At 41.8% G+C, this 57,671-nt stretch carries 36 protein-coding genes and 1 riboswitch (2 of these 37 cut by a window edge); of the genes, 11 read left to right on the forward strand and 25 right to left on the reverse strand.

Translation table 11 applies throughout. From position 1 onward, the window contains the following. A protein-coding gene (locus GGQ60_RS05805) for a hybrid sensor histidine kinase/response regulator transcription factor (RefSeq protein ID WP_183760764.1) crosses the window boundary here: on the forward strand, positions 1-3,863 show its 3' portion. Its footprint begins 118 nt before the window's first position; the window shows 3,863 of its 3,981 coding nt (coding positions 119-3,981); its start codon lies beyond the left edge, outside the window; it ends in the stop codon at positions 3,861-3,863. A 290-nt stretch (positions 3,864-4,153) separates the two neighbouring features. Here GGQ60_RS05805 and GGQ60_RS05810 read toward each other — a convergent pair whose 3' ends face one another. From GGQ60_RS05810 to GGQ60_RS05850, 9 genes are all read right to left on the reverse strand, one after another. Further along, positions 4,154-6,364, reverse strand: a complete 2,211-nt coding sequence (locus GGQ60_RS05810) for an alpha-galactosidase (protein WP_183760766.1) — start codon at positions 6,362-6,364, stop codon at positions 4,154-4,156. 55 nt (positions 6,365-6,419) lie between these two features. Further along, a complete protein-coding gene (locus tag GGQ60_RS05815; protein WP_183760768.1) occupies positions 6,420-8,462 on the reverse strand; it encodes an alpha-galactosidase in 2,043 nt (680 codons plus the stop codon). 6 nt (positions 8,463-8,468) lie between these two features. Further along, positions 8,469-10,802: a glycoside hydrolase family 95 protein gene (locus GGQ60_RS05820; protein ID WP_183760770.1), complete on the reverse strand. Its 2,334-nt coding sequence runs from the start codon at positions 10,800-10,802 to the stop codon at positions 8,469-8,471. A 130-nt stretch (positions 10,803-10,932) separates the two neighbouring features. Continuing rightward, positions 10,933-12,153, reverse strand: a complete 1,221-nt coding sequence (locus GGQ60_RS05825; protein ID WP_183760772.1) for a DUF4998 domain-containing protein — start codon at positions 12,151-12,153, stop codon at positions 10,933-10,935. 33 nt (positions 12,154-12,186) lie between these two features. After that, positions 12,187-13,422, reverse strand: coding sequence for a DUF5000 domain-containing lipoprotein (locus tag GGQ60_RS05830; protein WP_221235884.1), 1,236 nt, complete (start codon positions 13,420-13,422; stop codon positions 12,187-12,189). 17 nt (positions 13,423-13,439) lie between these two features. Then, positions 13,440-15,371, reverse strand: a complete 1,932-nt coding sequence (locus tag GGQ60_RS05835) for a RagB/SusD family nutrient uptake outer membrane protein (RefSeq protein WP_183760774.1) — start codon at positions 15,369-15,371, stop codon at positions 13,440-13,442. Further along, positions 15,371-18,670 carry a SusC/RagA family TonB-linked outer membrane protein gene (locus GGQ60_RS05840; RefSeq protein ID WP_229685097.1) on the reverse strand — a complete coding sequence of 1,100 codons (3,300 nt, stop codon included), beginning with the start codon at positions 18,668-18,670 and terminating at the stop codon, positions 15,371-15,373. Before GGQ60_RS05840 ends, GGQ60_RS05835 begins: the two co-directional genes overlap by 1 nt. Before the next feature lie 382 nt (positions 18,671-19,052). Then, positions 19,053-20,645, reverse strand: coding sequence for a solute:sodium symporter family transporter (locus tag GGQ60_RS05845; protein ID WP_183760776.1), 1,593 nt, complete (start codon positions 20,643-20,645; stop codon positions 19,053-19,055). Between the two features lie 9 nt (positions 20,646-20,654). Further along, on the reverse strand, positions 20,655-21,677 hold the full coding sequence (locus GGQ60_RS05850; protein ID WP_183760778.1) for a GntR family transcriptional regulator: 1,023 nt from the start codon (positions 21,675-21,677) through the stop codon (positions 20,655-20,657). 442 nt (positions 21,678-22,119) lie between these two features. On the opposite strand from GGQ60_RS05850, the gene GGQ60_RS05855 reads away from it, so the two are divergent. Continuing rightward, the gene (locus GGQ60_RS05855; protein WP_183760780.1) at positions 22,120-22,320 is read left to right on the forward strand and encodes a YtxH domain-containing protein; all 201 of its coding nucleotides are present in this window, start codon (positions 22,120-22,122) and stop codon (positions 22,318-22,320) included. Positions 22,321-22,451: 131 nt separating this feature from the next. Here GGQ60_RS05855 and GGQ60_RS05860 read toward each other — a convergent pair whose 3' ends face one another. Then, complete coding sequence (locus GGQ60_RS05860; RefSeq protein WP_183760782.1) at positions 22,452-23,885, reverse strand: SusD/RagB family nutrient-binding outer membrane lipoprotein; 1,434 nt, start codon at positions 23,883-23,885, stop codon at positions 22,452-22,454. A gap of 11 nt (positions 23,886-23,896) precedes the next feature. Then, entirely contained in the window at positions 23,897-27,061 is a 3,165-nt protein-coding gene (locus GGQ60_RS05865) for a SusC/RagA family TonB-linked outer membrane protein (RefSeq protein WP_183760784.1), read from the reverse strand. A 314-nt stretch (positions 27,062-27,375) separates the two neighbouring features. Then, positions 27,376-27,481, reverse strand: a riboswitch (SAM riboswitch). Between the two features lie 137 nt (positions 27,482-27,618). On the opposite strand from GGQ60_RS05865, the gene GGQ60_RS05870 reads away from it, so the two are divergent. Beyond that, on the forward strand, positions 27,619-28,890 hold the full coding sequence (locus GGQ60_RS05870; protein WP_183760786.1) for a TlpA disulfide reductase family protein: 1,272 nt from the start codon (positions 27,619-27,621) through the stop codon (positions 28,888-28,890). 856 nt (positions 28,891-29,746) lie between these two features. Here GGQ60_RS05870 and GGQ60_RS05875 read toward each other — a convergent pair. The 12 genes from GGQ60_RS05875 to GGQ60_RS05930 all read right to left on the reverse strand — a co-directional run bounded on the left by GGQ60_RS05875 (position 29,747) and on the right by GGQ60_RS05930 (position 45,594). Continuing rightward, a complete protein-coding gene (locus GGQ60_RS05875) occupies positions 29,747-31,423 on the reverse strand; it encodes a trypsin-like peptidase domain-containing protein (RefSeq protein WP_183760788.1) in 1,677 nt (558 codons plus the stop codon). 3 nt (positions 31,424-31,426) lie between these two features. Further along, positions 31,427-32,014 (reverse strand): TlpA family protein disulfide reductase, encoded by a 588-nt coding sequence (locus tag GGQ60_RS05880; RefSeq protein ID WP_183760790.1) that lies wholly within the window; start codon positions 32,012-32,014, stop codon positions 31,427-31,429. Positions 32,015-32,073: 59 nt separating this feature from the next. After that, positions 32,074-33,942: a protein-disulfide reductase DsbD domain-containing protein gene (locus GGQ60_RS05885; protein ID WP_183760792.1), complete on the reverse strand. Its 1,869-nt coding sequence runs from the start codon at positions 33,940-33,942 to the stop codon at positions 32,074-32,076. A 24-nt stretch (positions 33,943-33,966) separates the two neighbouring features. After that, complete coding sequence (locus GGQ60_RS05890) at positions 33,967-35,100, reverse strand: TlpA disulfide reductase family protein (RefSeq protein ID WP_183760794.1); 1,134 nt, start codon at positions 35,098-35,100, stop codon at positions 33,967-33,969. 55 nt (positions 35,101-35,155) lie between these two features. Next, positions 35,156-36,574, reverse strand: a complete 1,419-nt coding sequence (locus GGQ60_RS05895) for a PKD-like family lipoprotein (RefSeq protein ID WP_183760796.1) — start codon at positions 36,572-36,574, stop codon at positions 35,156-35,158. Between the two features lie 10 nt (positions 36,575-36,584). Further along, positions 36,585-37,394, reverse strand: a complete 810-nt coding sequence (locus GGQ60_RS05900; protein ID WP_183760798.1) for a DUF4843 domain-containing protein — start codon at positions 37,392-37,394, stop codon at positions 36,585-36,587. A 30-nt stretch (positions 37,395-37,424) separates the two neighbouring features. Further along, on the reverse strand, positions 37,425-38,915 hold the full coding sequence (locus tag GGQ60_RS05905; RefSeq protein ID WP_183760800.1) for a RagB/SusD family nutrient uptake outer membrane protein: 1,491 nt from the start codon (positions 38,913-38,915) through the stop codon (positions 37,425-37,427). Between the two features lie 34 nt (positions 38,916-38,949). Next, the gene (locus GGQ60_RS05910; protein ID WP_183760802.1) at positions 38,950-42,282 is read right to left on the reverse strand and encodes a SusC/RagA family TonB-linked outer membrane protein; all 3,333 of its coding nucleotides are present in this window, start codon (positions 42,280-42,282) and stop codon (positions 38,950-38,952) included. Between the two features lie 281 nt (positions 42,283-42,563). Next, positions 42,564-43,682 (reverse strand): FecR family protein, encoded by a 1,119-nt coding sequence (locus GGQ60_RS05915; protein ID WP_183760804.1) that lies wholly within the window; start codon positions 43,680-43,682, stop codon positions 42,564-42,566. Positions 43,683-43,828: 146 nt separating this feature from the next. Continuing rightward, the gene (locus GGQ60_RS05920; RefSeq protein WP_183761314.1) at positions 43,829-44,413 is read right to left on the reverse strand and encodes an RNA polymerase sigma factor; all 585 of its coding nucleotides are present in this window, start codon (positions 44,411-44,413) and stop codon (positions 43,829-43,831) included. A 318-nt stretch (positions 44,414-44,731) separates the two neighbouring features. Beyond that, positions 44,732-45,223, reverse strand: coding sequence for an anthrone oxygenase family protein (locus tag GGQ60_RS05925; RefSeq protein WP_183760806.1), 492 nt, complete (start codon positions 45,221-45,223; stop codon positions 44,732-44,734). Positions 45,224-45,414: 191 nt separating this feature from the next. Next, positions 45,415-45,594: a BF3379 family histone-like protein gene (locus tag GGQ60_RS05930; RefSeq protein ID WP_183760808.1), complete on the reverse strand. Its 180-nt coding sequence runs from the start codon at positions 45,592-45,594 to the stop codon at positions 45,415-45,417. 353 nt (positions 45,595-45,947) lie between these two features. Between GGQ60_RS05930 and GGQ60_RS05935 the strand changes: the two genes are divergently transcribed. The 4 genes from GGQ60_RS05935 (at position 45,948) to GGQ60_RS05950 (ending at position 49,052) form a co-directional block, all read left to right on the forward strand. Further along, the gene (locus GGQ60_RS05935) at positions 45,948-47,105 is read left to right on the forward strand and encodes a helix-turn-helix domain-containing protein (RefSeq protein WP_183760810.1); all 1,158 of its coding nucleotides are present in this window, start codon (positions 45,948-45,950) and stop codon (positions 47,103-47,105) included. Positions 47,106-47,292: 187 nt separating this feature from the next. Then, positions 47,293-47,904, forward strand: coding sequence for a Crp/Fnr family transcriptional regulator (locus GGQ60_RS05940; RefSeq protein ID WP_183760812.1), 612 nt, complete (start codon positions 47,293-47,295; stop codon positions 47,902-47,904). 82 nt (positions 47,905-47,986) lie between these two features. Then, positions 47,987-48,787, forward strand: coding sequence for a type I methionyl aminopeptidase (gene map / locus GGQ60_RS05945; RefSeq protein WP_183760814.1), 801 nt, complete (start codon positions 47,987-47,989; stop codon positions 48,785-48,787). Positions 48,788-48,860: 73 nt separating this feature from the next. Beyond that, positions 48,861-49,052, forward strand: coding sequence for a KOW motif-containing protein (locus GGQ60_RS05950; protein ID WP_183760816.1), 192 nt, complete (start codon positions 48,861-48,863; stop codon positions 49,050-49,052). A gap of 159 nt (positions 49,053-49,211) precedes the next feature. Here the strand turns inward: GGQ60_RS05950 and GGQ60_RS05955 are convergent, their stop codons facing one another. Next, entirely contained in the window at positions 49,212-50,336 is a 1,125-nt protein-coding gene (locus GGQ60_RS05955) for an AI-2E family transporter (RefSeq protein ID WP_183760818.1), read from the reverse strand. A gap of 617 nt (positions 50,337-50,953) precedes the next feature. On the opposite strand from GGQ60_RS05955, the gene mnmE reads away from it, so the two are divergent. From mnmE to GGQ60_RS05975, 4 genes are all read left to right on the forward strand, one after another. Continuing rightward, positions 50,954-52,312: a tRNA uridine-5-carboxymethylaminomethyl(34) synthesis GTPase MnmE gene (gene mnmE, locus GGQ60_RS05960; protein ID WP_183760821.1), complete on the forward strand. Its 1,359-nt coding sequence runs from the start codon at positions 50,954-50,956 to the stop codon at positions 52,310-52,312. A gap of 1,003 nt (positions 52,313-53,315) precedes the next feature. After that, positions 53,316-54,620, forward strand: a complete 1,305-nt coding sequence (locus GGQ60_RS05965; RefSeq protein ID WP_183760824.1) for a DUF3472 domain-containing protein — start codon at positions 53,316-53,318, stop codon at positions 54,618-54,620. A gap of 75 nt (positions 54,621-54,695) precedes the next feature. After that, positions 54,696-56,093, forward strand: a complete 1,398-nt coding sequence (locus tag GGQ60_RS05970; protein WP_183760827.1) for an endonuclease/exonuclease/phosphatase family protein — start codon at positions 54,696-54,698, stop codon at positions 56,091-56,093. Between the two features lie 132 nt (positions 56,094-56,225). Then, complete coding sequence (locus GGQ60_RS05975; protein WP_183760829.1) at positions 56,226-56,852, forward strand: hypothetical protein; 627 nt, start codon at positions 56,226-56,228, stop codon at positions 56,850-56,852. A 295-nt stretch (positions 56,853-57,147) separates the two neighbouring features. On the opposite strand, the gene GGQ60_RS05980 is transcribed toward GGQ60_RS05975, so the two are convergent. Next, positions 57,148-57,671 carry the 3' end of a DUF5107 domain-containing protein gene (locus tag GGQ60_RS05980; RefSeq protein ID WP_183760831.1) on the reverse strand. It continues 2,779 nt past the right edge of the window, so only the last 524 of its 3,303 coding nucleotides appear in the window; its start codon lies off the right edge, out of view; it ends in the stop codon at positions 57,148-57,150.

Raw genomic sequence — 57,671 nt, forward strand, 5'->3', positions numbered from 1 at the left:
ACAATAGCAGCTCCGATAGCCCGAGCAGCATTTCGGATAATGTAATTACCAGCCTGTTGAGCGACAGTAAAGGGCGTTTATGGATAGGGACGGAAAATGGCTTGAATATTTATAACGAAAAAACCGACCGTTTTCTCCGCATCAATAAAAAAAGTTCAGCAAAGTCTTTTAGTTGCGATTCAGTAGAATGCCTGTACGAAGATCAGCAGAAAAACATCTGGATTGGCACTTATAACGGCTTAAACCTGGTTTTAAATGCCGAAAAACAGCTATTCAAGAAGTTTCTTTTCGACAGGACTGAACATAGAACAGGTGTAAACATTATTTTTTCGATTTTTAAAGATGATCAGCAAAACCTCTGGGTGGGTACATTTAATGGGCTGGTGCGTATTTACCAGGAAAAGGGCAAATATCGTTTCGAAATTTTCAGGCACAAGGCTAACGATCCGAAAAGCATCAGCTCCAACGCGGTAAAGAGCATCGTGATCGATAACCAAAAGCGGCTTTGGCTGGGTACTTATAATGGCTTAAACCTGTTCGACTACAAACATAAAACCTTTACCCGCTACCAAACCAGTGTTACAGATCCGAACTCGATTGTAAATAACGACATCCGCAAACTCATGTGCGACAGGGCCGGCAACATCTGGATCGGTACCCAGGAAGGATTGAGTATCCTCGATCCCAATAAACTGAAATTCAGCAATTACCGTTACGATCCTGAGCAGAACAGCGGACTAAGTCAAAATTCCATTCACAGTATTTTCCAGGATCTTAACGGTTCAATGTATGTAGGTACTTTTTATAAAGGTGTAAATGTAGTTTATCCATCTGCCACACCATTTACTGTATATAGGAATTCGAAAAAACAACAAGGCCTAAGCAGTAATATTGTAAGCGCGATGGCTGAAGATAAGCTCCATAACCTTTGGATCGGTACCGAAGGCGGTGGCTTAAATTATATCAACCGCAGTACCCATACTTTTACCTATTACAAATCAGAACCGAGCAACCCTAACGGACTCAATTCTAACCTGATTAAAACGCTATGCCTCGATAAAAACGATCAGCTGCTGGTAGGCACGCACCGTGGTGGCCTGTATGTTTTTAACCCGGCAGCCCATACCTTCAGAAAAATTACCAACGTAAAAGATGTTAAAAATACCCCAGGTGGCGCGGAAGTGATTGCGATAACAGAAGATAGCAATGGAACGGTGTGGGTAGGCTCCAGGGATGGCTTATCTACCTTATCTAAAACAAATGGTGTGTATGCCAGCTCCACTGTGAAGAGCGTTTTAGAGAAAAACTTACGGAATAAATACATCCAGGTGATTTTTGAAGATCAAGCCAAAAACCTCTGGATCGGCACCAGGGCGGGATTATATGAATACAACCCAGCCGCAAAAAGAATTACAGCTTATTATCAGGATAAAACCAATACCAAAGGCTTAAAGTCAGAATATATCAATTGCATTATGCAATTGAAAAATGGAAATATCTGTATCGGAACAGCTTTGGGTGGTTTGAGCATCTTCGACAAGCAAAGCAAAAGATTCAAAAATTATAATGAAGAAGATGGTTTGCCAAACAGCAATGTATTTGGAATAATCGAAGATGAGGAAAAGAACTTATGGATCAGCACGGATAAGGGTTTATCCAAACTGGTTACGAGCACAGGAAAATTTATTAACTACACCAAAAGCGATGGACTCGCAGGCAACAATTTTAACATAGGTTCTTTTTTAAAAGATAGCCATGGCGAGTTGTTTTTTGGAGGATACGACGGATTGACTGCATTTTACCCGAAACAGATCGACATCAATAAAAATGTTAGCCCGATCACCTTCACCGGACTTAAACTATTTAATCAGCCTGTTGAGGTAAATGGTGGTAACGCAATATTAAAGGAAGACATTAAAGATATCCATCAAATTACGTTTAAGCATGATGAAAACGATTTTACCATCGATTTTGCCCTTTTAAATTATATTAAGCCTGAGAAAAACAGCTACAGTTATATTCTTAAAGGCCATAGTAAAGATTGGGTAAAAACCGATATACCAAGTGCAAGTTATGCCGACCTGCCTTCGGGCGATTACACATTTATTGTTAAGGGCAATAACAATGACGGGAATCCAAGCGATAAAGCTGCATCACTTAAAATCACTATACTTCCGCCCTTTTGGGCAACCTGGTGGGCCTATTTCATTTACCTGGCCTTCTTTTCGGGGTTATTGTTCCTGATTGTACGCTATCTGTTTGTACGTGCATTGTTAAAACGTACAGAAGATATGCAGAAAATGAAACTGAATTTCTTTACATATGTGGCCCACGAGATCAGAACCCCACTTACTCTTATCCTTGGTCCATTAGAAAATCTTTCCAGTCAATACCAAACCGATACCGAACTCAACCGGCAGATTATCCCCATTAAAAACAATGCGAACAGGTTAATGCGTTTGATTACGGAACTGATGGACTTTAGAAAAGCTGAAACCGGCCACCTTAACCTGCATGTTACCGAAGATAATATCATCGCATTTATCAATGAGATTTTCATTTCCTTCGCTCACCTGGCACAGGCTAATGACATTCAGTATGAATTTATACACGAGCAAGAAAACATTAACCTGTTTTTTGATAAACGGCAGCTTGAAAAAGTAATGTTCAACCTTTTATCCAATGCCTTTAAATTTTGTGGTAAAGGCGGCGAAATTTCGGTTTCTGTGCTCGAATCAAGTGATGAGGTAACCATCAGTATTTCTGACAATGGCACGGGTATTCCCGCCGAAAGCCTCAAAGGTTTGTTTAGGGATTATTTCCAGGTGGATGAGCAGCAGAGCCAAATCGGGACAGGCATTGGGCTTGCCTTATCGAAAGCAATTGTGGAGGAACACCAGGGAAGTATTGCGGTGGAAAGTACCCCTGCCGAAAATGGTTCAAGGGGTTTCACCAAATTCACTGTGAAGTTGAAAAAAGGTAAATCGCATTTTAAAACGGCAGTTTTCGATGGGATAAAAGATTATCCTGCCCAGCCCGGTCTTTATACGCAATATGCTGAGGAAGAAAATACCGCCATTAACCCTGAAAAAGAAATTGACCCTGCAGCTAAAACCGTTTTGGTAGTGGAAGATAATCCGGAGATCAGGTCGCTGATAAGCTCGGTGTTGGGTGGCCATTACCAGATCGTCCAAATGGAAAATGGCTTATTGGGCTGGGAAACCGCTATAGAAACCTTGCCTGATCTGATTATCTGCGATATTATGATGCCGGTTATGGATGGCATTGAACTCTGTAAAAGACTTAAAGAGGATGAACGTACCAGCCACATTCCGGTAATTATTCTTACTGCCCGATCTTCGCACATCCATCAGGTAAGCGGGTTAGAAACGGGGGCTGATGCCTATATCACCAAGCCATTTAGTCCACAATTACTTTTACTGAACGCGCGCAATCTACTGATGTCAAGAGAGATAATGCGGCAAAAGTTTTTAAAACACATTCATCTGCAACCAAAAGAACTCACCATTAATGCTGTTGATGAGGCTTTTATGCAAAAGCTATTGGGCTACATTGATCAGCACCTTGCCGATGAAGATTTTGGGGTATCCGAACTTGCATCAATGATTGGCATGAGCAAACCGGTGCTTTATAAAAAAATCAGGCAGCTCACCAACCTTTCGGTGAATGACTTTGTAAAATCAATCCGCTTAAAAAAAGCCATGGAGCTTTTTAAACAAAACAGGTTTACCATTTACGAAGTGGCCTACCAGGTAGGTTTTAACGATCCAAAGTATTTCAGCAGGGAGTTTAAGAAACAGTTTGGGAAAGGGCCAAAAGCGTTTATGAACGCAGAGGAATAGTTTGCAGTCTTTAGTTGGGCGTTTGGAGCAGTCCTACGCCCAAAGTTACCAGTGCACAGCAGGTGGTTCTTGTCTTCACAAATTTCGGAAGGCATTGGTTTCTAATTTCGTCACAAATGGGCCATTGCCCAATAGAACTTTAAGGAAATAAATCTTCTAAAGAAATCACCATTGCGAGAAGGCCTTTTCAGCCAACAACATTCGCCGATTTCCGGTGAAGTAATTGTTAAAGCAGGAATCGTCAGCATGAAAGATCTCTTGTCCTTTCCTCCCCGCAATGATGAATTTTATTATTTTACTTCCACAAACTTCAACACCACACTTGTCCGGTTATTGTTTACTATTGGGTTAAACCCAACTTTCATTAAAAAATCGCCGGTATAAACTTTAGTGCTGTCAATTGGCGATTTAGTGCCAGGAAATAAGTTAATCTCTTCGATCCGATATTTTTTAGTAGCATCCAAACCATTTAATTTAACCGGATATTTACTGCTCTCGTCATAACGGTAATTCACGAGGTAGTTGAAAATTACCCCCTCCGTTCTCTGCTCATTTATGTATAATATGGAGGCCAGGTTTCCGGTGCGGGGATTGGCCAAACGGTACTGTTCGCCCTGCCATATAATGGCTTTCACGTCATTATAGTTTTTAATGGCCATCTGGCAGAACTCAAGTTCTTTTTCGGGCAATTTACTCACCACAATATCAAAACCCAGTTTACCCATCATGGCTACATCAGTCCGGAATTTAATCGGTTGTTTGCCCCAATCGGTAACATGGTTAGCACTGCTGATTGCCGGATAGAAATAAGAATATTCCCACTGTATAAATATCCTTTCCAGGGGGTCGGTATTATCGCTGGGCCAAAATTCGGTAAAATACTGAAGGGCTGCATAATCTACCCTGCCGCCTCCTCCGGAGCACAACATCATGGGTACGGTCGGGTACTTAGCACGGATCCGTTGTAAAACACGGTATAATCCCCGAACGTAATCGATATAAAAATGCGATTGATTTTTTAAATGCGCAGAATAAGCGTTATAAATCACCGCGTTACAATCCCATTTGATATAAGCCAGTTCCGGATTTTTGGCAAACAGATCGTCAACAACGCTGAAAACGAAATCCTGTACTTTCGGATTCGAGAGATCAAGTTCCAACTGGTTTCTGAAATAATATTCTTCACGGTTGGGTTGTTTTACTACCCAATCAGGATGTTTTTCATATAGTTCGCTTTTAGGGTTCACCATTTCGGGTTCGATCCAGATCCCGAACCTGGTTCCAACCTTATCTGCTTCCTTTACCAGCGAAGCGATACCATTAGGTAGCTTCTTTTTGTTTTCCTGCCAATCGCCCAAGCCTGCACGGTCATTATCCCGCGGATATTTATTCCCGAACCATCCATCATCCAATAAAAAGAAATCGACGCCCAGCTTTTTGGTATCTTTCAATAATTCGGCCAGTTTTTGTTCGTTAAAATCGAAATAAGTAGCCTCCCAATTGTTTAAGAGGGTTAGCCGGCTGCCTTTACCGTCTAATATTTTATAGTTTCGTGCCCAGTTTTGCAGTTTCCTGCTTGCATCGCCTTTTCCATGGTCAGAAAAAGTATATAAAAAGGCCGGTGTGGCAAAAACCTCTCCCGGTTTTAAACTGTAAGGCGAAGCATAATTGTTCATCCCTGCAATAATGCGCAGGTTATCCTGATAATCGAGTTCCAGATCGATCTTGAAATTACCGCTCCACTCCAATGCACCATATAAAACATTACCCTCGTTCTCTCCGGCAGGTTTATCCATCGAAATCATAAAAACAGACGGCTGGAAAAGGTTGGCCCTGGTACCCAACTTGCTGTCTAACGTTTTAATCCCATGGGTAATTTCACTTTGTTCAGGCTGCATTTCCTTTGCCCAATCGCCATGATACTGGTTCAGCCAAAAATGTGGCGATTTTAAGTGTAGGTTTGCTGACGCATATTTATGCAGTACCACATTACCTTTTTCGCTGTGTTTAATTTCCGTCCACTGCTCTATTACATCCTGTTTGTAAAAAGATTTGTAAAACAAGGTTACTTCAAAGTTGTAAACCGGGTCTTTTAGCCTGATTTTTAGCAGGCTCACATTATCATCAATTGAGCTAACCGTATGATCTATATATTTCAGATCAAGCGAATTATTGCCATCGGCATGGGTAACACTAATGGCCGGCTCTACCAGGTTTCTTGTTCCGGATGGTGTATAAACTGAATTTAACTGGCCGGTATAATCTTCTGTTTGTTTGTACTGCCCACTAACCTGTGCGTATTCTTCTTTATTGGCGAGTTTTTTTCCAAAAAATATGGTGTTTACATCTTTTTTTGCATTGGCCTGTAAAACCAGGGCATTGTTCGCGGTTTCGATGGGGATGATGGTTTGCGCATTTAGCTTGGTCAGGGCCAAGAGCGAAAGGGCAATGGCCCATGCGCCCTGCCTGATGTAGCCTGTAGATTGATCTGATCTTTTCATCTTTGTCTTCAATAGTATCATGTGTATTTTTTTGTAGATAGTGGGTTCATAAAGATTATTTTTCGGGCATAATTTTAAGAATAAGGGCATCTTTTCCAGCCAGATTGATGGTTTGGTTGTTTTTAAAAGCTGCTGTTTTCTGGTTAATCAGGTTTTGGGCATGATATTGCTTATTTGCTTTCAAACCAATCCTCGAAAAATCGACAGTAAGATATTTTGCCTCCTCGCCATAATTAAATGCGGCCAGGTATTTCACACTACCAAGGTCTTTTACAAATAATTGCGAAGCCGATTTCCCCTTGTTCCCTTCAACCGGAACAAATGCTTTTCCATCCTCCAGGATCTTTAAAATTTCGGTTTGATTTAATAATCGCTGTGCCGTACTTGTCCATTTCCCCTCGCGCGAAAAATCATCACCTGTAATACAGGTGCCCGTTACAATGGCAGATAAAAACCTGGCGGTGTTTTCGCCATCTGATTGATCAGAAAAAACCACATGATCGGCATCGATATAATCGTACAAGTAACTTTGCCACCAGCCATTGCTCACGCTGTTTAAAGTATATTCGGTATCTTTTATCGATTTAAAGGCATCACAGGCAATGCGGCGAACGTGTACGTAACGGCCAGAAGCCAGGTTTGGTGAAATGGCTGCGTAAACCAGCATTTTACCATCAAGCTGTTTCAATAAAAATTCCATACCGGTTTTATAAGCCTGCATCCCGGTTGTAATTTTAGGATCAAAAAAATGATCCGATTCTATGGCCGCATGGCCCAAAAAATCAATCTTGATCATTTCGAAACCACATTCCTTAAACTTATTAATTACGGTTGCAATACGCTGCCGTGTACCCGGATGTGTAGGGTCTAATGCCCTTGCACCATCTATATCGTGGTAACCGGTACTCACTTTCGTCCACAACTCACCAAAAGTGTAATCTGTTCCTTCAGCTTTGCGGTTACCTCCCCCGGCAAAACCCCAATCAACAAAAGGTGCCCAGTAAATACCCGGCTTTAATCCTTTTGATTTGGTATGATCGGCAAAGGCTTTCAATTTGGAATAATCGCCCACCAAACCACCTTTTAGCAGGTTGTCCCAATACGAATCAAGATCGATATAAGCCACTCCCCCGCTCCTGAAACTTTTCAGGCTGTCGGCAAAAAAATCGCTTACCTGATTGGCTTTTTCGAGTGTGATTTTCTCCTGCATGGCACCCCAGCTGTTCCAGCCTACAGGCGTGGCATTATTCCAGTTAAAAATGATGGGTGGTTCCGAAATCCTGTTTAGTTTAGCGTAGGTTTCCATACCCCAACGCCAATCATCAAAAGCACCGAAAAATACTTTCGCCGAACTTACCGAATTGCCCTTTAAATAACCATGCGCAATTTTATCGCGGGTAATACTTTGTTCTGTGTAACCGCAAATGGTCTTTATACTGATCTTTTTATCGCTATCCATGGTGGTTATAACGCCCGTTTTCCAGTTGCTATGCTCAATAGAACCGATCACAAGACCTTTTCGCGATTGGTCGTGATATAAAGCCGTTACCTCTGCACTTGGGTTGCTTACGTTGGCTATCAAAGGCACGGTATTATAAGAAATGAAGGTATCATTATCAAAAGGGACAAATAAACTGACAGGCACATTAGCATGTTCCTGATCGATCAGGTTTCCGAATAGGGGAACGATATGGTTAATGGATAAATCAGCACCGTTCAGGATCAGATTCATCATGAAATAATCTTTACCGCTATAGGTATAAAATACCTGTAACATCTCCGGCAGGCCAGTTTGTTTCAACAGAAAAATGTGTTTAAATCCATTACCAAAACCATCCTTAACAGCCTGTTTACGGTAAGTAATTTCTTTGTAATCCTTAGAGCTGAACAGTTTTTTCTGGTATTCGGCCTGCGAAAAGGCTCTTAATAACAATGGCTTCGCCCCATTCACAACATTAAAAGTACCGGTTTTAAGATTATACTCTATTTTTCCTGCCTTACCAAAACCGATAATAATTGCCGAAGCTGGTTTGGGGCAAAGGAATAACAGGCTTAAAATGAAGAACGTTTGATGCCTGAATAAAAATCTAACAATCATGTATCACTAAAATTTAACCGAAGTTATGGTTCTTTCTTTTCCGTTTATTTTAACTTTTACCTTTTGCGGAACCGTTGAAGCTATTTTATAGGAGGTGATTTTACCATCTTTCCATTTCATATCAACAGTAAAATTGCCCCTTGCTTTTAAGCCCTTAATTTCGCCAAAAGCTTTCCAGGCATCCGGGATGGCAGGCAAGAGTTCGATATAACCGTCATGACTCTGGATCAGCATTTCGGCAATGGCCGCAGTGGCACCAAAGTTCCCATCAATCTGGAACGGTGGTCCTGCCGATAACATATTGGGATAAACACCGCCACCGGCACCGTAATTGATATCGGTGCGTAAAGTGGGCTTTAAAATTTCCCTAAAGAGCTTAAATGCCCGGTTTCCATCCTGTAACCTTGCCCAAAATAACTGTTTATAAGCAATCGACCAACTTGGACCATCGTCACCCCTAACTTCGAGTGTTTTTTTGGCTGCTTCGGCTAGTGCAGGGGTTGAATTTGGTGTAATTAAACCTGCCGGATAAACGCCGTACAAATGGGAAATGTGGCGGTGTTGAGGATCGGTTTCCTTATAATCTTCCAGCCATTCCTGTATACGCCCGTCTTTACTGATTACGCCTACCGGTGGGATCGATTTTAGTTTTTCCTGCAACGACGCACTAAAAGCAGCATCAACTTTGAGCAGCCTGGCCGCAGTGATGACATGATTAAAAAGTTCCCGAACGATCTGGTTATCAATGGTTGGACCCATCGAAATACTCGCCGTTTTTCCATTGGGCAGGTAAAATGTATTCTCGGGCGAAACCGATGGCGAGGTAACCAGCCAGCCAGTTTTTGGATCTTTGATCAAGGCACTTTGATAAAATGCAGCCGATCCTTTCAAAACCGGGTAAATACTTTTCAGGTATTTTAAATCCCGGCTGTAAGCAAAATGATCCCAAAGGTTGCTGCACAACCAGCCCGAACCTGCATTTGATGCACCCCATGAGGCACTTTCGCCGGGTTCGGTAAAACCCCAAACATTGGTAATCACATGGGCAATCCAACCATCGGCATTGTAATAAGCTTTAGCGGTTTTTGCACCATGTCCGGTTAAATTCCTCACCAGTTCAGCTAAAGGAAGATTCAGCTCGGATAAATTGGCCGGTTCGATGGCCCAATGGTTCATCTGTACGTTAACATCCAGGTGGTAATCGCCATTCCACGGGGTATTAATCTGATTGGCCCATAAGCCTTGTAGATTAGGGGGTAAAAGTCCAACCCTGGTACTACTGATGCTCAAATAACGCCCAAATTGAAAAAACAAGGCGCTCAACGAAACATCATTTTTGTAATCTTTATAGAAATGATCCAGCCTTACATCTGTAGGTAATTTGGCCGCCTCACCTTCGCCAAGATTGATCGTTAAACGGTTAAACAGTTTGCCAAAGTTTGCGCTGTGCCTGGCCAGTTCCCCGGCGTAAGTTTTCTCCTTTGCTTCCTTTAACACTTTCTTCACCCTAGCTTCAAAATCGGTATGCTTAAAATCAGTTTCGGCTGCAACATAAACAATAATTTCTGTGGCATCTTTTATTTTCAGGTTATTGCCTTCAGTGGTAAGCGAACCGTCTTTCAATTTAGTGGTTATACGGCTGGTGTACTTCATACCTTTTCCATCTGTACCGTTATCCAATTGGCCGAACATTAACAACTCGTTGCCCTGGGTGGCCAGGGTTGCTTTTTCCGGCCGGTTGATGGAAATGTTGCAGTTTAGTTTTTTAGGCTGATCGGCTGTGATGCGGATGACATCTACATCATCATCAAAACTGCAGAAATATTCTCTTTTATATTTTACGCCATTGAGTATAAATTCGGTTGTGGCTACGGCTTTATCCAGTGATAAAGTTCTTTTATAAGCTTCAGGTTTTACCTCTTTACTGCCCGGATATTCATAATCGAGCTGCAAGTTACCCAATGTTTGGTATTTACCCCAGGTTGCCCCTCCGGAGCCTTGCCCCCTGCAAACAAAATCGCGGTTAACCAATTCCTGCGCTTCGTCATTTTTGCCCTCCAAGATCAATTGCCTGATTTTCGGTAGGCTTTTATAGGCTTCATAATTGTTGGCATCCTGTTTACCACCGCTCCATAAGGTAATGTTGTTTAGCACAATATTTTCTTTCGTAATGCCACCATCCGGTGTCATGCCGAGCTTACCATTACCCAACGGCAGGGTTTCTTCCCAGATTCTGGCAGGTTTATCGTACCAGAGTACCAATGGCTTTTGCTGGGCCGAGGTGTATTCACCTATAAAAAACGAGAGTAGCGAAAAAATAATCAGTTGTTTCTTATACATTTTTCATTTGTGTGTTGTACTATATGTGTTGGATCCGATTCATTCAGCGCTGTCATCTCCGACTGGAATCAAGTGAAATACCTGCCTATAGCGAGATTTATGGCGCCCTATTAATCGAATCCAATTACATTTACTGCTTGTTCCAGAACCTGAGCTCGCTCATATTGCTATAATTGCCATCTCCAGTAGTTACATGTTTAATCCTGATGCGAATATAACGAATCGGTTTACCTCCGTTATCTAATTCGGAAGTAAAGGCATTTTTGCCATCATCCGATCTGATCACGTCTTTTAATAGCGTCCAGCCTTTACTGGTGGCCTCGGCTGGCCAACCGCTATTACTTGCCGGCAAGGTAGTGGCTGCATTGGTTAAATCGGCAATGCCCCAAACCTCAAAGCGATCAGGATTATTACAGCAATCGCGGCCGGTTTCTTCAATGCGCGATAAATTATTATAAACCTTACCTAAATCGAAAGTAATCACATGTGGCATACCGCTATTGCCTGAACTGTGGAAGATATTCGGATAACCCTGCGGACCAACGCTCCCATCCCATAACTTGCTGATACTTGTACCCGATTCGTAGGTTTGTGCATCACCAGGCAAACGTACTTCTGCAAAAAGCGACCTGTCGCAGAGTACATAAGTGAAAATTTGAGGAAAAGTAGAAAAATCAGTTACTGAAAATATGTCTAAAGAACCTTTACCGGGAATATAAGATGACTTATACAATATGCTGGTCCCAGCCTTATAATCCGGAAGTGTAATGGCGGTATCCTTAGGCAAAAGGATTTTATCCACGCTGGCACCCGCTGTATTGGTGTACCTCACTATAGTATTGATGTTGATGGTATCGGGTGTATTAAAATTTAACTGTACCGATCCATTACTATTTACTACATAAGGGTTTGTGGCATTGTAGGGCCTGTTTAACAAACCTGATTGGTATAACGGACCAAAAACCCTAACATTTCTGGCTTCGATCGGAATTGATTTATGCCCCTGTGCATCATAAGAATAAACCGTAAAAGTGTAAGTATACTCTTTTAAATTGGGGATGGTTACTTTCATGGTATCAAGCGGATTGTGCGTAGTGGCATTAACCACTACCGAATCGGCATTGTTGTTCCAATACACCACATATTTGGTTACACTCGGGTCGGGACTTGTATTCCACCACAGAGCTGTTCTTAAATTACCCGGTTTGGTTATAATATTGGCTACCCGGCCCGGATAAACGATCTCGCCGTCTTTTAAATATTCTTTAAAAGCAAGGTCATCTTTGGTACAGCTGATGATTACTGTTATCAGCAGTAATAGCAGGCCACTGATTTTATATATACTTTTCATATCTGAAAATTTATCTTTTTAAATTATCATTAACTATCGGGGATCGCCATAAAAAGCCATTTCCATGGCATGTGCAAAAGTACCGTTAGACCACGTGGTGCTTACCGAGAGCCGGATATAGCGCACTTTAGGGTTGGTTAACGGGAAGTTGAAACTTACGCCTGCTTTTACAAAATCGTTATCGGCCGTGGTATGCGCTACGGGTGTTGCGCCCGACGGCGGATTAGGATAGTTATAATTACCCATATTAATCCAGTCGCCAATTACGGTACCTTCCGGAGCTGACATAGGAAGCTGCGCATCACGCGGAGCTACAGCATCAGAGCCCCAAACCGAAAATACCTTCGGATTGCCATGGCCATAAGCAAATTTATCGCTGCCATCCGGCCTTTCCCATAAAATAAAGCGGCTTAGTTTTGCACTCACCCCCAGGCCAAAAGTGGCAATTGCAGGCATGGCTCCTCCCGGAGCAGTATGCCATCCGTTCGAGTTACCATCGGTTTTGCCATCCCACAGGTAAGGAAGATCCCAACCGTATGCAATTACACCATCGGAAGGAAGCCTGTATTGGAAAAATTTGGTCCTATCCAATAAAGTTTCATAGAATGGGGTAATGGTTTTGTAAGTGGTATCGGATATATTGCCGAAATTATCGGTAACATAATAGCCAATTTTTTTAGGCACAGGCGCAAAACCCCTTACCGAATAGCCAATTACCCCGGCCTTATCGTAATGCTGATCGATAACATCAGAGGCATTGTTATCGCCAATACCAAGCAAAATAATCCCGAGGTTGCTTTTTGCCGGGTTTGTCCCGCTAATTTTGAATCCTCCAAAATCGGGTTCGGCATTAATGGTGGGTTTTGCAAGCAGATATGGAGGCGTGTCAGGATTAACCCTTACCACCACCGGATCTGATTTAACTTCCGCCCTGCTTACGGCGTACAACGTTACATCATAACCCTGTTTTTTTGCAAAACCATCAACTATAATCGAATCAGAATAATAACTCGATTTCGTTTCGCGGGTGGTTACACCATTTATTTTATACTGTGCCAGCACATACAAAAGGTTTTTCGAATTTGGCAAAGTATAGGTAATATAGGCACCGCCATTAAAGTTATCAACTTTAATATTGCTTACCACGCCAGGCTTCGTCATATCAGATGAAGAAGGATCGTTATAGCTTTCCATCTTTTTGCAGGCAGCAATACTGGCCAAAAGGGAAACGATAAGGATGAGGTAAATACTATTTTTAATACGTTTCATATCTTTCATATTTTAAACTACCAATAAGGATTTTGCACCAGGTTTGGATTTACAACCAGGTCGTAACTTCTGATCGGCCATAAATAATCTTTTAAACCAAAAACAGGGATAAACTGGGTGTTTGGGCGGTAATAGTTAATAGCATCCGGATTGTTGATGCTCCAACCCTGTATGGGTGCAGTTAAAACGGCCTGAAGTTCTTTCCATCTCCTTAAATCCCAACCGCTTTGCCCTTCAAAACAGAGTTCTATCCTTCGCTCCTGGTGAATAATCTGCCTTAAACCATCTTTAGTATTAAACTTATTCGGGTTTCTGGAAAAGTTTGTCCACGAGGCTTGAACACCCTGTAAACCAGCCCTTTGCCTAACCTTATCAATATAAGTAAATACTTCTGTAGTTGGTCCGTTTACCTCGTTTAATGCCTCTGCATAAAGCAGGTACAAACCGGCCAGTCTGATTAATGGTAGGCGGAATGGCGATGCCTGGAAACCGTCATCATAAACCGAAGCATAACTAACCAGTTTTTTAGGCCAGTAACCGGTAATGTTTAACCTGATGTTATCGCTCGGTGCCGCAAATCCCGCTCCACGGGCCGAAACATAGTACAATGGATTTGACGGATCATCCTGGTTATTCCGGCCATTTCCGAACCAGATACCACCATCAAAAGCGATATCGGCATAAAAACGTGACTCGCGCGCAAAATGGCCTTTAATGGTTTCGTACCCCTGCTGGATGTAATAGCGACTGGCATAATCACCTGTTTTAATGGTATTCCTGCCGGCATAATCCCAGGTTTTATCTTCGCTGATCGGCACACCATTAACGGTATAAAAAAGTTCCTGTGTGCTTATCGGCGCAGAAAAAGTAGAAGGGTTAGAGAAATTGTTTACCGCCGATTTTGCAGTAAGCCTTGGCGTTGAAAAACCCTGGTAGTTAAACTCCGGATTGGAAGCCCAGATAATTTCCGAGTTCAGTTCCCATTTTTCCGTCACGGCATTCTGTACATCCAGCTCTCTTTTTAACGAATCGGATAGTTTACCCACGGTAGTTGGCGATTGGAAAGTGTACAGTTTAATCCCCTGAGTTTCTGCCGCGGTTATAGCTGCTTTTGCCGCATCAGCTGCTTTTTTCCATTTTTGCGCATCGAAAGCTGCGGGAAACAGGCTTACCCCATCTTTATCTTTAAAACTGATATAATCAGGATTGCCGTTAAAAAGCGGACTCGCTGCTGTTGCCAGCACATCGGCTTTAACTGATAAGGCAATTATACTGGTGATCCTGCCCAGTTCTGTAGCCTGACTGGTAATTGTAGCGGGTAGATTAGGAATGGCCTCATCCAGCAAAGAAACAATATAATCAACGGTTTCGTCAACTGGTGCCCTTTTAACACGTACCTCGTCGGTGCTGCTGTTAATGGCCAGGTTGGTTTTAACCAGGGGAATAGGTCCGTACATTTTAAAAAGTACGTAATGATAATAGGCTTTTAAAAATTTGGTTTCGGCAATCCAGCGTCGTTTTTCAGCAGCGCTCAAATCAATTGGTTTGTCAATATTTTCGAGCATAATGTTACAGATCCTGATCGAACGCCACAGGCTGTAACTTCCTTCACTACCGTCCCATGCATTCAATCCAGGGTTCGCGGCTGTTTGTGTTCCCCTTAACAGGTTGAATCCGGTACGGTTAAAACCCTGGTAATTATCGAGCGTGTTCGAATAAATCAGTTCTGATGAAGTGGTAAAACCCGGGTTCGACGCCACATCATTCATGCGCTGCAGGTAAGCATAACAAGAGTATAAATAGTTTTCGGCTTCATTTCTGTTCCTGAAGGCATAATCGAGGGTACCTAAGTTATCAGGCGTAATATCAAGGTACTTTTTACAGGATACAAATGTGCCTAACACCATGATGATGCAGCCGAATGTAAAATATGTTTTTATCGTTTTCATTATAAGGTTACATTAAGACCAACATTGAATACCTTTTGGATAGGATAAGCAAACCCGTTTCCACCTTGCTCAGGATCCCACATTTTAAATGGACTCCAGGTAAGCAGGTTCAAACCATTAAAATAAATACGGCAAGAGTTGAGCTTGATTTTACTGGAAATGCGCTGTGGAAGCGTATAACCGAGTTCAACTGATTTAAGCCTCAATAAACGGCCATTTCTCATCCACCAGGTGCTGGTTTGTGCATTGTTTTCGAGATCTGCAGCATTTACTGCCAACCGGGGATAAAGTGCATAAAGGTTCTGGTTTTCGGGCGACCAATGGTTATCAGCAAAATCTTTAAGCAATTGTGTATTGCCATAAATATACTGCTGATCACTCGGTACAAAAGGGCTTACCTTTCTGGGATCGATGAAGAAAGTCATCCTGTCCTGTCCGGTAAAAAAGGCCGACAGATCGAAACCTTTGTAGGAAGAGCTGAAACCGAAACCATACACCACTTCAGGCGATTGCGGAAAACCGATGTAAGCTTTATCGGCATCATCTATTTTACCATCGTTGTTTAAATCGCGGTATTTGATATCGCCTGCTCTTGGGGGTTTACCACCTGTAGAGAAAATTTGCGTTGGCGAATTTTGCACCTCTTTATCATCTACAAATAAACGTTCGGCAATGTAACCGAAATTTCTGCTGATCGGCTGCCCCGTGGTATATCGGTAAGCTTCTGCCCACTGTGGCTCTTCGTAATTGATGTATTTATTTTTGGCAAAAGTTAAGTTAGAGCGTACGGCAAAAGAAAATGCATTTACGTTAAACTTATAATCGAGCGATAAATCGATACCCCTTGACCTGGCCTTCCCGATATTCGCACCAATATCAGGTGCGCCGGTATTGGGATCAATAGCCTCTAAACCCAGGGTAGTCGGTACGTTTTTACGGATCATGTAAATATTATAACGGTCGTTATTATATACCTCCGCAATAATGTTCATGTTTTTGAAAAGCGTAGCTTCTAAAGCCAGATTGGTTTGGCGGGAAGTTTCCCAGGTAATATCGGTGTTTTCGTAGCTGTTAATGTATACCCCAGGGCGTGTAGCGCCGCCATTATACCCAAATTGGGCATAATTACCACCCCCATTTAAGTTTACATCCGACTGGTAGAAAAAGCGTTGCGATCCAATGGCATCATTACCCACCAGGCCAAAACTTCCCCTTAGTTTTAAACGGTTAACCACATTGGCAATTCCGCCTGTCCAGAATTTTTCGTTCGAAACAATCCATCCCGCACCAATGGTTGGGAAAAAACCAAAACGATGGTTCTCCGAAAACCTTTCCGATCCGTTGTAACCGAAGTTGGTTTCCAAAAAGTAACGGCTTTTGTATGAATAAGTTAACCTTCCTGCCAACCCCAGGTTACGGTAAGGAAGTGAGTATTGAAGCGTACGCGTATTGGTTTTCGGATCTTTAGCATTGTTATACAGGTTCTGCTGGGCAGTACCGATCAGGGCGCCGCTTACGGTATGATCTCGTCCAAAAGTATGATCATAGTTTACAGCAGCCTGTCCGTAAAGAAAGGTACTGATGTTCGGATCGCCCGGGTAATAACTTAAATATTCCTGGGCAATGTTAGGTGCCCCACTGGTTACCGATGAATTTAACCAGTTTAACACGTAAGTATTGCTTGCTTTATCATACGAGCCAACATTATAATAAAATGGTGAGTAAGCCATCGATGAATCGAAATAAGAATACCTGTTGGTACTAAAAATCGATTTGAACGAAAGACCTTCGGTAAGGAAGTCGAGTTTCTGGTTAAGCTCTAACTGCGCCGACATACGTGATTCGGTTGAATTTTTATGCCCACGGAGCAACGCCGCATAAGGGTTGTTATATAAAATGCTGTTTACTCCTGTGCCGCCTGTATTTCCAAATAAAATATGCTGTGCGTTTTGATTTGCGGCATCGGCAGGGAAATAAGCGGGGAATAAAACCGGACTGGTGTGTACGGCGATATTATAAAGATCGGTAGAAAAACCGCCATCGGTAGCCAGCGGACCATTGTATTCGCTAAAATTACCCGATAAACGCACCACCAGTTCGGTGGTTTTGCCTAAATCGATATTGATATTGGAACGCAACTGGTAATTCCTGAATTTCACGTTGTTATCGTTATTGTTCCGGTCGTCCTGATTCAGCACACCATTATCCAGGTTATACGAACCGGCAATATAATACCTGGCTACACCTCCTCCACCGCTTACGCTCATATTGGCGCGCTGGGTATTGGTCCGTTTTTTAAACAGCAGGCCCAGCCAATCAACCGCAGGGTAAACATATTCGTTATAACCCGGGCTTTTATTTATCGTAGCCTGGGTATTGATAATCTGGTTAGGCGTAAATTTAGGATCCATTCCCCTGCCGATAGAGGCTTCGTTAAAAAGCTTCATATACGTAATGGGATCGGCAAGCTCGAGGTTCTGGGTAGACTGAGATGAAGAATTTTCCAGTCTGAAACTGATTTTGGCTTTACCTTCCTTACCGGATCTGGTAGACACTAAAATTACCCCGTTTGCCCCGCGTGCGCCATACAGTGCTGTAGCACTGGCATCTTTCAGGATCGAGAAACTTTCGATATCATCTACCTGTAAACGCGCCAGATCAGAGCTCGTTAACTCTACGTTATCGATCAATATCAAAGGATCCTGCTTGTAACCAAAGGTAGTTACCCCACGGATAAAAAACTGCGAGTTATCCTGTCCGGGTTGCCCGCTGCGCTGATAACCGATCACACCCGCGATCTGACCGGAAAGTGCATTGGTTAAATTGCTCGAAGGTATTTTAAGGTTGCCCACTTTTACCGTGGTAACCGAACCCACCAAAGCTTCTTTACGCTGTTTTTGCCCCAAGGCGGTAATCACCACCTCTTCCGACAGCATATTTTCTTCGGTTAATTTAATGTTGATCACATTAGCCGCACCAACGGTTGCCCGCTGTTCGCGGTAACCCACATAAGAAAACCTTAATATTTCACCGGGCGCTACATCAAGCACAAACTTTCCGTTATTATCGGTCTGTGTACCTACGTTAACCTTGTTCACAACAGCTACGGTTACTCCGGGCAGCCCTACCCCTAAAGTATCCGTAACCTTACCTGTAATGGTTTTCTTTCCCGTTTGGGAATAACCCTTTACCGGGATAAAAATCAGGAAAAATACAAGCATCGAACCTGTCAATGCCAATGCATTTTTTACCTTGTCAGACATCGTAAGGTGTCTGCAAAACAAAAATAATTGCTTCATTTGCCAATAAGCTTTTTAAATGATGAATTAAAAAATTGTAGATAGATGTAGATCGACAGGAATCAGCGCTCTTTATGAACCGGTAAACCTGCTGGCCATCCTTTAGCAATCGAAAGAAGGGTTTGCACTGCTGCACAATAATTTGTAAAATTTCTCATATTTTGGAATTATTTGGTTAATGGAAATTAGTTCGGGTACAGGAATGGCTAATTATTATTTGCCGTTTTATGCCCTTTTCTAAAAGAAAATCAAATGCTAAAAGGAATACGATGTAAAATTTATCCTATCCTATCCTATCCTATTATTTCCAGATACAAGTATAGTCAAATAATTTAATATTCCAAACGCTAAACACAAATATGTAAAGAAATGAATTGCGCCTCTAAGCAAGTAGATAGGGAGAGAAAATAAAAAATACAAGTGCCATCAGTAAGATCAGTATGATATGGTAGTAGTACCTATTCTGCCAGGGAATAATATCAATTTTATTGGCGGGTATCAAATGGTAGGGTTCCTGATTGGGATACAGTTTTGAGATGCCCAGCATCAAGAATACCGTGCCGACGAATATAATGGCCAGCGTATGTAGATAATGCAGGTGGATGGAAAATACCCACTCGCTCATTACATAACAGCAAATGAAGAAAAACATCCCAATTTTAGCAGCAACGGGTGGCATTTTTTTGGTGATAAAACCAATGAAGATGATGGTAAAGATCGGGAGGCTAAAAATAGCACTGATCTTTTGCAGGTATTCATAAAAACCATGTTTCGAAAAAATAATAAAGGGCGCAAAGAACATCGCAAACAAGGATACTGAGATCTGGAATAACCGCCCCGTTCGTAGCAAGCTTTTATCAGATAATACCCTGCCCTTTTTCTCCATCAACGGGCTATATAAATTCAGCAGAAACAGGGTGCTCGAACTGTTCAGTCCTGCATTAAAAGTGGTAATGGCTGCACCAAAAAGCACGCAGGCTGAAAGGCCCATTAATAGTGGCGGCAATACATCTTTAATCAGTAAAGGGAATACCTGGTTGGTATTGGTTAATACAGGATACAGGTGCACCGCGATTAAACCCGGGATATTGATCAGCAGCGGACAAAGTAATTTGGCAAAACAGGTTAATGCAATACCTTTCTGCCCCTCTTCCAAACTTTTAGCCGCCAGCACCTGCTGAATAATGTACTGCTCCATGCCCCAATAATAAAGGTTTACAATGAGCATACCGGTAAATAAGGTAGAAAAAGGCACAGCGTCGTGATTACCGCCAATGGCATTGAGGTGTTCTTTCTTGGTAGAAAGTACAGTAGAAAGTCCACGGAAAAAATCGCCGTGCCCCAGATAACGCAATCCGTAATATGGCAATGCGATAATCAGCACCAGCATACCGGCGCTCAATACGGTATCAGAAATTGTAATAGCCTTGAAACCACCCAGAATAGTATAAATCGAGCCAATAAGCCCCATAATCCATACAAATACCCAGATGCTCTCCCAATAGGAAAGGTGAAAACCCGAAAGATCGATCAGGTTACTAAAAGCTACTGCTCCACCATAAAGTACCGCTGGCAGCAGGTTAATAATATAACTAAAGAGGAAAACCACCGAAACGAATGTTTTGGTCTGTTTATCGTAACGTTTCTCCAAAAAATCGGGAATGGTGCGGATACCCGTTTTAAAATATATAGGGATGAAAAATTCTGAAACAATAATCATGGCCAGGATAGATGAAATTCCCCAGCCAATTACCGACATGTTATTGATATAAACCGATTCGTTTTCACCAATAAACTGGTTGGCGCTGATGTTACTGAAAAACAAGGAAGCACCGATAATAATAAAACCATTGGTGCGGTTGGCAAAGAAAAAACCACTGATGGTAGAGCGCTGCGACCTACGGGTTTTAAAGTAAGATATCACCGCGGCCAATACCGTGAACAAAATAAAACTGATAATGGCTATGGTACCCACGTTATGGTATTAAAGTGAATTTCTCCTGATCAGTTGATTCTCCATTACATGTTTAATGGGTTTCAGGCTGAGTACAAATTCGGCAGCGAGACGACCCATAAGTGCAAAATCGATAGAAAAAGTGGTAATCCCGTCAAAAATGATCTCTTTTACATTGTCATCATTATGCGAAAGGATACCCAGGTCTTTGCCCACTTTTAACCCTTTTACTTTCGTATCTTTCAACATTTCCCAAAGTTCGAGGTTGTGTATGGTAAAATAAACTTTATCTGGTGCAATGCTACCGGCTTCGTAACTATTTTTGACTACGCCATTGATGTTAAATTCCTTTACAAAACGTTTAAAGGAAGTTAATACTTCCCTGGGTTCGGCAGATGAAGGTTTGAAAAAGAAAATAAATTCTGAGAATTCCTTAATCCTTGGCGCCAGTTCTAAAAAGGCATTATACGAAGCCTTTTCAAACTCCTGAACAATGTAAGAATAATCGCCCTTTAATTTTACATAACGGTCAACGATCAACAGTTTTTCTTTGGGCAACTGTTCCAGTACTTCTTTAGCTTCTTTGCTTTCTATCGGAGCAATTACATACAAACCATACTGGCCTTTATTGCTGTTGATGATGGATTCGAAAACACTGAAATTGTTGTGGTGGAAATATACATCAACCTGGATGTTATCGCCTAAATGGTCGCGGAAGTTCTGATAAAAAGTTTCCTGGAAGGTGTCGAAAGCATAAATTAATAAACAAACCTTTAAATGCTGTTCGGTATCATCTGTAGCGACAAAATAGCCCATTCGGTTTTTAGATTCCAGTATACCCCTGTTGATCAGCTCTTTATAGGCTTTGCCGATGGTTTCTTTGGCAAAACCGGTTTCCCTCATCATTTCATTAACGGATGGCAGCATATCACCTTTGCCAATGAATTTATGATTCAGGCCATTGATAATTCCCTGTACCAGCTGTTCATGTTTCGAGAAAGAATTTATGATGCTTAAATCTTTTATTTCACTGAACAGCTTTTCCTTATTCATGCAACAATATTTGGTTTAATGGATTTACCGGAGGTTAACTGGCCGAAATATATAAATTTAATAGTGATAATTGATAAAAATTTAAGAATGATTGTCTATTCGACATCAAGTGGTTGCCACGGAGACACAAATTATCACGGAAAACTTCCTGAATAATTCTTTTACCCGTTTTGTCAGCCTGAACAGACTTGAAGGATCTTTACCGGACGAAATTATGATTTGCAAATATGGATCTGCCGCAACAACACCTGATAGCTTACTCAACACATCAGCTGCCACGGAAACACAGATTGGTATAACAATATTTTCTGTGGCTTTCGTGCTTCCGTGAAAAAACAGAAAGGTTAATATAACGGCAATTAGCGTATTTGTAACAACTGTTATTTCGAATTGTCTAAAACTTTTAACGGTCTCAAAATGTTTAACTAAAAAAAGAAAAAACATGGGAATTTTAAAAACAGCAATCATTGGCGCTGCAGTATATGCCGGCGTAAAATATATCACTAAGAAAGATCCGGTTACCGGACAATCAATCGTTGATGAACTTTTAGATCGTGCACCACAATGGGCCGATAAAGCAAAAGGTTATGCAGAAAACCTGAAAACAAGGGCAAGCAATGCCGCAGAAGATTTAGCGAGATGAATACCGTGCAGGAATAGCGAACAGGAAGAGGCTAAATATTTATTTCTCTGAAAAAAAACGTCCCGGTTTAAACCGGGACGTTTTTTTATTTAAACATGGGAAGGAAATATCCCATATCATGATAAGCTAAATTAAAAAGCATCAAACCAAAGTTTGGTGGTTAATAAATCGGCACCCTGGCTGCTTACCGCGTTTTTATAATTTTGTCCGTTTAATGATTGTTCGGTACCAGGGTAAATAAAACGCACCGGAATTTTACCATTCAGAACGGTATTTACCGAGGCCGTTAACTGCGGATAATCTAACCTCCGCTGCTCGGCCCAGGCTTCTAAGCCCTGTCCGAATAAGGCGATCCATTTCTGCTGGCCGATCGATTTTTTATAGTTGGCTGGGTCGTATTGTACATCAGCTCTACCTAAATAACCCGTAATCTGGTCATTGCCATTTATTCCATATTGCTGTAAAGAAGCGGTAATGGCCTGTTTATATAAATCTTCTGCATTTTCTGTGGTAAAACCACGGGCGGCTGCTTCTGCCCTGTCAAAAAGTACTTCAGCGTAACTTAAAATTACCGCAGGTGCTTTCGGATCAAGAAAATAAGCGCCTGGTTTTGAAGAGTTTGCCAAGCCAATGGCACTTGCCTCAGAGTTGGTAGAACCGTTTGGTATCCCTACATAACCTTGCGGTGGATTTTCAGTTCTACTGGCATAAACGGGTAGCCTTGGATCATTTAAGGAAGCAAGTTTATCTACAATTGTTTTACTGATCCTGTAATCGTTTCGCGTTTCAAATGAAGCTGCCACTGGGTTTTGCTGAGGTGAAACATCATATTTCAGCGCAGCATTTTCTGAATTACTACCGATATAAGCGCCTCCTTCTGCCTGTATTTCGTCAATCACCTGTTTGGCTTTAGCCGGATCTTTATCAGCAATCCGCAGGGCAATACGAAGCCTCAGCGAATTGGTAAACTTTTTCCATAGTGCAATATTATTGCTATAAATTACGTCACCGGCAATCGGCTTTGCTGCAGGATCTAAAGCCGCCTGCGCTGATTTCAAATCGCTTAAAATGCCGTAATAAACATCCTTTTGTTTGTCGTAACCAGGGGTAACAAATTGTTTAATTTTTCCTGCCTGCGAATAGGGGACATCACCATAAGCATCGGTAAGCAGTAAAAATGTCCATGACCTTAGTACAAGCGCTACAGCTTTATAATTCGGATTGCCCTGCGCATCGCCCAGTTCGATGATTTTATTAAATCCGGCAATACTTTGTGCATAACCCGTTGACCATAAAGCTGTAAAACTACTGTTCGAGTAAATGAAGCGATCTTCTTCTGTGTATTGTACTTTGGCCCAATGTTGCACAAAAAGCAGGCTCGAGTTCATGTTATTGGTTACGCCCCAATAGCTGTCTACTGTGGCTTTGGTTGTTCCGGTAAGCAAATAATCCGGCTGTGCAACTTCGGGTGCATTGGGGTTGATGTTCACCTCATCGAGCTCTTTTTTGCATGATGAAAAGGCAATTGCCAGGATGGCCAGTATATAGAGTTTTTTATTTTTCATGATGAGAATATTTAAAATTTAACATTCAGGTTGATACCATAACTGCGTGTGCTCGGATTGGATAAACTTTCCAAACCCTGGCCATTACCGATATTGAAGGCTACTTCAGGATCGATATCAACCGTATTGCGGTGAATGATCCAAAGGTTACGCCCCACAAGTGATACCGAAACCCCTTGTAAACTTAACGGACGGATCCATTTTGCAGGTAAATTATAGCTTAATTTCACCTCACGGAGTTTAACATAAGAAGCACTGAAAATATTGGCTTCGTCTATATTTCTGAAAGATTTGTAATACTGTTGGGCAGGCAATATTTTCTCGTTGCGTTTGCCATCGGCAGTTACCCCATCAAAAATAATCCCGTCATCGTACACGGTAACACCTGCCGGAGCAGATCCGTTTACCCTTACGGTACCATTTTCTTTTTTGTTATCCGGGTAGTAGTAGGAAATACCGCCATATTCGGCTGCCCTGCCCGGAAGTGTTGATGCCAAAACCCCCGTATAAGTTCCGGTAGCGTAAGTACCATTGTAAATAGAACCTCCAATGCTGGCATCAATCAAGACACCTAAACTGATTCCTTTATAGGTAAACGTGTTGTAAACTCCACCAATCCAATCAGGCGTATATTTCCCTAATACCTGTTTGGTTGGGTTTGTAGCAGGTGCGCCTGTAGCATTAACAATAATGTTTCCGTTAGCATCCCTTAAAAAGGCTGAGCCGAACAACGATCCATAAGGCTGCCCTACCGTTGCAATCACCTGGGCTGAGTTTGAGGCTACCACATAATTGGTCAGCAATTTTTCAGCATCCAACTCAATTACCCTGCTCCTGTTCGCGGCGAAATTGAAATCAATGTCCCAGGTAAATGTTTTTTTGATTGGGGTGATGCCCAATTGTACCTCTACCCCTTTGTTGTTGATTTTACCGGCATTAAGTAATTTTGAGCTAAAACCCGTACTCTGGCTTACATCGGCAGCTAAAATCTGGTTATAACTATTGGTATTGTAAGCACTTAAATCGAAGCGTAATCGCTTATTAAAGAAAACTGCTTCAACGCCCAATTCTGTAGATGTGGTTGTTTCAGGCTTTAAGTTAGGATTTAAGTCGATAGTGCCGGTGGTCAGCTGAGGATTGCCATAAAACGGCGCGCTGAATACATAAGTATTAATTAAACGGTAAGGATCGGCATCTTTTCCTACTTTCGACCAACCCCCACGGATTTTTAAATAATTAAGGGCTTCACTTTTAATATCGAATGCTTCGGTAGCCACAAAACTTCCGTTAAATGATGGGTAAAAGTAAGATCTGTTTTGCGCCGGCAAGGTAGACGACCAATCGTTACGTGCCGTGATGTTGGCAAAAAGGTAATTCCTGAAACCGATCTGCCCTGATGCATAAATACTATACGATTTTAACCTCGATAGATTATTGGATGAAACCAGGGGATCGCGTGAGTTTTTAAGCGTATAAAGTCCGGCAATGGCCAATTTCGGTGCACTTTGGTCGTTCTGTTCTATGTATTGCCTGCGGATGTTACCCCCACCCAATAATTCTAAGCTAAAATCATCGTTCAACTGTTTGTTAAAGTTTAAGGTGGCATCGGTATTATTTTCGCTCACCGTAAAGGCACTTTCGGTATAAGAACCAAAAGGTGTTCCGTTGGTGCCGTAAGCAATGCGGATTTTACGCCTGTCGTTGTAATAATCGGTACCCGATCTGAAATTGAAATCAAGGCCATCAATAATTTTATAATTAAGGGCCAAACTACCTATAATGCGGCTGCGGTTTTGCGAAACCGTATTTTCGTAAGCTACCCAATACGGGTTGCTGTAATAGCTGTTGTTCCAGTTAAAGGTTTTTCCATTTTCATCCAGATAATTTTTCAACTGGTTAATATCAACCTGGCGACCAAACCAGGTAAACTGCAACATGGTACTGGTTGAACGGGAGCCGCCGGTACCCGGTAAATTGTCGGAATTAAGTTTATTGTAATTTGCATTGGCCGTTAGGCTTAATTTCGGGGTGATTCTTAAGGTGGTATTCAGTACAAATGAATTTTTCCCCTGCCCTGAATTAGGCACAATACCCACCTGTTTCAGGTTATTGTACGAAATCCGGTAATCGTATTTTTCTCCTGCATCGGCAACCGATATCCCATTGTTTAAGGAATAACCGGTTTGAAAGAAATCGCGCACATTATCCGGATGTGCAATAAACGGAACCGCCACCCCTTTCGAATAAAACTGGGGGATCAGCCTTCCATCCAGTTTGGGGCCCCAGCTCTCATCTACCCCGTCATTTAATCCTTTACCCGCACCATCTACGTAACTAAATTTACCTTCAGACCCCTGACCGAAAGCGTTTTGATAAACCGGGAGCGTAAGCAGGGTTTCTAATACCGCATTGGAGTTGATGGCAATACCCAATCCTTTTTTCGATTTACCTGTTTTGGTTTTAATGAGAATTACCCCCGCTGCAGCCCTCGAGCCATATAATGCAGCTGCATTCGGCCCCTTTAACACGCTCATCGATTCGATATCTTCCGGGTTGATATCCGAAATGGTATTGGCATAATCCCTTGCACCTGCCGAATTTAACTGTGAATTATCCACAGGGATACCATCCACAACAAATAAGGGCTGGTTGTTCCCTGCAATGGAAGTTTCTCCCCTGATCACTACACGTGATGAACCCATGCTTCCCTGGCTGTTGGTAACCCTTACACCGGCAATTTTCCCGGCCAGTGCATTTACCAGGTTAGATTCTTTTGCTTCAGCTATACTCTGCCCTTTCAATTCCTGTACGGCGTAACCTAACGACTTTTTTTCCCTCGAAATGCCCAAAGCAGTAACCACCACCTCATCGAGGGCATTATCGCTTGATTGGAGAACCACTGAAACCGGTCCGTTATTACTGATCGGCATCTCTTGGGTTTTAAAGCCTATATAAGAAAACACCAAAGTGCCCTTTTCTGGTGCACTGATTGAAAAAGCGCCCTTACCATCGGTAATGGTAGCTTGTTTGGTTTCTTTTATAATAATAGAAACGCCAGGTAATGTTTCACCATCTGCCGATTTCACCGTTCCGGTAACCGTGGCGTTTTGAGCGAACAACTGCTGCGTGATAAAGAGCAGCAGGATAATCACTGTTGATTTAAAATTTGTGAACATGTGTATATAATTAATAATTAGATTATGGATAAAATTTTGGCAAAACGATTTACTCACGGCTGGAAGCCATGTAATACGAATGAACTAAAAGAAATGGTTAGCTTAAAAGCCTGTTAACCGTATTGATCTAACAGGACATGCACATTCGGAAATAGGCTCGAAAATTTGCATTAATGGATTTTAGGTAGTCAGTGTTTTTCATTTCTATGATTTTCTATAAAATATATTTACTGATCAAGCATGCATCCGGAGCAAAAAAGCACCCCTTTAAATCAGAAGTGCATCCTGTATTTTGAAGGATAACGCAAACAACCGACTTAACTACCCCGGATTCATCCGGGATGGAATTAGCACCATTTCTGAAATCAGATGGTTGCTAAGGTTTCACAGGGCCATTCCCTCCACCTTTCTTGATAAGTATTTTAAAATAACTGGTGCAAAGGTATAATTAATTCCATTTATCCTATAGTTTTTATAGAATTTTATTCAACAATTTTTTCTTTGGCGATTTCGTCCGTATATTTGTCGACCAATTTAGTCGATTAACCCACATTACGATGAATTTAAAATCCATATTTACCACCATACTGGCTGTATCAGGCTCCATAACCTTTGCACAACAACAGGCTGTACTGGCTAATAATCAACAAACAGCCAAAGAAAAAAAGGCAAAAGCCTTTGTTGCAGCAGGTACCTGGCGCGGGATAGCTAAAGTTAAAGAAGGATTAAATATTCCATTCAACTTCGAAATCAATGAAAAAAGCGGACCACAAAAACTCTATTTCCGTAATGCCGAGGAAAGATTTGAAGGTGGCTTAGTAAAACAATCGGGCGATTCCTTATTCGTAAAGCTCGATCAGTTTGATAATGAACTGTCATTTGCTATTATAGATTCAGATCATTTAACCGGTGTATTAAGAAAACAGGATAAAACAGGCAAACCTTTAAATATTGCAGCCGAACGTAAGAATTATCGCTTCGAAACGCTTAATAAGCCTGCCACAGCAGATTATTCAGGCAGTTATGATGTAGTTTTTAAATCGCCTAATGGTCAGGACGAAAAAACAGTAGGCTTATTTAAACAAACAGGCAATAAACTTACCGGAACGTTTTTACGGATAACCGGCGATTCGCGCTACCTCGAAGGTGTGGTAGAAGGAAATGAATTTCAGCTGTCGAGTTTTATCGGTTCCTCTCCTGCCTATTACAAAGGTACTTTCCAGGCTGATGGCTCAATTAAAGGTGAAATTTTAAATGCAAGAGGCAGCCAGCCTTTTACCGGCATGAAAAATAAAGATGCTGCCCTACCTGATCCATATCAACTTACCTACTTAAAAAAGGGATACAAAACACTCGATTTTAGCTTTCCGGATGTTGAGGGCAAAAAGATCTCGCTAAAAGACGAAAAGTACAAGAACAAAGTCGTGATCTTAACCATTACCGGCAGCTGGTGCCCTAACTGCGTTGATGAAGCTGGTTTTATGGCTCCATGGTATAAAGCAAACAAAAAGCGCGGGGTAGAAATTATTGCCTTACATTACGAACGGTCAACCGAGCCGGCATATGCAAAAAAAATAATGAACCGTTTCCGCGAACGTTTTGGCATCGAATACGACCAGGTTCTGGCCGGTACAGCCGATAAACAGGTAGTAGCTGAATCGTTGCCTGCGCTCGACTCTTTTTTATCGTTTCCAACCACGATCATTATCGATAAACAGGGTAACGTAGCACAAATCCATACAGGCTTTAATGGTCCGGCCACCGGTAAATTTTATGATGAATTTGTAAAAGAATTTAATACAGAGATTGATACGCTGTTGAAGAAATAGAAATAGCAATTTGCACTTTGTTCTTTGCAGTACCTGTATTTTTAGCCCCGTGCGTAGCGGCATCCCTGAAGCGCAGCGAAAGGGTATAGCGGAGAACGGGAACAAACTTTAATAGTTGCCCCCGACACTGCGCTCCATAAACATATAACATCTCCTTTTTGGAAAGCTGGTACAGTGCTATTCGGTCCGGGTAGTCCTTCTTTCCGCTTCTATCTTTTTGTGGATGTTATTGCTGGTTGTTTGGCGCTGCACCAAAAAGGATAGCCGCTGCAATAAGGTTTAGTTAACCGAGGGCAGTGCAATAAAAATGGTATAAAAAAAAGAGTTGTCATTCTGAACGTAGTGAAGAATCTTTTACATGGAACACTAAGTATTGGTCGGTGAGACATTAAGCAATAAAAAAAAAAATAGCATTTTGCACTTTGTTCTTTGCAATAACTGTGTTTTTAGCCCCGGGCGTAGCGGCATCCCTGAAGCGCAGCGAAAGGATATAGCGGAGAACGGGAACAAACATTGATCGTTGTACAGGCACTGCGCTCCAAAAACAAATATAACGTCTCCTTTTTGGAAAGCAGGTACAGTACTATTCGGTCCGGGTAGCCCTTCTTTCCGCTTCTATCTTTTTGTGGATGTTATTGCTGGTTGTTTGGCGCTGCACCAAAAAGGATAGCCGCTACAATAAGGTTTAGTTAAGCGGGGTCAGTGCAACAAAAAATAGTTGTCATTCTGAACGCCGTGAAGAATCTTTTTACATAACGTTATTGAATGGTTAGGTCCTTAGTCCTTCACTATCTGACCTGAGATTCTTCACGGCGCTCAGCACAACATTTATTTTTCGGTAAGACCGGGATGATATTTATCGTGTTGCCTTCAAAACAAAATCAACGATTGTCTTTTTGGGCACCACCACTGTAGTTGTCCGGCTAAACCTGGCGATATTGATCCCGTAAAAACGACCTTCCCAGTCGAAAACGGGCGATCCGCAGGCTTTTGCTTTAATGGCGGCATCGTGCGTAAAAACAGCATTAAAGTCGTCTCTTCGTTCTGATTTTCCACCTTCAAATTTCTCTGCTGGGTGGTTAAAGACCGATTGTGCCCTTGCCTCGAGCCTGAAAGTTTTGCTCATTTTACCAGCTGCATTTGTCCACTCAAAAGTAACCTCATCATCTGCCCAGTACTTTAAGATTTCGGGAGCAAATTCACTTGCTTTACCGATGGTTTTTCCGTTAATGCTGATCAGTTCATCGCCCACCTTTATTCCTGCTTTTTCTGCCGGGCTGCCGGCTTTAACCAAGGAAAACTGAACCGGGCTCGAGTTGTACACTACCATGGCGCCAAGATAAGGCTGGTTATTAATTTTTGGTAAATTAAATAACGTACTGCCTAAAACACTGCGCACTATTTTACCGGTTGGATTTATACTATAGAGCAGTCTGCCCATCTCTGCTTTAACGCTGGCTGTATCGGAAAAAGTTAAGTCAATCCCTCCACTTACCTGCCGTTCAAGAGCAAATAAAACCAGGTCGTTTTCCTTGTCTTTTCCAATGAATTTGACCTTCACTGCAGTTCCATCAATATCGCATTGTGCTTCTTCTCCAACCATGGTGTTTTTGCTTAGTAAAAACTGTTTTATGGCTCCGCCTGAGGTTTTAACATTTAATAAGCAGGCAGCAATCTTTTGGTTTTGTCCTTTCATAACGCTTTTGATGGTTAAGCAACTGTTTTTAATCGTTGGCACCTCAAAATCAGGGTGCAAAGCCTTTTTTTTGCTTTCTTTCTGCATTAAGGAAAATAAGGGATCGGCTTTCACACTATCGGTCTTTTCAGGAAAAGCGGTATAAAGTGTTTCATGGTTTAAGGCTGTCCAATAACGACGGTAAAGGTCAACAGGGACTTCGAAATTCATGTCCTCAGCAATATCAATGGCACTGTGCAAGCCAATTACACGACCATAATAATCGAACAAGGGGCCACCAGAATCGCCCGGTTCCATTTTGCAGGTGGAGCGGATAAAACCATATTCGTTCTTCACTTCAGCTATAGTGCCCAACCTTAAGGTGGGCAGACTTTGGTTCAGGCTTTCGGGATAGGAAATACTGATGCAAGGTTCATTTTTAAGCAAACTGGCCGAATATCCCATTTCTGCAAAAGGGTAAGTGCCTTTATCGGTAATTTTCATCATGCCTACATCCGGAATACCGGGGCTTTCTTTAGTGTCTATTTTACCTAATGCCATTGCAATGCATTGCCGTCCGTCAGGGAAAAAAACCTTGTAGTTTTTACCCGGTAAAATGGTATGAGCAGCCGTTAAAATATAACCATCGGCACTCACTACCACTCCGCTAAACTGGCCACCGGTTCTTTGGTTCTGCTGTACATCAAAACTCCACATCCGCACACTTGCAGGATATGCTTTTTTAACCGCCTGGGCAATGGTATGCTGAAATTTGGCAACCTGCTTGTTCTGCGCAGCAGCACCCAGATTAACCAGTATTATTAAGGTTACGGCTAACGCTCTGATCGTGTTATTCATTATTTATTTACGATTTTTTGCCAATGCAATCCGCTCTGAAAGTTCTTCGAGTGCAGCGGCATCGGTTCCGGCGAAACCGGTAAGTTTAAATATAATTTTACCTGCTTTATCGATAACGAATTTCGCGGGGATGGCACTTACACCATAATTCTCAACTGTTGCATGACGCCCTTCACCGTCTTTCATGTCCATCAGTACCTGAAAATTAAAACCCGATTGCGCCATGTATTTTTTTACATCTTCAACTGGCGTTTTGCTCGTTTCCCAGGTGTGGATAAATAAAAACTTTACCGATGGATCATTTTTATAAGCATTAACAGCAAGTTGCATCGCCGGAAAAGATTTTTTGCAGGGTACACACCAGGTCGACCAGAAATCGAGTACAATTACTTTTCCTTTTAAATCTTTTAACGAGATCTCCTTCCCGTCGAGGTCCTTTAAGGTAAAATCGGGTGCGGGTAATGCAATCCTTTCAGCCAGCAGCTGCTGGTGAAGGGAACTGGCCTGACCTGCCGGAGATTGCGCCCACAGCGAAATAACGGCCATTACATTTAGCATTGCCAACAGGCAAAGCCTTAAAAAAAGTTTCATATGTGTTTGGGTAAAGGCGATGAGGCCTGCAAAATGGCCCCATCGCGTGTATAAGTAGCTTAAATGAGTATTTCTACTATTTTCTCTTTCGGTGGATAACATTTATTTTCATCGCACACCTGGTAATACAGGCCGCATTTAATCTTAGTTCCGGCTTTTGCCTTATTATAATCGATCATGATCCTGAAGTTTGCTTTTCCTTCAAAAATAAACATGCCATCGTTGCCCGGATAAGGAACTGCTGCTGTAGTTTTCCATTCCCGGTCGGCCACTGCCCCCTCCGGAAGTTCGAGGCGGGTTTCGGTTACCACAAATGGGTTATCTTTAGGTACATAAGCATAAATGTGCCAGCCCTTTAATATTTTGGCTTCGATAAGCAGGCTGTCTTTTTTAGCTCCGTTACCCGGAATAAACTTTGCCGAAACGGCAACCGGATCGGCCGTGGTAGGTTCACCACTTATAACTGCTTTTGGCAATTGATAACTTTGCCGAGCTGTAACAGCACTACTTTTACCGTAAGTATTAACCATGAATTTAAACCCACCTGATTCGGTATAAAACAGGTTATGGCGGTTTTGGTTGAGCCATTTTCTCCAATCGGCAGCAGTATTAAACTTTTCAGTGGTATAACGTTCAAGCAGGCGTTGCGCCATGGCTACATCTTTGTTTATTTCCAACAAATGTACACATTGATCTAAAAGGGCTATTTTACGGTTAGAAATACCCAACTTTTGCGCATCGCGATCGAGCTGAAGTGTGTAGGCACCTGAAGGATAGAAATATTCATAATTTTGGCGGTAGTATTGGTGGTACAGGTTCATATTCGTACCGTAAACTGCAAACAAACTGTCGCCGGCATAACCTTTTACATAATCTTCAAAAGACTGGGTATCGTTGGTTACTGGCATTTTCAGAAACATCTCGTTACCGTGACCAATGTCTTCTCCTTTTGCCTTTTTTTCTTTTAATTCCTGCTGCATTTTCAGCATGCGCAGATTACCTTCCTTTCGAGCAATAATGGCTTGATGGTAAAGATCCTTGTTTAACCGGTAAATCAGTTCATCTATGCCGCTACGGGTTTCGATCTGCACTTTTTTAACAATAGCCTGGAGGTGATCAAATTTTTTGATATAACAAATGGCATTTACAAAAACATCTTTGGCTTCGTCGGTCATGTAATCCGGCGATCCTGCAAAGCCCCACATAAAAAAATTACCCTGTCGGCCCAGCGCTACTGCCTCCGCATTTTTGAGGCAAACACCACCCGAAATAGATTCTGCGTCGGGCGAATCGTTAAATCCTTCACCATGCGAAACCATACCGATCAGATAAGGTTCTTTAGCCGATCCTTCCCTTTTTACCACTTGCCACATATCCATTTGCCTGGGTGTTTTCGTACCTTCATGGCCATTAAAAAAAGAACCTGGTGTTGGCTTCTTTACTAAGGTAAGTTTTACGGCATTGGGGGTATTAAAAATAGGATGACTGGTTTTAATGTTTAAAGCTTCATCATCTAAACATTGGCAGTACCAATCGAATTTTAAGCCCAAAGGCAAGCCTACATTAGGCGCCATGGCATGCATTAAAACCATCGGACGGTTAAAATCAGGCGGCAGCGCCACCGGCCCGGCGTCCATCAAAGTTACATCTACGCCATCCGACATTTCTGCTTTGTAATCGGCCACATCCACTACCCTAACTTCGGTAAAACGCTGTTCCAGGAAGGCTTTAAAATCTGCCATTCTGGTTTTGTATACTTTTTCGGGGATGTTGGGTGTAGTAGAATAATACACTATGTTTTTTGGCATTGGCCGGCTGGGAGTATAACCCACGTACAAAACCTTTAATGCAATTTTATCCCGATGTTTCGCAACTCCAAATGTGTACAGTGAAACCAGCAGGAGGCATAAGGTGAAAATCTTTTTCATTATCCAGATCAGTTTAGCCAATAATTAATTGAAAATTTCAGCGAGCTTTTTGTTTAACGGTTCGCCACGGAGGCCATTTCCGATAATTTTGCCCTCTGCATCTACCAGAAAACTGGCAGGTACGGCACGCACCCCATATAAACGGCCCACTTCGTTATTCCAGCCTTTCAGGTCAGATACATGAATCCAGTCTAAACCATCTTTTTCTATCGCCTCTAACCAGTTTTCTTTTACATGATCCAGTGAAACCGAAATAATTTCGAAGCCTTTATCCTTATACGTTTGATACTGTTTTACCAGGTTAGGGTTCTCTGCCCTGCATGGGCCGCACCAGCTTGCCCAAAACTCAACCAGCACCACTTTTCCCCTTAAACTGGCTAATGAAACCGGTTTGCCCACCACGTTGTTCTGGGTAAAAAGGGGTGCAGCTTTTCCTACTGCGGTAATACGGCTTGCTGCCATACGCTGTGCCAGTTCTTTGCCCATATCGGTTTCGCGGTATGCTTGGCTTAACGCGTTAAAAATAGGCTCTACCCTGCTTACATCTACTTTACTTCCGGCAGCTTCTGAAAGTGCCACCAAAGCGAAATAGGAAGTTGGGTGTTCTTTGGTAAATTGAAACTGCTTATCCGTTCTGTCCTGTAGTTTTTTTCTGAAGCGCAGATCTACTGCTTTCACATAGGCCGTATCTTTTTGCTGCTCGGGTGTTCCCTTGTTAAAATCGATATTTACGGCTTTGGTAAGGGCCATAATGGTACCGCCAATGGCTTTATTATAGGCTTCGTATTCCTGATACACCTTTGATCCCGTAAAAACAGCATTCTGTAAAGAATCTTTTGAGCTAATGGTAACCTGCTCTTTGCCGAAATAAAAGTAAATCACATCGCCGGTATAAACGGCCTTGCCTTTACCTCCACCGGTATGGTCGAGGGCCATGCGGGCATAGGTATAGCCGGAAATATGCCCGGTAAATTTAAAATTTCCGTTAACCAGGGCTATCGAATCTTCATGGCCTACACCGTTATCCATATAATCGATATAAGCCATAGCTGGTGCACCCAGCGAACCTATTTTACCAGTTAAACTAAAGTTTGGTGCCTGAGCCCGGATTAAGACCGGGATTAGAAGTATCAATATGGCCACTTTTATGATTTTCATTTGTATGTTTTTTAAGGTTAAATTATTAAGCTAATATGAATACAGTTTCGGGGGATCAGTTTCTGATGGCGATATCGACAGGGGCACCTGGTATACCTTCAATCTTTTTAATCAGTACGCCGTTCATTCCCGTAGCTATATTTAAAAAAGAAACGGTTTCTTCTGTTCCTACCATCAGGGTTTCTTCGTCTTCGCTAAGTTTTAGCATAGAAATTGTTTTTCCGCTAAAGCTGGTGGCCAGCTCCCTCAGCTCTTCATTTACAGGGTTGTAACGGTAAACTTTACTGCCATTGGCAATATAGATTACCCCATTTTTAGCACCGCTCCACTTGGTGTTTTCATTAATTAAGTCCTGGCGCACAAACAGCCGTTTATGCTGAGGTGTAAAGGTGAATGGCCCGTTAAACTGAACATTGAACTTGAGTTCATAAACCTTACCGTCGGTTCCTTTACAATAAGCAAAGCAATCTGCATTATTAAGCTGCTCTAAATGAATAAGATCCATGCCAACACTTAAAGGATCAAAAGCATTGTTGGTAACCGAATACTGCGTGCCAAAATAAACAGGGGTTCCATAAACATTAATCCTTACAAACTGCTTCCGGTTTCGGTCGAATCCGATAAAATAAGTAGCCGACTGTGTAAAACTCATTACAAAAGATGGGGCCAGTTCATAATCACCATCGGCCGGCAAACCAAACATGCCGTAAGTAGCAGCCTGATCCCAGGTACTTGTGGTGCCTCCGTAAAATTTGCCGTTAACAATACCCATCATTACTCCTTGCGGATGCGCAACAAAAGAACCCACTTCCAAACCATCGGGGGGTGTAAAAAAGTTATCTTTCAGTGTATTGGGATATTTAGGGTCTTCCTGCATGGTATTGGGTTCGAGCCTGATGCCGCCATTTTTGGTAATAATCCAGTAGCCCAATAAGGTACCCCCGGTAAATGTATTCCGTAACAAGAATAAATTGGTAGGGTTGGCTGGCAGGTCTTTCCCTTGCATGGCCCGGTATAAACGGGCCTGTACGCTACCATCCGGCTTTACAAACGAAAACTGTGTTACTCCATTTTCAACGCTTAATACGGTTGTGCCTTTCGCAAATTCGGTTCCGCCATCAATATAAAATTTATGGAAGTATTTCATCCCGTTCGCTTTGTTATAAACGGTAAGGCGTGCGGCATATCTTTTAGCCTGTAAGCCAAAAATGATCCTTAATGCAGGGCCGTTATATAAAACATCATTCCCTTCTATTACACTGATTCTCCACTGAAGTTCGATATTGGCTGCATCTGCTCCCTCAATTTTTGGTTTGATGATCAAACTATCGCCAACACTTGCGGTATAAACAGAATCGAGGTTAACCAATTTAGGTTCTACCGGCATATCGATATCGTAATTACCCAAGTCTTTATGGCATGCGGCTAAAGCAACCACACCCATTATTAATAAGATATATTTTTTAATATTCATATTCTTTTATTTAAATAACCTCATTGCCATTTTCGTCTATGAAATAATATTTACCGTTCTGCATGTTTTTTCTCAAAAGCGTTTTTTTAGACGGGTTGCTTTTGTTGTAGAAATAATAGCTATCGGTATTGCCTGCAGTAACTTCTTCTATAACATAACCTTTTGCAGCATTTTTCGTCACCCAATTAAACGGATTGTTTAACATCGTGGTTAATAAACCTATATAATAGAGGTTTTTTGGGGCATCAAGTCCGTCGGTACTAAGAGAGGTCTGAGCAGTTACCAGGATAAACAGCTCATGTTTGGTTCTGGAGTAAGGCGGCAGCGGCCAGGTATCCCACCAACCCGGTTTTTCCAGTTTGGCTGAGAATACCACCTTTGCCCTGATCAGGTAAGGGTTTTCGATGCCCAGATCGGGTGTCGCGGTTAATTTGATCAGTATCGAAACCGACCTGTTTTCCAGTTGCCGGTCTTTATTATAGATAACCACCGGGATGTAGCCTATTCCCCTGTTCGGAAGAATGGAATATTGGGGTTTTAATGCCTCATAATGCAGGCCGGGTGTGGCCGTTGAAGAATCGGCATCTACACGTGCACTGAATTTCCGCTCTGCATCAGTTCTGATCCCGGATAAACGTACCGGCAGCCATACCGTATCCTGAGCCAGTGTCGGATTATAGGCGAAGGTTCTTACTATGCTGTCTTTATCCCCGTTGTAAATGTCGAAATAAACATTTGCGCTGTGGTTAAAACGCATTTCTTCTGCTTTCTTACAAGAAACAAGGCAGATGATGGCGAACATTAATATATATATTTTCATAATTTGCTGTTACTAAAATTTCAGATTATTTTACCGCCCCCCATACACCACCTCATCATTAGGAAGAGGAAGTACGAAAATGTTATCAGAAGCCGGAATGATTACCCCGGTTTGCCCTACAATGCCCCTGTTTAGCCTTTTGTACATATAGAACAGCTGGCCTTCGGCCAACCACTCCTTGCGTGCATCTTTAAGTAGCTCTTTTAATAGGTCTTCTTCATTATTGATGGATAAAGGATCGCCTATTTGCCTCGCTTCGCGTACCTGTTTAAGGTAGTTTACCGCCTCTGTTGGATTACTTGCATAGGTACATTCTGCAGCGATATAATACAGCTCACTAAGCCTGATGGCCGGAGCCATTAAATAATGTAAGTTTGCATTGGCCTCAGCGCTTAAAGGGTTTCTGCGGTATTTCACAATGTCGTAAGACCTTGACGATTGATTGGAAGTAGCCGATAACCAGTACTTATAACGGGAATCGCTAGCCCCGGCGGTTGCCTTTTCATAAATATAATCGGCAGCATCCTCTATCAGGTAAAAGCCCCGGGTACCACTTTGAAACCAATTGTCTTTGATCTCTTTAGCTGCACCAGGTATGTACCATCCAAAAACAAGTTCTTTATACAGGATACGGTCTTTCTTGGCATCTTCAAACGCTTCAAAATCACTTTTGGCTGTCCACGGGAATTTTTTGGAGTCGATTACCTCTTTTGCATTTGCCAGGGCCTTAACTTTATCATTTTTATACAGATATACCCGTGCAAGTGTACCACACACCGCATAATAATTTAAACGGTGCCTCCTGTTTTGTAAAAAAAGGCTGGGGTTCTTCTCTTCTGTATTTTTAAGCGTATCGGTAACCACAGGGTAGTTTACAATATAACCGGCACTGCGGATCGGATCTGCCATTAATAATTGCTTCGATTGCTCCAGGTCTTTAATAATGAGGTCTATCGTTTCGGATACGCTCGAAACCGGCGTAACCTCTTTGGTATAGCGGTTTGCATAGGGAATTCCTTTTGCCGTGGCGTTTCTCAGGTAAGAAGGGGCAAAAAGCCGTAATAAATCGAAATGAAAGTAGGCCCTTAATGCAAGCGCTTCTCCTTTAACGATTGCATAATTACTGCCGCTAAAAATATTCTTTTTGGCATCTACATTCTCCAGAATCAGGTTACAGTTTACAATGGCATTGTATAAACCTGCCCATATTTTATCCTTCCTTTTGATAAACTCGCCATGTTTATAATTATACAATGAGGTTTGCCGGTAATCCTGTCCGTCATCACGCATCGAAAAATTTTGCGCCAGAACTTCCGTTGTACCGAATGTAAGCTCTTTGCCATACAGGTCTGATTCTGTACTGCGGTTGTACACGCCGTTTATAGCTTCCATAAAGCCGCTTTCAGTACTGAATAAAATCGGGGCCGCTATTTCCGATTCAGGCTCAACTTCCAGCCACTTCTTGCAGGAAGAACACAATCCCGTTAGTACAAAAAGGCAGATCAACACTCTAATCTTCATATTTTTATATTTTAAATCCGTTAATTAATCCAGCTTAGAAAGCTGCTCTGATTGAAAAGGTTAAACTCCTGGTAAATGGATAATTGATACCCCTTTCTTCTTTTACCGACGACCACCGCACCACATCATTCGCCGTTACCTGGAACATGAGGCTCGACATCGACAGTTTGGATGCGATTTTTTTATTCATATCGTAAGAAAGGTTCACTGATTGGAGGTTGATCAGGTTATCTGGCTGGATAAATCTCGAGCTTACATCCGTCTCTCCATTATCTGCTATATTTTTATAAAAAGACAGGTCGCCGGGTTGCTTCCATTTTTCCTCGAACACCCGTTTATCAACGTTATATCTTGGATCGGCATTTTCAACACGTTCTACCAGGGTGAGGTTGTATTTATCACCACCGAAAAAGGTTTGAAACTGTACATACAGGCTAAACCTTTTATAGTTAACGGTGCCGCCAAAGTAGCCGCTTACCTTAGGATTAGGATCGCCAATTACCACATAATCTCTCTTATCGTAATCATAGGTCAGTGTACCATCTTTTTTAACGTATAGCTCACGCCCGTTTTCCGGATCTATGCCTAAGGAGCGCACGCCATAAATGGCATTAAATGGTTGCCCTTCGCTAAACCTGAGCAGTGGGATCCCCCGGTAGCCGCCATCGCCCGGTTTTACCGATTGCAGTTCGTCTGCCCTGTCGTTGTACCGCTTTAATGCATTAGAGATCCTTACTACCTTGTTTTTGTTTGAAACCATATTGGCATTAAGATTTACCGACCAGTCTTTGCTCCTTACTGCCTCTACATTGATCCCCAGCTCGGCCCCTTTGTTTTCCATGTCTCCGAGGTTTTCTTTATAAGATAAAAACCCTGTCGATGGAGGTAAAGTAATATCCGCCAGAATATCTTTGGTAAACTTTTTATAGACCCTAGGCATAATCATTACACGGTCTTTAAAAAGCCCAATATCTACACCTATATCGGTCATCCTTGTTTTTTGCCATCCGAGGTTTTCATTTCCGTAACTGTTTACACCGGCGCCAATACCCGATGAATACCAGTTGCCCGTATTGTACCTGTAAATGGTTTTTGACAAGTAAGGATCAAATTCTACAGAACCGGTAAGACCTGTTGATGCTTTTATCCTGAGCTGGCTGATCACCGGGTTATCTTTCAGAAATGCTTCCTGGTGCACATTCCAACCCAAACCGAACGACCAGAAAGGGGCCAATTTATTGTTCACACCGAATTTCGAAGAACCATCAATACGGACCGTACCATCCATCAGATACCGGTTTTTGTACGAATAGTTTACCGTAAAGAAAGAACCAAATAAACGGGCTTTTTCGAGCTTGCTTTGTGGTTTTCCATCTTCGGCATAACCCTTGGCAAATCCTATGCTGGTAAAACGGTCGTTGGCAAAGCCAATGGCCGTAAATTCTTTCTGATCGCGCAGCTCTGTGCGGGCGTTTACCCCCACCAAGGCATTAAAGTAATTGCCTCCAATCTGCTTTAACCAGGTTAACCTCATGTTACCGTCCCAATAGGTCTCTTTCATTTCGCGGTTTGTATATTCCCCTTTCTCATCAATTTTATCGGTGGTATACAGGTAATATTTATTGGCCTGCGGAGAGGTGAACACATCGTCAGAATTTGCCCGTGTGGTTACACTCATCTGCGCCCTTAACCTCAGGTCTTTCGCCACTTCTAAATCGGCAGAAAGGTTATCGATAATTTCGGTATACTTCGATTTATTAAAACTGCTTAGATTGGCATCGAATAACGGATTAAAAACATATTCTTTTGACCGGTCCTGTTTTTCATATACGTCAGAAATCCTCATGGCCATGCCATTGGCATCTTTCAACGGGTAATAAGGGTTCATCCTTACGTAGTTGGAAAAATCGCCATAAGGAGATTCGGTAGCGCCTACCTGTGTAATGGATAATTCATTTCTGAACTGAAGTTTCTTCACATTGTACTGAAAACTCATTCCACCCGAGTACTGGTCTCTTTCTGAGCCCTTCATTGCTCCGGGCCGGGTTTGGTAGCGCAGGTTTACATTATAGCGGAAGGCCTGCGAGCCTCCATCCAGGTTAATCGCGTGTTTATGGCCTATGGTATTACGTAAGGGTTGTGATAACCAATAACTGTTCACCCCACCAATAACATTGGCTTTTTTGTGATAATAAATTTCATCGAGCTGATCTTGCGGTACCTGTTGTTTCGCCGAGTTGTATAATCCTGCCAAAACCTCGTAATCCAGTTTTTGCGCGGCATCTAAAACCTGGTAGTCACTCAGGTCGGCAGCAGTAAGATTCAGTTCGTAGTTATACTCTACCCGCAATTTCCCTTCTAAAGGTGTTTTAGTGGTAATCACAATTACACCATTGGCCGCGCGCGAACCATAAATTGCTGTGGCCGCTGCGTCTTTTAATGAAGTAACTGAAGCAATCCGGTTTACATCCAGGTCAAATACCTTTTCTACACTCACCTCGTAGCCATCGAGCATGAAAACAGGCATATTTGCTTTCCCCTGAATTTCATCCCTTCGCAATACCTGTCCGTCGCCGCTGGGCAATGCAGAAGCTCCCCTAACGTTGATAGAGGGGATCCGGTTAGGGTTTGAGCCAGCAAGGTTATTATCGATGAGTTTAAATGAAGGATCGAATGTGCCGATGCTTTGCAGCAAATTCTGTGGATTTACCCTTCTCAGCTGTTCTCCCGATATGGTAACTGCGTTACCGGTATAATTGTCTTTTTTAATGGTTTGGTAACCGGTAACCACCACATCGTTCATTTGTGTCATTTTAGAAATCAGCTCAATTCTCAATGCTTTCGGGCCGGTAACCTTACTTTCCTGCAACTCATAGCCCACATAACTGAAAACTAAGATGCTGCCTTCATCTACATTGACCTTAAACTCACCTTTCTCGTTGGTAATGCCTATACTGGCACCATTTTTAAGGGAAACATTAACGCCGGGAAGGGTTTCGCCTGTAGCTTTATCCATCACTACACCTTTTACCTCTATTTTTACCGCCGCACGTGTTACAACAAGCGGTACATTTTCCCTCCGGTTAATCACAATGGTTTTGTTAACAATAGTATAGCTCAGGTTTTGATCTTTTAAAGCAGCATTTAAAGCTTCTGTAAGCGATGCATTATTGAACTCGACGGTTACCTCAGGTTTATCCTGCAGCAACTGGCCTTTGTAAAAGAAAAAATAGCCGGTTTGCTTTTTTATCTCCTTAAAAACCTGTTTAAGCGAGGCTTTTCTGCGGGAGAGCGTTACGGTTTGAGAAAAGGTGGCTGCCGACAAATGTAAAGCACCGACCAATAATAAGATTGCAGTCAATTTCATGACCAATAAAAATTTAATCTTTACCCTCCGTGGGTCGCACACGGGGTTGTAAAGGGTAGTTAATTTCATACCTTTGTAATGAATGAGGTTAAAAAATAGCAGCTGGGTTTCGAAGCAAGCTGCTTGTCCAGATTTCTACCGGAAGCGTTGTCGCGCTTTCGGTTTTTTTTTAAAAAAAGGTACGTTGCTAAATTTCTGGTAATTTTTTCATCATAAAGTTTAGTTAGTTGGTTAATGGTTTGGTTGATTTTTGTGGCTGTTTACAGAAAAGCCGTTTTGTTTTAATTTCCTGTTACGGTTAATACTTTGCCCCTGGCATCGATATGAACATGGTTAAGTTCCAATATTTTAAAAACCTCTTCCAGGTTGCTGTTTCTTGGTATTTCCCCTATATACTTTTCGGATGTAATTTTGCCCTGGTAAACTACATCTACATCGTACCAGCGCGAAATCTGGCGCATAATGCTCTGCAGATCATCGTTGTCGAAAGAGAAAATATTGTTTTTCCAGGCCATTTCCTTATCTGTATCTACCTGTTCATTGAGCGATAACCTGGCATTGTTGGCATTGAACTGCGATTGCTCGCCCGGGTGCAGATTTACCGAACCCGATTGGGTACTTACCTTTACGGCACCTTCTAAAAGTGTAGTTTTAACCATCGCTTCGTCCCTGTAGGCATTAATATTAAAATGTGTTCCTAAAACCTCAACCGTTTGCGCTCCGGTTTTTACCCTAAAGGGACGGGTATGATCTTTAGCAACTTCGAAATAAGCTTCACCACTCAACTCCACCTGCCTTTCCTTTTTTGCAAATGCGTAAGGATAGGTTAAAGTGGTGGCTGCATTAAGCCAAACTTTTGTTCCATCGGGCAGGTTTACCTGGTATTGCCCCCCACGGGGTGTGGCAATTGTATTCGAGCCCCTTACTGCTGCATTCGCAAGTTCTGTAACGATATACTCGAGCTGGCCATTTTTTGCCTTCCGGATAACCACCCCGCTTTGATTGGCTATTTGCCCGTTTTTGGCATCGTCCAGATTAACAACCGTTCCATCGGCCAGGGTAAGGACCGCTTTATGCCCGCCGGGAAGGATATTTTTCAGTTCGGTTTTGGCCGTTAACGGCGTAGCATCACGCTGTGCAACAAAATACAGTCCAACGCCCAGGCATAACACAATACTTGCTGCCATGGTAAACCGTTTTACCGTAAGTCGTTTTAAAGTTGTTGTGCGGAGGCTTAACCGGTTCCAAACTTCCTGTTTACTGGATTCTATCCGTGAATGTGGGGGCGCCTGTTGATCAACAGGTAAGTGCAGGTACCACTCTTCAATAACAGCCATCTCCTCGGGCGTACAATTACCCGCGATGTATTTGTTTAAAAGCTTTTTCGCATTTTTCTCCATTAAAAGAAGTTTGTTTGGGTTAGTTAATGTATATACGGCCAAGGTATAGCCTTGGGGGTATCAGGAAAATCATTTTTTTTTTTTAAAAAATCCCAATACTGTTTATTGATAGCTAATAAGCTTTAGCTAAGCGCAGCAACAAGGGTTTAGCGGTAATTTTTAAATAGGAAAACCACATAAATAACCAAACCCAGCCGCGATTTAAGAATTCGCAGGGCTTTTTTAACCTGGGTTTTAACCGTTAACTCAGATAGGCCTAATGCTACCGCAATTTCTTTGTGCGATTTATTCTCCCTGCGGCTTAAAATAAAAATTTCGCGCATTTTGGGCGGCAAAGCATCAATTTCCTGTTCAATTAAACGCGCCATCTGCTTTTCGCGTACCCGATAATCCGTTAGTACGTGGTCCTGATCGATATAATCCTGCAAAGAATCCACGTAACGGCTCTCTACTTTTTGATGCGCAAACACATCAAGCACACGATTACGTACCGCCGTATACAAATAGGCAGATAAGTTACCATCAGGTGCTACCTGTAAACGTTTAACCCAAAGCGATTCGAACAATTGGTGTAATACGTCTTTCGCTTCCTCCTCATCGTTTAGGCGTTTGCTGGCATGAACAAAAAGCAATCCGTAAAAGCGGTTGTAAATTTCGGTAAAAGCCAACTCATCACCTTGAGTTAACAAGTATGCTAATTCGCTGTCAGAATATGAACCGTAAACACGCATAGAGATCACACAAAGATAATACAAATACAACCGGTTTCATGGCTCTACCCCGGCAGTTATCTTACTAATATTTTAGAATTTGTAACTTTTTTGCATCAAATTGCTATATTTTATACTATAAAACAGAAAGCACTCCACTTTTACGGTTTTTTTGATCAAAAAAAATCTGCAAATCAACCACCTGAGTTGGCTACCAAACCACCTGTTAAGCGAAAGTGCCTCTTTTTACGTAAAAACAAATAAATGATGCTGGATGGTATAGGTTGATTGGATACCCTACCGGGCATCAAAACGGCTTGCCGGGTATAAGAAATGAGTTTAGGTATTGCGGCTCAATATTGCAGCATAGGCTACCAGTATTATGCAAATAAAAGAAGCTATGGTTCTGATCCGATGGTATAAATTCCAGCCTGGCTCAAATTTTTCGCGTAATGAACGGAGCCCGCTTTCATCAAGTTTACCCAGATCTGCCCCATCCAGCAGGTTATTAAGGGGTACATTACCCATTAGGGTAACCAGAAACACTGCGCCGAAGTATACTAAGCATGCCGCCAAAAGCAGGTAAAACACCGCAGGTTGCTCTTTAAAAAACCAAACGCTTATGGGTAATATAATCAGTGTGCCCATAAAAGAAATAAAAAAAAGCGGATTTAAAATAGCCCGGTTGATTGATTGCATGGCTTGCAAAAAAGAAAGATCAGAAAGGCGCGCAAGGCCCGGCATCACAGAACAGGAATAAGCATAAAAGAGTCCGCTAATCAGTGCAGTAGAAACTGTACCCAACAAAAGCACCAACGTTTTGAGATTCATAACTAATTACTTTAACCGTATCTGTAGCCCTAAAGCCTGTTACGAATGTAAGCAAAAAGCTTAACCGAAAAAAATTAGCTTAGGGTACCGAAAGCAAGATCATTAAGCAGCCAAAGGTGAACAGATGTGTTGCCCCAAACAAAAGAAGGCCCACATCACCTGCGGGCCTTCTGGTTTAAAGCGAAAACAAATTATTTAGCGCTGTTTTTTTTATCGGTTATTTCCGCTCTGATTTCCTGAGCCAAAACTTTCAGGTCTTGCATGGCTTTACGTACACGTGTACCTGCAGCAGCATTACCGCCTTCATAAAATTTAGTTACGTCTGCTTCAACAGAAGCGATCACATCTTGCACTTTTTTAAATTTGTCCATAATTTTTCTTTTATAGGATGTTAAACATCCATTAATTAAATAATATTCCTTTCCGTTAGCAATAAACGGGCCGCAAAACTATTGCTTTTTATAAATTAAACAAACGTTTAAGGCAAATCATTAGTGCAGATAGTATAAAAAGCCAATAAAATATAAGGGCAGCCACCTGCAGTACTAATCTTATTTTTGATAAGCTACCTCACTTTTAACATTTTGCAAATGGCACATTTTATAATAAAATATTTTAAAGTGAAGGGAATTTAATTTAACAATTATATTTTATCTTGGTTGGAAATATGCAGTCTTTGAACCTTCTTGTTAGCACCAGTTGTTTATTCTTACTTTTATTTTCTATGCATCTTTTTTTTGCAAAAAGAGGGAATAAACTGCTTAACATTCTGCTTTCGGTTATATTTTTTGCCCGTTTTGGCCAGATTTTAACATCATTGCTATTTAAATCGGGTCAACCTTATGCTTTAGCCTTTTTTAATCAAACTTTTACTCCGTTTTATTATGCTACTCCAGCCTGCTTTTACCTCTACATAACAGGTTTTCTTCAAGATCGTAAAAATTTGCAAAAAATAGAATGGCTTCATTTTGTACCTGCCCTGTTAGCCATTATCCACGTTATACCATGGCATTTCTCTACAACACTCGATTGGAATTTAATAGGAAGCCAATTAGCCGAAAACGGTTACTTCTCGCTAAAAGCAAAAAGTGGCCTGTTTCCTCCGTATTTTCATTATTTATTTAGGCCAGTGCTTGTATTTGGATATTTATGCCTTACCTGGCTTGCCGTACTCCGTCTAAAAAAAAAGCCACAACAGATACTTGATAGTGAAGGCAGAAAATGGATCATCTTTTTTCTTCGCATTGCCACCTTTTTCCAGTTATTTAGTTTGATGCCTATTATTTTAAGAAGCTTACACATTCCATATATAAACGCTTCGTTTATTGTGCTTAACTGTTTAGCGTTATTAGTCATTTTATTGTATGCACTCCATAAGCCTTATATTTTTTATGGCTATTTGCTGGTCGCTGTAGACTGGACTAAAAGGCCTGTAACTAAGAAATTAGAAACCAAGCAACCGGAAACTGATGCCCACTTACTTTCCTTATCAGAAAAAGATCCAAAACCTGCAATTACAGCAGTCAAAAAAATTAATCTTTTAGATGCACAACTGTCTGACTATGCCTTTGCGATGAAAGAAATAATGGAACGGGAACAACTTTATCTGCTTCACAACTTTCAGATTATCGATCTGGCAGCAAAGCTCAACATCCCTATACACCATTGCTCCTTCGTCATTAACAAACATATCGGCAAAAATTTCCGCGATTGGATAAACAGTTACCGGATTGATCATTTTTTAAAACAATACCCCCTAAAATCAGATAAAATAACCATCGAAGCCATGGCCTCCGAAGCTGGCTTTAAAAACCTCGCTACATTTTATAATGCATTTAAAAAAGAAACAGGCCTAATGCCAACCGCCTATTTTGCAGAATAATTAAGCCGTTAACCTGTTTATAGCCATTTTTTAGTCTAACGATCGTATCGTTAGAGGTCACAACTGCTCTGTATTTCATCAAATACTGAAATACCAGGTACTTTTGGTTTCAGATCATCATATGATTATGGTGTTTCCAAATGAGTATGCTTTAATCCATTTTCAAAAATCTAAACAAGCTTTAATTATGTCTTATTCAACATCATTTTTGCGCCCGCTTTTTGATTATATTGCGCAATTCTATCCATTATCTGAAGCCTTCAAGGCCGAATTTGAAAAATCCTGTAAGCTCATCCACGTTAAAAAGAATAAACATATTCTTTCACCAATAGACAGTAATTCATCGCAGTATTTTTTAGTAAACGGTCTCGTACGTGGTTTTGTGCGCGATGGTAAAAAAGACATCAGTACCTGGTTTAGCTTTGGAAATGAATTAATAGGCGCCATACGTCATCCCGATCAGCAGCATAGTAGTTCTATAGAGTATCTTCAGGCCCTGGAAGAATGCCAACTCATCTGCATTCCATATACCTTTATCGATTTAATGTATACCAACTATCCGGAGGCTAACTTCATTGGCAGAAAGTTGTTGGCACTTCATTATTATGCAGCATCAGAAAGATCAATCCTGGCCAGGATACCCAAAGCAATGAGCAGGTACCGTAAATTACAGGAAAGCGGCTTGGATATTACCAGAATACCGCAACGATACCTGGCCAGCTACCTTGGTATGCGCCTGGAAACCCTGAGTAGAATCAGAAATAAAGTTTTAGCACTCGATTACCGGTTATGCTCTTAATTTAGCCACAAACATTCAGTTGTTCTATTATTCAATTCCGTCGTCTTTTTCCACTTTCGCTTCTTTTGCTACCTTTGCAGTAATGATTTTATACAAAACCAACGAAGAAGTAGAACTGATGCAGATCAGTGCCCTGCTGGTGAGCAATACCCTTGCCGAAGTAGCTAAAGTATTAAAGCCGGGCATTACCACCCTCGAGATTGATAAACTAGCCAACGAATTTATACTCGATAACGGCGCCGTACCTTCTTTTTACCAATACAATGGCTTTCCGTTTCATATTATTACCTCGGTAAACGATGTGGTGGTGCATGGCTTCCCTTCTAAAGACGAATTGAAAGATGGCGACATTATCTCGGTAGATGTGGGTACGATTAAAAATGGTTTCCATGGCGATCATGCCTATACCTTTGTTATAGGCGAGGTACCGCCAGCGGTATTAAACCTGGTAAAAACCACTAAAGAATCGCTTTTTCTTGGAATTAAAGAAGCTGTTGTGGGTAAACGCATAGGCGATATCGGTGCAGCTATCCAAAATCATAACGAGAAACAGGGTTATGGCGTAGTGAGAGACCTCGTAGGCCATGGTTTAGGTAAAGAGATGCACGAGGATCCGCAGGTGCCAAATTATGGAAGAAAAGGGAATGGTTTACTGTTAAGGGAAAACCTGGTGCTGGCCATAGAACCCATGATCAACATGGGTAAAAAAGATGTTTTTCTGGATGATGACGGGTGGGCGATCAGAACCGCCGATGGCAGCTTGTCCGTACATTTCGAACATGATGTATGCGTTAAAAAAGGAGAAGCGCTTATCCTGTCTGATTATGCTCCTATTGAGGCAGCAGAAAAGCAGAACAGCAACCTCAATACTTCTTACTATTAAACACCGTTTAAATCAGTTGATATTAAATCAGTTACGTTATTCCAAAATACATCCTTACTAACATGTAATTAAAATGGAAACAACAAATTTAAAAGATGGCGATTACTGTCTGGTGGTTAAAGGAACACATAAAGGCAAGCAGGGTAAGGTAAGTGATATACACATGAGTAAAACAGGCCATATCACCATCACGGTTGAACAAGATAATGGGGTTAAGTTTAAAACCCTTGGTCGAAACGTGGAACTGAAATTGCCTACCAGCTAAAATCCCTGAAAATAAGATCACCGTTCAAGCTTAAAGTACACCGGTTGCCTTAGCTCTCTCTTATTGTCTTAAAACTGCGGGGAGAACCTATACCTCAATGCTTTCCGGCAGCTATTTGCTAATTAGTGCGGAACAAGCCTCATTTTTCTTCCTCAATACCTATTTCTGTTGTATTCCCGACCGGGTAGCCACCGGTTTTTTTTTCCTAAAAGTGGGAAAAGTCATGGGGCTTTTAGCCGGGCGTTCGTCACCAAGTAATACCCCCCATTGCTTAAATGATTCGGTACGGTCGAAAATAATTTTTAATACCGCCACAATAGGCAGCGCCAGGAACATGCCCGAAACCCCAGCTATGCTACCGCCAATAAATACCCCAAGAATGGCAAATAAGGCATTAATTTTAACCTTAGAACCCACAATACGCGGCATCAGGATGTTATTATCCAAAAACTGAACAAATGCAATTACCCCTAAAACGGTAATAACTGGCCATAATTCCTGCGAAGAGGTAAGCGTAAGCAACACCCCTATCACGTTACCGATTAAGGCACCCACGTAAGGAATCAGGTTTAAGATGGCAAAAATTACCCCGATCAAAAGGGCATGTTTTATACCAACCAGCATCAATATTCCGCCGAGTAAAATGGTCATATAAGTGATCTGGATTAACAGCCCGATCAAATAGCTTTTAATAATCGATTCGGTTTCGTAAATCGCTTCTTTCACTTTCGGGTGATCGTCTGCTTTAAACCACATAAAAATAAAGCGCAGTAAAATGTCTTTATAAAAAAGCATCAGGTAAATGTAAATGGGCAACAAACCGATAAACACAAAAATGCCGCTCAGGGTAAGGGCAGCGCCTCCGGCAAGCGAGGTGCCCATGTTCATCAGATCGTCGCTTTTAGCCTGGATAAACGCTTTTTGCTGTTTATCGTTGTAATGCGTAATGCGGCTTATCCAATCGCTTAACGAATTAATGTGCTGGGTTACATTGGCTTTTATCTGTGGAAAATCTTTAACCAAAATGCCAATCTGGTTCGAAAAAAACCAAATAATCAACGCAACAAAAAGCGCCACCAGTAAAATGGGTAAGATAATAGCTAACGATTCGGGAACTCTTTTTCTTTTTAAAAAGCGGTACACCGGTAACAGCATAATGCTGATGAAAAAAGCCATCAATATCGGCATGATAATGTCGCGCCCGATTACCATAACAGCCACAATGGCCAGCAGTCCCAATAACTCTATCGATCGCTTAACGGTGAGCGGTAAATTGTTCGTCATAAATAGCTTATTCTGATTTTGAAATTTAAACAGCGTTCTTGTAAAAAAGTTTTGTTTTTTTTGGTCCGGGGTCCGAAGTCAGGAGTTCAATGTCCAGCGTCTATAGTCAGGTTTCCCAGCCGTGGGTTATATCGAAGAATAATTTATTGTACAATACGAAGACATACAGTAGCAACCCGAACAGAACAATTGATGATTAGCAACTGCAACTGGCAATCTACGCCTGACTATGGGCCACCAAACCACTCACTAATGAACTAATGAACAATGAACTAATGACCGATGAACCAATAAACTAATGACCAATGAACCAATGAACTAATGACCAATGAACCAATGAACTAATGACCAATGAACCAACAAACTAATAACCAATAAACTAATAAACCAATGACTAATGACCAATGAACTAATGACCAATGAACCAACAAACTAATGACCAATAAACTAATGACCAATGAACCAATAAACTAATGAACAATGAACTAATGACCAATAAACCAATGACTAATGACCAATGAACTAATGACCAATGAAGCAACAAACCAGAAAAAAATTACTTCCCTTACACCATAACCCCGCATATTAGCCTTATTTTTGCAGCTTTAATACCGCACATGAACAATCAGGATACCATTATTGCTTTATCTACCCCTTCGGGGTCTGGCGCCATTGGCGTCATCCGTTTATCTGGCCCGGAGGCTATTTCGCTTACCAATGCCGTATTTGCAGGGAAGGATTTAGAAAAGCAGGCCTCGCATACTTTACATTTTGGCCTCATTAAAGATGGCGATCATATTGTTGATGAAGTGGTAGCCGGTTTATTTGTTGCCCCAAAATCGTACACTAAAGAAAACGTGGTAGAAATTTCCTGCCATGGCTCCAATTACATTATCCAGCAGATTATTAACCTGTTAATCGGCAAAGGTGCCCGTGCAGCCAAACCCGGCGAGTTTACCCTGCGTGCCTTTTTAAACGGCGCTTTCGATCTCAGCCAGGCAGAAGCCGTTGCCGATCTAATTGCCTCCAACTCCAAAGCCTCGCATGATGTGGCCATGCAACAGATGCGCGGCGGTTTTGCCAACGAATTAAAAGGTTTACGCGAACAGTTGATCCATTTTGCCTCCATGATCGAGCTCGAACTCGATTTTGCAGAAGAAGATGTAGAGTTTGCCAACCGCGAGCAGCTCAAAAACCTGGTGAACAAGATCAATTACGTTTTACAGCGCTTAATCTCCTCTTTCGAAATGGGAAATGTAATTAAAAACGGAGTTCCCATTGTTATTGCCGGCAAACCCAATGTGGGCAAATCTACCCTGCTAAACGCCCTCCTGAACGAAGAGAGGGCCATCGTTTCTGATATTGCCGGAACCACACGCGATACCATTGAGGATGAACTCACCATAGGTGGCGTGGTTTTTCGCTTTATTGATACAGCGGGCATACGCGATACCGCCGATATTATCGAAGCCCTGGGCGTAGAACGTACCTTAGAGAAAATGAAACAGGCTAAACTGATCATCTACATGGCCGATGCCAACCAAAGCGTGGCCGAAATTGAAGAACAAATTAGTGGTTTAGCGCAACTGGGTATCCCTTATTTAATTTTGGTTAATAAGGCCGAACTTCTTAGCCCTGCCCAGCGCAAAGCTTTAGAAGCCTTAGCTGTGGTATTTATTTCAGCCAAAGAGAAACAGGGTATCGATGAGTTAAAAAACACTTTACTGGAGCAGGTAAACCTGCACCACATTAATACGAGCGAAACGTTGGTTACCAATATCCGCCATGTAGAGGCTTTAAAACAAACCGAGCATGCACTTCAAAGGGTTTTAGCCAATGTAGATAATCCGGTCACTTCCGATTTTTTAGCCATGGATATTAAACAGGCCCTGCATTACCTCGGCGAAATTACCGGTACCGTTACTACTGATGATTTGCTGGAGAATATATTTACGAAGTTTTGTATCGGCAAATAAAATCTTAAAAGCCTCTTCTGGCGCTACAATAAGTATTTTTGAATGATTTTATAGATGATTTCTATTAAATCAAACAGACTACTACAAAATTCAGCAGCCATTGTCAGCTCATTTAAATACTAATCGCAGTGAAGCCGACAAATAACTAAACATCATATCCTCCCTAAATCTGACCAGCAGAGAATAGATTATTACAGGTAGGCAATCAAAAACCATTTGAAGGGCTACCATATGTGCTTTCACTGTAGCTGCTTTGAGCTTGAAAGGTTCACGAATTGGCCACGAAGTGCCTTCTTACGTTTATAAAGCTATCTTTTACGATAGGAAGCTGTATCATTCACTTGGTACAGCTTCTCCATTTTACTTAATAATTAAATCATGAAATTACTTCGAACAAATTCTGACTTAGTTTTTTGATGTAATTGGTTCTTTATCATTTTTATTAATAACATGAATCACGCGGGGATTTGCGAAGACATAATTCTGCGATCCTGATGCGTTGTCAATAAACGAGAAGGCGCTGACAGTAGCAATAGATTTCTCCACACAAACGTTTGTGTGAGCTCAAATAACATGCTAAAAAACTCCTTAACCAACTACTAACTAGGTAGTTTGAAAAGATTATTTATACAATGGAACATTTCTACTAAAATACTTTCTATCTACAACTACAAGCCTTATAAATTTTGCACGGCAACTACAATATAGCGCAAAAAATGCAGATTAACAGACAAACGTTTGCGTTGACAAACTTGATCTTTTTCTAATTGTTAGTCAGTAACTTGAAACCAGTTATCGCTAATAGATCTGTTTTATATGCGTTAATATCGAAGTTTTGGATTGGGGCTAAGTATAGCAATAAGATCAGCCAAAGTAAGGCAAGTAGTTTACTGTTGAAGAATGAGGCCAGGTCAAAGAAAAACTATCTCTTGTTACAACAAGATGATCGGATCGTGTGCAAACAATCACTAACAACCCTAATATCAACCAAATTCCAAAAAAAATGAAAAAAACAACTTCTTTCGTGGTCAGTATTTTATTGTTACTTGCCTTTTCGTCTTGTAAAAAAACAGAGACATTACAAGAAATAGAAGCCGCAAAAATTAAAAGCAGCATTGCAACTACCGAAAGCTTGGGCGGCTCTTCGCTAAATGTAGGTTTAGGTGGCAACGGCTATACCGCTGGTACCGGTGGATTAATTAACGACAGTGGTTTGCACAATTGGACATCAACAAATACCATTACCAGTGTTTGGTTCCGTTTAGGGCTTACCGGAAGTTTAACCGTTGCTGTAAAAGGCACCGTACCTTCAGGAAGCAGTAATATTAAAGTAACCATTAACGGAACTGTATTTAATAAAACAATTACAGGCACAAGCGCCACCATCACTACAATTGGCACCGTAAACATCGCCGCAGCAGGTTATGTTAGGGTAGATATACAGGGTGTCAGCAAAACGGGAAGTTACTTTGGCGATATTTCTGATCTGGTAATCAGCGGACCAACTGTTGCTTCAGGTGTACAATATGCCAATACTGTAGCCGACTATTACTGGTCGAGAAGAGGCCCCTCGTGTCACTTAGGCTATACTGTACCATCAAGCACAGAATGGTTTTATAGTGAACTTACTGTGCCCAGTGGACAAGATAAAATTGGTTCTTACTTTATGGCCGATGGTTTTGACGGCGGTTATTTCGGCATGCAGGTTAATTCGGCAACCGAAAGAAGAGTGCTATTCTCGGTATGGGATCCATCAACAGGCTCCACCACCCTGGTTAGAAAAGGAACCGACATCACCAGCAATGGTTTCGGAGGCGAGGGTACCGGCGGACAATCATATCTGTTATTTAACTGGGTAGCAGGCACCACCTATAAATTCTTATTACAAGGCAAACCCGATGGTACCGGTGGCTCTGATTACACGGCATGGTTTTATGCACCAGAAAATGGCGCATGGAAAATTATAGCACAATGGAAACGCCCAAATACAACCGCTTATTTAACGGGCATGTATTCATTTATAGAAAACTTCAACCCAGACCAAGGCTATCTGCAAAGAAGCTGCAACTATGGCAACCAATGGTATAAAACAAGTACAGGAAGCTGGACAGAGGTTACTGGGGCTAGATTTACTTATGATGCTACCGCCTCGGCAGAACAGCGTATGGATTACCAGGGCGGCGTAACAGGCAATAATTTCTACTTAAAAAATGGCGGTTTCTTTGCTACTTACACCACTTACGGCACCACTTTTACCCGGACAGCTACCGGTACTGCACCAAGCGTTAATTTAACCACATTACCTTAATCTAGCCATCTTATCATAATGATATCCCAGGTGCCCGGCTACCGTGTTCCTGGGATATATTAATCCACAAAAATTATGAAAAATAATTATCTGGCCATTATCTTGTTCAGTTTTCTTTTTATGAGCTGCAAGAAAGATCATCCCCTAACATCATCAAACCATACCGCCTCATTTAAACCACAAACATTAGGAGTTACTAACACTTCAACCCCAATTAAGCTAAAAGTTCTACAATTAAACGTTTGGCAAGAGGGTACGAAAGTAACAGGAGGCTTTAACGGCATTGTGGATGCCATTGTGCAATCAGGGGCTGATGTGATTACCTTAAGTGAAGTACGTAATTATAGCAATACAAATTTTAGTGCCAGGATTGTTACGGCATTGCAAGCAAAAGGACTTACTTTTTACTCCTTTAAGGATGATAATGTGGGCATTGTATCTAAATATCCAATTGCTTCGTTCAAAGCATCTATATATGGAAATGCATTTGATAAAATCATTATAAAGCTTAATGTGAATACTCAGGTCGCGGTTTATTCGGCACATTTAGATTATCTGAATTATGCCTGTTACCTGCCGAGGGGTTATGATGGCAACAGCTTTCAAAAGATAAGTCAACCCATAACCGACGTAAATGCCGTTTTGGCTTCCAACTTACAATCGAGCAGAGATGAGCAAATTACTGCTTTTATTAACGATGCCAAGTTGGAAAGAGATAGCGGAAGAATTGTAATATTAGGTGGAGATTTTAATGAACCTTCTCATTTAGACTGGGTTGATGCGCAAAAAAACTTATTCGATCATCATGGTACGATTATACCTTGGCAAGGAAGTGTAGCCTTATATGCTAAAGGATTTAAAGATTCGTACCGGGTTAAAAATCCAAATCCGGTGTTGGCTCCCGGCTTTACCTGGGCAGCTTTCAATACCAGCGCAACTTTATCATCGCTTGTTTGGGCACCCGATGCCGATGAAAGAGATCGGATTGATTATCTATATTATGCCGATAACAGCAACAGGGTAAGCGTTGATGAATCTGTTGTATTTGGGCCATCAGGTTCTATAGTACGTGGACAGGGTTACGAAGATGCTACTTATACCAACCCTTTTATTATCCCTACAGGCACATGGCCTTCTGATCATAAAGGGCTGATTACCACCTTTTCAATTACAACAGTTGTACCCAGTTTAACCCTAAACAAAACTACCTATTCAACCGGGGAAACCATTACGGTAAATTTTGCCAACGGCTCTACCGATTCGCAAGCTTGGGTAGGCATTTATCAAAACGGCAAAGTACCCGGCACCAGTAATTATGCCAGCGCATGGAAATATACGAACGGACTTGCAACCGGAAGCACAACATTAACATTGCCTGCCAATAGTCCTGCGGGTTCCTACTTTGTGGCTTATTTTAAGGATAACGCTTATGTTGAAATTGCACCAAGAGTTGCTTTTACGTATGGTAACTAAGGGATAAAGCGGAATATTATTACTTCAAGAAAAGCTGCCGTTTTCCGGCCAGGAAAACGGCAGCTTTAGCAAAAACTACATGACTGAATTCCAATCCAAACAATCAAACCAATTTTTCCCTATTTTTAAACCATGAAATCCATCCACCAAATCACTCTGGTCATCCTAACGCTGCTCTTCGCCCACACCACAAGCGCCCAGACCAAGCAGGATCCCCGCATCGCCCAATTCCTCAGCCAGAAAGCAGCCCTCAAGACCAGCGCAGCCCACAACCTGTTGCAAACACTCTTCCCCGAATACAACCTCAAACAAATGCAGCACATCTGCCTCATCGTGGGCGACTGGACCGCCGCGGACCAGCAAGACAAAAGATTCAAATACCTCTACCAGCAGCGCTTCTACCTCGCCGCCAAAGTAGACACCTTAAAAGACAGCCCCGAGACCATCGCAGAAAAAATCTCCAAAATGTGGAATATCTATCAGCAGACCGGATACACCTCATGCAACGCCAGCACCTTCGATGTCAGAGACGGAAACCTACTCAAATACGCTGTAGCCGATAAGTTTGAAGATTTTCTTCAAGACGCCATCAAATGGAAACTGGACCTGAACAAAATAGACAGCAGCGATGGGATGACCCTGCTCGATTACATTGATGACAACCTCCTGCGTGCCAAAGGATCTGCTTTTGAATCAACCTACAAAAAATACCACGACATGTTCAGAAAAGCCGGCGCCAAATACAAAAAAGAGCTCTAGCAGCACACCCAAAAGCACCAACCAGGAATTGACCAAAACCTTTTAAAAAGCCATCAAAGAGAATGACCCGGACATGCTAAAAAAGTGCTTTGAGTTTATAGAAAAGCCCCGGGGAAAGACAGACCGCAGATTTGAAAACACCCCAAGAACCACCACCCCTGATAAAAATCAGTAAAAAGCACCACTTTAAATCAGGTGGTGCTTTTTGATTTTTGAAGCCCCCGGTTAATCCTGGTATTGGCTAAAGTTAGAGGATTGCAAAGTCTGCTCTAAAAAATACTGAAAGGCTGTTCGCTTAACTTACCTGAGCCATTTCCAGCAGTTTTTGATGAATAACAACTCCGAGATGGCCTTTTTCCATTGTCAATACCTGCTCAAATGATTCATTGGCGTTATTGATCTGATTTAATCCCAGATGCCCAAGTCCCTTCATGTATAAACAGTGGATTTTATTGCGTTTGTCGAGATTGTCTTCCCAAATAGTTAAATCCGGTAATGAAACCGCAAAATAATCAATACTCACCTGATCGTTGAGGTGATGGATAGCATAAGCAATCAGTTTTTCAAAACGCAGATCTGCCTCGGCCTTCCTGCCTAATTTAAGAAGCGCAAGCCCCTGGTAAAAAATCTTATCGGGTTGCTGGTCATTGTAAAAAATAGCGGCAGCGGGTTCGCTTAAACCAGTAGCAGCTTTTTCCCAATAGGTTTTGGCCTTCACACTATCGCCAAGTTTTTCAAGGGCAAGCCCCAGCCAGTAAAAAATATCATTTTCCTGGGCTCCGGTTAGTTTACCTTCAGCCAGGTTATACGGATATTGCT

This window comes from Pedobacter zeae, assembly GCF_014196715.1.
Classification (GTDB): Bacteria; Bacteroidota; Bacteroidia; order Sphingobacteriales; family Sphingobacteriaceae; genus Pedobacter; species Pedobacter zeae.

Excerpts from the sequence above, each read along its gene's own strand:
- GGQ60_RS05810 (WP_183760766.1), bottom strand. The coding sequence starts at position 6,364 with ATGAAAAGATCAGATCAATCTACAGGCTACATCAGGCAGGGCGCATGG.
- GGQ60_RS05815 (WP_183760768.1), bottom strand. The coding sequence starts at position 8,462 with ATGATTGTTAGATTTTTATTCAGGCATCAAACGTTCTTCATTTTAAGC.
- GGQ60_RS05820 (WP_183760770.1), bottom strand. The coding sequence starts at position 10,802 with ATGTATAAGAAACAACTGATTATTTTTTCGCTACTCTCGTTTTTTATA.
- GGQ60_RS05825 (WP_183760772.1), bottom strand. The coding sequence starts at position 12,153 with ATGAAAAGTATATATAAAATCAGTGGCCTGCTATTACTGCTGATAACA.
- GGQ60_RS05830 (WP_221235884.1), bottom strand. The coding sequence starts at position 13,422 with ATGAAACGTATTAAAAATAGTATTTACCTCATCCTTATCGTTTCCCTT.
- GGQ60_RS05835 (WP_183760774.1), bottom strand. The coding sequence starts at position 15,371 with ATGAAAACGATAAAAACATATTTTACATTCGGCTGCATCATCATGGTG.
- GGQ60_RS05840 (WP_229685097.1), bottom strand. The coding sequence starts at position 18,670 with ATGAAGCAATTATTTTTGTTTTGCAGACACCTTACGATGTCTGACAAG.
- GGQ60_RS05850 (WP_183760778.1), bottom strand. The coding sequence starts at position 21,677 with ATGAATAAGGAAAAGCTGTTCAGTGAAATAAAAGATTTAAGCATCATA.
- GGQ60_RS05855 (WP_183760780.1), top strand. The coding sequence starts at position 22,120 with ATGGGAATTTTAAAAACAGCAATCATTGGCGCTGCAGTATATGCCGGC.
- GGQ60_RS05860 (WP_183760782.1), bottom strand. The coding sequence starts at position 23,885 with ATGAAAAATAAAAAACTCTATATACTGGCCATCCTGGCAATTGCCTTT.
- GGQ60_RS05865 (WP_183760784.1), bottom strand. The coding sequence starts at position 27,061 with ATGTTCACAAATTTTAAATCAACAGTGATTATCCTGCTGCTCTTTATC.
- GGQ60_RS05870 (WP_183760786.1), top strand. The coding sequence starts at position 27,619 with ATGAATTTAAAATCCATATTTACCACCATACTGGCTGTATCAGGCTCC.
- GGQ60_RS05875 (WP_183760788.1), bottom strand. The coding sequence starts at position 31,423 with ATGAATAACACGATCAGAGCGTTAGCCGTAACCTTAATAATACTGGTT.
- GGQ60_RS05880 (WP_183760790.1), bottom strand. The coding sequence starts at position 32,014 with ATGAAACTTTTTTTAAGGCTTTGCCTGTTGGCAATGCTAAATGTAATG.
- GGQ60_RS05885 (WP_183760792.1), bottom strand. The coding sequence starts at position 33,942 with ATGAAAAAGATTTTCACCTTATGCCTCCTGCTGGTTTCACTGTACACA.
- GGQ60_RS05890 (WP_183760794.1), bottom strand. The coding sequence starts at position 35,100 with ATGAAAATCATAAAAGTGGCCATATTGATACTTCTAATCCCGGTCTTA.
- GGQ60_RS05895 (WP_183760796.1), bottom strand. The coding sequence starts at position 36,574 with ATGAATATTAAAAAATATATCTTATTAATAATGGGTGTGGTTGCTTTA.
- GGQ60_RS05900 (WP_183760798.1), bottom strand. The coding sequence starts at position 37,394 with ATGAAAATATATATATTAATGTTCGCCATCATCTGCCTTGTTTCTTGT.
- GGQ60_RS05905 (WP_183760800.1), bottom strand. The coding sequence starts at position 38,915 with ATGAAGATTAGAGTGTTGATCTGCCTTTTTGTACTAACGGGATTGTGT.
- GGQ60_RS05910 (WP_183760802.1), bottom strand. The coding sequence starts at position 42,282 with ATGAAATTGACTGCAATCTTATTATTGGTCGGTGCTTTACATTTGTCG.
- GGQ60_RS05915 (WP_183760804.1), bottom strand. The coding sequence starts at position 43,682 with ATGGAGAAAAATGCGAAAAAGCTTTTAAACAAATACATCGCGGGTAAT.
- GGQ60_RS05920 (WP_183761314.1), bottom strand. The coding sequence starts at position 44,413 with ATGCGTGTTTACGGTTCATATTCTGACAGCGAATTAGCATACTTGTTA.
- GGQ60_RS05925 (WP_183760806.1), bottom strand. The coding sequence starts at position 45,223 with ATGAATCTCAAAACGTTGGTGCTTTTGTTGGGTACAGTTTCTACTGCA.
- GGQ60_RS05930 (WP_183760808.1), bottom strand. The coding sequence starts at position 45,594 with ATGGACAAATTTAAAAAAGTGCAAGATGTGATCGCTTCTGTTGAAGCA.
- GGQ60_RS05935 (WP_183760810.1), top strand. The coding sequence starts at position 45,948 with ATGCATCTTTTTTTTGCAAAAAGAGGGAATAAACTGCTTAACATTCTG.
- GGQ60_RS05940 (WP_183760812.1), top strand. The coding sequence starts at position 47,293 with ATGTCTTATTCAACATCATTTTTGCGCCCGCTTTTTGATTATATTGCG.
- map (WP_183760814.1), top strand. The coding sequence starts at position 47,987 with ATGATTTTATACAAAACCAACGAAGAAGTAGAACTGATGCAGATCAGT.
- GGQ60_RS05950 (WP_183760816.1), top strand. The coding sequence starts at position 48,861 with ATGGAAACAACAAATTTAAAAGATGGCGATTACTGTCTGGTGGTTAAA.
- GGQ60_RS05955 (WP_183760818.1), bottom strand. The coding sequence starts at position 50,336 with ATGACGAACAATTTACCGCTCACCGTTAAGCGATCGATAGAGTTATTG.
- mnmE (WP_183760821.1), top strand. The coding sequence starts at position 50,954 with ATGAACAATCAGGATACCATTATTGCTTTATCTACCCCTTCGGGGTCT.
- GGQ60_RS05965 (WP_183760824.1), top strand. The coding sequence starts at position 53,316 with ATGAAAAAAACAACTTCTTTCGTGGTCAGTATTTTATTGTTACTTGCC.
- GGQ60_RS05970 (WP_183760827.1), top strand. The coding sequence starts at position 54,696 with ATGAAAAATAATTATCTGGCCATTATCTTGTTCAGTTTTCTTTTTATG.
- GGQ60_RS05975 (WP_183760829.1), top strand. The coding sequence starts at position 56,226 with ATGAAATCCATCCACCAAATCACTCTGGTCATCCTAACGCTGCTCTTC.